The sequence below is a fragment of the Marinithermus hydrothermalis DSM 14884 genome (assembly GCF_000195335.1).
Taxonomy (GTDB): Bacteria; Deinococcota; Deinococci; order Deinococcales; family Marinithermaceae; genus Marinithermus; species Marinithermus hydrothermalis.
Genome location: NC_015387.1, coordinates 234,631 through 289,424 on the forward strand (window position 1 = coordinate 234,631; position 54,794 = coordinate 289,424).

A 54,794-nucleotide genomic window follows, 5' to 3' on the forward strand; every position below is an offset into this window, starting at 1 on the left:
TCGAAGGCGTACGCCAGGCGGATCAGGGTGGCTTCGCTCCAGGCTGGCCCCAGGAAGGTCAGGCCGACCGGTTGCCCCGCGGGGGTGTACCCGGCGGGCACGGTGAGGCTGGGGTACCCGGCCTTGGCGCCGACGCTCGCGCCCCAGTTCATGGGGAAGACCAGGGCGTCCAGGCGGTGCTGCGCGAAGGTCGCGTCCAGCCCGCCCTTGCAGACCTCGAGATCCTTCGCGCGGTGGTACCGGTAGGTGGGGCTCTCCACGCCGGCGGCGCTTTCGGCGGCGAGAAGCAGGACCTGCCCGTAGCGCAACATCTCCTCGGGGTGGGCTTCGTTGTAGCGGATGAGTTCCTGGAGGCTGTGGATGGGGGCGTTCGGGCCGAGGGTGCGGAAGTAGCGGTTGAGCTCCTGCTTGAACTCGTAGAGCAGGACCTCGATTCCGAGCGCGAAGACCTCGTGCGCCGTGGGAAGGTCCGCGGGGTCGATGACGGTCGCGCCCAGGTCGCGCAGGGCCTGGATGGCCTCCTCGAGAACCGCGCGGGCCTCCGCGCTCGGTTTTTCGAAGAACGCCGCGCGCGGCACCCCGATCCGCGCGCCTTTAAGCCCGTCGGGGTCCAGGAAGGCCGTGTAGTCCTGGGGGAGGTCCTTGGGACGCCGTTGGGTCGCGGGATCCTTGGGATCCTCCCCCGCCAGGACCGAGAGCAGGATCGCGGCGTCGGTGACCGTGCGGGCCATGGGGCCGGCGGTGTCCTGCGTGGCGGAGATGGGGATGATCCCGGAGCGCGAGACGAGCCCCACGGTGGGCTTGATCCCCACGATGGCGTTCTGGCTCGCGGGGTTCAGGATCGATCCTTGCGTTTCCGTGCCGACGGCCGCCGCGGCGAGGTTGGCCGAGGGCGCGACCCCGGAGCCGGCGGAGGAGCCGCCCGGGTGGAAGGCCGCGCCGTACGGGTTCACCACCTGACCGCCGCGCGAGCTGTACCCGGGGGGCATGCCGACCGTCATGAAGTTCGCCCACTCGGTCATGTTGGTCTTGCCCAGCAGCACCGCGCCGGCCTTGCGGAGCTTCCGCACCAGGAACGCGTCCTGCGGGGCGATGGCGTCCTTCATGGCGAGGGAGCCGGCGCTGGTGTGCATGCGGTCCGCGGTGTCGATGTTGTCCTTCAGGAGAACCGGGATGCCGTGCAGCGGGCCTCGAGGCCCGCGCGCGGCGCGCTCCGCGTCCAGGGCCTGGGCCTGGGCTAGGGCGTCGGGGTTGACCTCGAGGACGCTGTTGAGCCGGGGGCCGGCGCGGTCGTACCGCTCGATGCGCTCCAGGTAGTACCGCGTGAGCTCGAGGGCCGTGAGCCGCCCGTCCTGCATCGCGGCTTGTAGTTCGGGAATGCTACGCTCAAAAGGGTCCAGCGCGGGGTTGTTCATTTGGTGTGATTCTACCCTAAGGAGGCGCTTGTAGGGGAAACTCCCACACCACATGTCCGACTCGCACGGATGCGGGGGCGTGCGCGGTGCTCTAAGGTTGGGGCAGGAGGAGGGATGAGCGACGCGAAACGGCGTTACGGGGAGGTTCGGGACCGCGCCGATTTGCTGCGCCGGGTGGTGCGCGCCGTCTTCAGTCGTGCCGAAGCGGACCGTAACGCGGACACCGCCTTGGGAGGCACCGCGCGAAAGGAGGCAAGCATGCTGGTGCGCGATTGGATGACGCCAAACCCCATCACGGTAAGCCCCGACACTCCGGTGCCGGAAGCGATCCGGCTCATGCAGGAGAAGGGGTTCCGTCGGCTGCCGGTGGTGAACCGCGACCGCCTGGTCGGCATCGTGACCGACCGGGACCTCAAGGAGGCCATGCCCTCCAAGGCCACCACCCTCTCGATCTGGGAGATCAACTACCTCATCGCGAAGATGCCGATCTCCGAGGTGATGGCGACGCCCGTGATCACTGTGGAGGCAGACAAACCCCTAGAGGACGCGGCGCTCCTCATGGAGGAACGCAAGATCGGGGGGTTGCCGGTCCTCGAGGGCGGAAAGCTCGTGGGCATCATCACCATCACGGACGTCCTCAAGGCCTTCGTCGAGGTGATGGGCCTCAAGGAGGGCGGGCTGCGCCTGACGGTGGACGTGCCGGACCGTCCGGGGGCCCTCGAGACCCTGGCTCGAGCGATCAAGCCGAGCAACGTGGTCTCGGTCGCCACGGTGGGCCGCCAAGGGGAGAGGCGCCGGCTGGTGCTGCGCGTGAACGGCGAGGGGCTCGCGGACCTCGAGGCGCGGCTGCGGGCCGCGGGGGAGGAGGTGATCGAGGTCCGCGCGACGGACGCGGTGTCCGGCGTGTGAGCTTTCGGAAAGGTACCCGCGCGCCGGGCCCGTCCTGGCGCGCGCTGGCGTAGACTAGGGTTACGCAAGCTTAACCGAAGTGGGGTACGGTATAGCCAGAAAGGAGGTCGGCGATGTGGGGATGCCCGTGGTGCGGGTTCGGGTACGGTGGATGGTGGGGGACCTTGTGGAGCCTGTTCTGGCTGGTTTTGATCGTACTCGCGGTTTACTTCCTGGTCCGCGCGTTAACGCGCCCGACGGGTGAAGAACACCGGCGCGACACCGCCCTCGAGATCCTGCGTGCGCGGTACGCGCGCGGCGAGATCGACAAGGAGACCTTCGAACGCATGCGACGGGACCTGGAGGATGGCTAGGGTACTGGTGGTGGATGACGACCCCGCGATCCGGGAGGTGCTTGCGGCCTACCTCGCCCGTGAGCGCTTCGAGGTCCTGGAGGCAGAGGACGGCCTGCAGGCCCTTGAGCAGGCCCCCGGAGCGGACCTGGTGATCCTGGATCTGATGCTGCCCGGGATGGATGGGTGGCGCGTGGCCCAGGAGTTGCGGCGCGACTGGCCGGACCTCCCGATCTTGATGCTGACCGCGCGGGGGGAGGAGGAGGAGCGCGTGCGGGGGTTTGAGCTCGGCGCGGACGATTACGTGACCAAGCCCTTCAGCCCCCGCGAGGTCGTGGCGCGCGTCAGGGCCTTGTTGCGGCGGGTGGGGTTGAAGGACGAGCTCGTCTACGGCCCCCTCGTGATCCGCCCCAGGGCCCGCGAGGTTCTGCTCGAGGGGCAGCCGGTCGCCTTGAGCCGGCTCGAGTTCGACCTGCTCCTCACCCTGGCGCGCCATCCCGGGATGGTCTTCACGCGGGAGCGGCTGTTGGAGCGCGTGTGGGGGCCGGGGTTCGAGGGGGTGGACCGGGTGGTGGATGTGCACGTCGCTTTGTTGCGCAAGAAGCTCGGGGACGATGCGGAGCACCCCCGGTTCATCGAGACTGTGCGCGGGGTGGGGTACCGGTTTCGGGAGTCGTAGGTGCGGCTATTCGTCAAGCTGTTCGTGAGTTACCTGCTCGTGGTGTTGCTGGCGGAGGGGGTGCTCTTCCTCTCCGCGGAGCTCATGGCACCTAGGCTCTACCAGGGGCACGTGGCCCGCATGATGCACGTCATGGGGATGATGGGGATGGGGCCGATGGAGGCGGTGCTCCGCGCGGATTTGGAGGCCGGGCACCAGAACACTCTGACCGCGGCGATGCTGGCCTCGTTGCCGGTCGCGACCACCCTGGCTGCGGGCGCGGCGTGGTTCGTGGCCCGCCGCATCAGCCGCACGGTGCGCGTCCTAGCTCAGGGCAGCGAACGGATGGCCCAGGGAGATTACCGCCTGCGCCTCCCGGTCCTGGAGAAAGACGAGCTGGGGGAGTTGGCGCGGCACTTCAACCGTCTTGCGGAAGCCCTCGATCGAGTGGAGGCGAGCCGCGTCGAGCTGATCGGGACTGTGGCCCACGAGCTGCGCACGCCCCTGGCCGCCCTCCAAGGGTACGCGGAGGCCCTCGCGGACGGGGTGATGCCCCCCGAGCGCGCCGCGCAGGCGATCGCGCGCGAGGTGAGCGCGATGCGCCGACTGGTGAACGACCTTTCACTGGTCTCCCGGGTGGAGGCCGGGGCGATCGAGGTGCACCCCGTGTCCGTCGCGCCCCGGGTCTTGCTGGAGGAGGCGCTGGACCGGTTCGCCCCGGCCTTTGCGCAAAAAGGCGTGCGGCTACTGCTGGAGGCTCCAGAGGAGATGCCGTGGGTGCAGGCGGATCCGGAGCGCGTGCAGCAGGTATTGTCCAACCTATTGGTGAACGCTCTGCGCCACACGCCCTCAGGGGGCACAGTGGTCCTCGGGGCGCGCGTTGAGGGGGACGCGGTGCGCTTTCACGTGCGCGACACCGGGCCGGGCATCCCGCCGGAACACCAGCCGCGTGTTTTCGAGCGGTTTTATCGGGTGGACCCCGCGCGCAGCCGCAGCGCGGGCGGGAGCGGCGTGGGGCTCACGATCGCCAGGGGGCTGGTGGAGGCCATGGGGGGACGGATCGGCCTCGAGTCCGCGCCGGGGCGGGGGGCGGAGTTCTTCTTCACCCTGCCTTTGACGAAGGCTTAACGCTTCACGGGTAAGGTCGGGGCATGAAGCGAACGGTTTGGTGGATCCTGGCTGCGTTAGGTCTTGTGGGAGGGGCCGCTGCGTTCTTTTGGGGGCGGCCGGTGGAGGACCCGTACCTCGCGGCGCTCCGCGGAGCGAGCGCACAGGAGGCCATCGCCCTGGCGAACCGCTGGCGCGAGGAGGGCCGGCCCGTGCAGAGTTACGTGACCGCGCGGGCCGTGGAGTTCGTGCTCCCGGGGGATCGGCCGTACCGCGTGCCCCTCCCGGAGGACCAGATGGTGGTCGCGATCGCCCCCTATATCCGCACCACGCACCCGTGTGAGGTCCACTACATGTCGAGCTGCCAGGGGGAGCTGGCGAACCAGCCGATCCAGGTGCGGGTGACGCGCGCGGACGGCACCGTGCTGGTGGATCAGGAGATGCGCACCCTCTCCAACGGGTTCCTCGAGCTGTGGCTCCCGCGCGGCGCGACCTACAAGGTTGAGATGCGCCTCGAGGGGTACCGCGGCGTGGAGGTCGTCGAGACCTTTGAGGCAAGCCGGACCTGTGTCACGACCCTGAAGCTCGAGCCGGACGCGGCGTGAGGCCGGAGGACGGATGTTAACGCACGCCGTACACGCGGGTTTCTGGGCGGAAGGCGGCCCAGGCGAACCAGAAGGTGCTGTCGTGCACCACGGCCGTGAGTTGCTGGCCCTTGAGTCGCCCTGCCCTTGCGGTTCCGGAAAGGTCCCACTCGCTTTGGGTCTGCTGATCCACGAAGGCCTGGCCGTTCCAGGCGAAGGTCAGGGTGCGGCGACCGAGCTGCCGCTCGAACACCGCGACCGCCCCTACGTCGCGGGCCTGGCTCGCGTTGCGCGTGTCGAGGGCGCTGTGCGTGCCGGGCAGCCAGAAGACCACGATGGGCACGCCGCCCACCACGTCGTTGATCACGCGGGTGGTCTCGAGGACGCTGTAGGGGTAGGCGACCGCTTCGTCCCCGAGCTCGAAGCTCACCACGCGCAGCTTCGGGGGGAGGCGCCCGTCGGTCGGCCCATCAAAGAGGAACGGGGGTTCGTTCACGTCGTCGTACCCTAGGTACGGGTTGTCCCCGTAGTTGCGGGTGAACCCGGTCTTCCGGGAGAGGACGATCCCCTCCGGGTAGGTTTCGCGAAAGCTCTTGAAGCTCATGATTTGCGCGGGGTACCGGAGGAGCCCCACCCCGGTCAGGGTGCCCACGCTGCCCTCCGCGGCGAGCTGGACCCAGAGGGTGCTGGTCTCCGAGTCGAACATCACCAGGTTCGAGTTGTAGAGCATCCCGGTGGTGCCGAAACTGAGCTCGAGGCCGGCCACCGCCTCCTGCGCGGCCGCTTCTCCGAACTCGGCGGCGTACGCCTCGAGGTAGGCCGCGTCCAGCTCCGCGAGGGTCGCGTTCGGGTTTTTCGCGCGTACCGCCTCCAGCTGTGCTGGGGTGAGGGGCACGCGCCGGTCGTAGGTGAGGGCGCTGTTGCAGAGCGGGCAGAAGGTCACGGCTACGGGCACGCCGCCTACGGTGTCGTTCACGATCTCGTGCCAGATGAGGATCTGCACGGGGTAGGCCTTGGCTTCGCCGTTCAGCTCGAGGGCGACGACCGGCTCGACCCCCTGGAGCCAGCGGGCGGCCGCCTCGGCTGGAATGAAGCGCGGCGCGGGGCTGTCGGCGATCTTGCCGTTAAAGCTCCCAGTGAAGCCCAGCGCGGGGATGCCTTGGGGCACGACCCCCCCGTAGATGAAGGCTTCCGTGGGTAGGTTAGCTTTGCTTTTGTCTACGTCGAGTACGTAGAAGGCCTGCCCAAACGCGAGGCCTAAGGCGCACAGTATGGCCGCGGTGAACCCGAGTTCCCTCACCCCTTACCTCCAAAGGTGGGCGTACGGATGAGGCCGGGTGAACCGCCGGCCCGATCTGCCCTTATCCAATCTCGCACGCCTCCCCGTGAGATGCATGGCACGAGGCGTACCGTAGCCCGCCCTTACGCTAGCGTACGGATCGTAACGCTCCCGGGCTTGGGGGGCGAGCTGCCGCGTGCGTGCGGACGGGGCTGGGAGCGGTAACACCGGGAAACGCCCGCGGGTAACGAAAAGCCGTCCCCACACGTGCTTTAATCCGCTTAATTGAAGCAAGCGCAGGGCCAGCCCGATCCGGCGAGAGCAGAGCACGAAACAAGGGATCCAGTGGAGCCTGTGCGCCTGGGCCTTATGGGGTGCGCTCGCCTGGGCGCAAGGGTGCGTGGACCCCAGCGCGCCGGTTGCGGTGCCGGACCCGCACCTCGAGGCGGCCCTACGCCAGGCGTTGGGGCAGCCGGAGGGGACGCTGCGCTGTGGGGCGCTGGCGGATCTAACGGCCCTAAGCGCGCCGTTTGCGGGGATCCGTTCCCTCGAGGGCCGCGAGGTCGCGACCGGCCTCGAGCGCCTCGACCTGGACGGGAACCAGACCCAAGACGCCCCTGGCGGGCCTCGTACGGTTGCGCGAGCTGAGCCTGTTCCACAACCGGATTCGGGACCCCACCCCCCTCGTAGAGAACCCCGGAATCGGCGCGGGGGACGTGGTGGACGTGCGCTGCAACCGGCTAAGCCTCGCGCCGGATTCCGGGGACATGCGCGCGGTCGAGGCGCTGCGCGGTCGGGACGTGCGGTTGCGTTACGCGCCGCAGGGCGCGGGGGGGTGCGGTTAGACGTCGAGCTCCGCGAAACGCGCGTTCTCCTCGATGAACTCTCGGCGCGGCGCGACCTCCGAGCCCATCAGCCGCTCGAAGATCTCGTTCGCCTCGAGGGCGTCCTCGATCGTGACCTGCCGGAGGACGCGCGTCTCAGGGTTCATGGTGGTCTCCCAGAGCTGCTCCGGGTTCATCTCCCCAAGCCCCTTGAAGCGCTGGATCTCGTAGGGCTTGCCCTCGAGCGCAGCGAGTTTTTTCCGGAGGGTCTCGTCGTCGTACACGTATTCGATCTTCCGGCCGACCTTGAGGCGGTACAGAGGCGGCTGCGCGATGTAGAGGTACCCCGCCTCGATCACCGGGCGCATGTACCGGTAGAAGAAGGTGAGGAGCAGGGTGCGGATGTGGCTGCCGTCCACGTCCGCGTCGGTCATGAGGATGATCTTGTGGTACCGGACGGACTCGAGGTCGAAGTGCCCGTCCTGGCCGGTCCCGTCGATGCCCGCCCCGATCGCCGCGACCATCGCGCGGATCTCGTTGTTCTTCAGGGCTTTTTGCAGGTTGGCCTTCTCGACGTTCAGGATCTTGCCCCGAAGGGGCAGGATGGCCTGGAAGCGCCGGTCGCGCCCCTGCTTGGCGGACCCGCCCGCCGAGTCGCCCTCCACGATGAAGAGCTCGGCCTCATCGGGGTTTTCCGTTTGGCAGTCCGCGAGCTTGCCGGGCAGGTCGTCGGACTCGAGGGGGTTCTGCCGGCGCACGAGCTCGCGGGCCTTGCGGGCGGCCTCGCGCGCCTGCGCCGCGCGCAGGGCCTTCTCGTAGATGAGTTTGGCCACGCGCGGGTTGCGCTCGAGGTGCTCCATGAGCTGGTCGTACACGACCTTCGTGACGGCACTTTGCGCCTCGGGGTTCAGGAGCTTGCCTTTGGTTTGCCCCTCGAACTGCGGTTGGGGGATCTTGACGGAGATCACGGCGAAGAGGCCCTCGAGCAAGTCCTCGCCCGACGGGGTGGGCTGGCCGTTCTTGACGAGCCCGGCCCGTTGCGCGTACTTGTTCAGCGCACGGGTGTACGCGGTGCGGAACCCTGAGAGGTGCACGCCGCCGTCCCGGGTGGGGATCATGTTCGCGTAGGTGAGGAGCTCGGTGGTGTACCCCTTGGTGTGGATCAAGCCCACGTCCACCTCGACGTCCTCCACCTGGCCGTGGAGGCGCACCGGCTTGTCGTAGAGGAGCTCCTCGCCCTCCGCGAGGGCCTTGGCGAAGGAGGCCACGCCGCCCTTGTCGTGGAAGACTTCCTCCTTGCCCTTGCGCTCGTCCTTAAGGATGATCTTGAGGCCGCCCGCGAGGAAGCTGACCTCGCGCACGCGGCGGCGTACGCGGCGGAAGTCGAACTCGAGGCCCGGCTCGAAGATGGTGGCGTCCGGTAGGAAGTGCACCCGGGTGCCGGTCTTGTGTTTGGGGGCGGGACCGAGTTCGGTGAGGGGCTCGACGACCCGGCCCCGGCTGAACTGGATGCGGTAGTGCTTGCCGTCCCGGAAGACCTCGACGACGGTCCAGGCGGAAAGGGCGTTCACCACGGAGGCCCCCACCCCGTGCAGGCCGCCCGAGACCTTGTACGCGCCTTCCTCGAACTTACCGCCGGCGTGCAGCTCGGTGTAGATCACCTCGACGGCCGGACGGCCCTCGCCGGGCATGATGCCCACGGGGATACCGCGCCCGTTGTCCTCCACCGAGGCGCTCCCGTCCGCGTGCAGCGTGACCTTGATCTCGTTGGCGTACCCCGCCAACGCTTCGTCCACGGCGTTGTCTAGGATCTCGCTCAGGAGCTGGTGGTACCCGTCGGTGCCGGTCCCGGCGATGTACATGGCCGGGCGCTTACGCACCCCTTCCAGCCCCTTGAGCACCTTGATGCTCGAGGCGTCGTATGTGCTCATATTCCTCCTATGGGCTCCCTGCAGTGCAGGGGCAACCACACCCTAGTCATTATACCAGGAGGAGGGGTTTTCACGTTTTTCATGGGAAATTTCGCCCCCTTACCCCGGAGGGTTTATGGATCTATGCCGGTTTCGCAGAGGGGGCTTCAGGAGCGATTGGGTTCGCGCGCGGCGAAGTCCGGCCCCGTATCATGGGGGCATGAGCGCCCTGCTTCTCGTGCACGCTGCGCTGGGGTACGCCCTCGTTCCCGCCCTTGTCCTCCTCTTCCTGTGGGCGCTCCCCAGCCTCTCGCGCACCCCCAGCCCTCGCTTTTTCCGTGCGTTGCGCGGCGTGGCCTGGGGCGCGATCCTTCAGGTCGCTACCGGCTTCATCCTGTTCCTCCTCGCGGGGCTCCGCCCCCTCCCCCTCCACCTCCTCTACGGCATCCTCAGCGCGACGGTCCTCCACTTTCTGGGCGGCCTCGAGCCCGGCGGGTGGTTTTACGCGGGGCTCAAGCACCCCCCCAGGCAGGTGGGGCCCTGGATCTTCGCCGGGCTGCTCTTCGCCCTCGGCCTCTCGGTGCGCGCGGTCACGACCGCACTCGCTGGCTAAAAGCCACGAGCCGCTCGAGAACCTCCAGCGCGGCACCGGAGCGGAGGATTTCCCGAGCCCGGGCCACGCCCTCGGCCACGCTCTCCGCCCGGCCCGCCGCGTACAGCGCCGCCCCGGCGTTCAGCGCGACCACGTCCGCTCGTGGCCCGGCCTCCTCCCCCCCCAGGATCCGCCGGGTGATCCGGGCGTTCTCCTCCGCGCTGCCCCCGGCGAGCGCCTGGAGCGGGGCCGGCTCGAGGCCCACCGCCTCCGGGGTGAGGGTGTAGCTCCGCACCCGGCCGTCCCGCAGCTCCGCGACGCGGCTAGGCCCCAGGACGAGCTCGTCCGTGCCTGCTCCGTGCACCACCAGCGCGCGCCGGGCCCCGAGGTCCCCCAGCGCGCGCGCCATGGGCTCGAGCCACTCGGGGGCGAACACGCCGAGCAGGAAGTGCGTCGCGCCGGCGGGGTTCGTCAAGGGGCCCAGCAGGTTGAACACGGTCCGCACCCGAAGCTCGGCCCGCACCGGCGCCACGTGCCGCATCGCGGGGTGGTGGCTGCGGGCGAACAGGAACCCCACCCCCACCTCCTCGATCGCCCGGGCGACCTGTTCGGGGGGGAGGTCGATCCGCACGCCGAGGGCCTCGAGGACGTCCGCCGAGCCGGAGCGGGAGGAGGCCGCGCGGTTCCCGTGCTTGGCGACGCGCACCCCCGCCGCGGCCACGACGAACGCGGTGGTGGTGGAGATGTTGAAGGTCCCCCGGCCGTCCCCGCCGGTCCCGACCACGTCCATGAGGGGGCCGGCCACCTGGATCCGCAGGGCGTGCTCGCGCATGGCGCGCGCGAACCCCGCGATCTCATCCACCGTCTCGCCACGGGTGCGCAGCGCGATCAGCACCCCCGCGAGCTGCGCCGGGGTCAGTTCCCCTTGCATGATGCGGTGCATCAACCGGTAGGCCTCCTCCTGGGTCAAGGGCTCTGCGTTCAGGGCCTTCACGAGTTCGTGCATACCTCACCTCCGTTCGCGGGGTTGTGGTTCCGCCCGCCACGCGGCCCACGCCCCCTCCAAATAGGCGCGTTCATACGCGCTACGTGCGCCCAGTAGGGGCGCGAACGGGCCGAAAAGAATGCGCTTGATCCAGAGCAGGGCGGGGTGCACCCCGAGCTCCACCGCGAGCGCCGCGCTCTGGTGGTGGCGCACGGCGCGCACGGCCTGACGCCCCGCCGAACGGGCCTTCTCGAGGTTTAGCAGCGACGGTCGGCCCGCGTGCACCGCCCGGGCCTCGGGCAGGTACGCGAACCTGAGGCCGGTCCGCGCGAGGCGAAACCCGAGCTCGAGGTCCTCCACGCCATACCCGTCAAACCCTTCCCAGAACCCCCCTACGGCGCGGAACGCCGCCAGGGGCAGGCTGGTGTTCGCCCCGTTCAGGCTCGCCCAGTGCACCCGGCCCCACCGCACGGCCGGCCGCCACACCGTGCCGTCCTCCCACGCGAGGCCGCCCACGTACACGCCCGGCCTTCGGGTTTGGGCCTCGAGGTGGTGTTGCAGCGTCTGTGGAGCGGGGAAGGTGTCGTCATCCGAGAGGTACAGTACCCTGCCCGATGCGACCTCCGCCCCGCGGTTGCGGGCGTAGGCTGGGCCTTTTCCGGGGGTTTCCAGTACCGTCAAGGCGAAGGGCGGGCGGTAGGCTTTAAGCCAGTCCAGGGTGCCGTCCGTGCAGCCGTCCGCCACCACGACCACCTCGAACCGTTCGGGCTCGAGGGTCTGCGCCTCGAGGGCCGCGAGCTTGCGCCGGAGCAGCTCGAGGCGGTTGTGGGTGGGCACGATGACGCTTACCTCCGCCGCCACGCTTCCCACGCTCCCCGTGCGTACGCGAGCTCGTACGCGCCCCAGCGGCCCATCAGCCCCTTGAGCCAGGGTAGGGTGGCCAGCTTCAGGCCGAGCAGCGCCGGGTGCACGCCCAGCGCCCAGGCGATCCGGGCGTCTTTGTGCTTTTTCCAGACCCGCACGTGGGCCCCCCCAGCCTTGTAGGCCCGCTCCAGGGCGCTTGACCGGTGGTCCCAGGCCTCGTGGATGGCCTCGGCGCGCGGCACGAACACGAACCGAGCCCCCGCGCGAAGCAGGCGGTACCCGAGGTCCGGGTCCTCGCCCCCATACCCGTCGAACCCCTCGTCGTACCCCCCTACCTCCTGAAACAACGCCCGGGACAGGCTGGTGTTGTTCCCCGTGGCGTTCCACCAGAACACGGGCGGGCCCGCGAGCTCGGCCGCGCCGCTGCCTTTTAAGGCCGGGGGCAGCACGAGCCGCCCCACCGCCACCGTGCGGGGAGCGCGGTGCGCCTGGCGGTGCGCGCGCAGCCAGGCTGGCCGGGGGATTGCGTCGTCGTCCGAGAAGACCAGCACCCTTCCCCGGGCTGCTTCCGCCCCGCGGTTGCGGGCGTAGGCTGGGCCTTTGCCGGGGGTTTCCAGCACCTTGAGGGCGAAGGGGGGGCGTTGCGCGCGGAGCCAGTCCAGGGTGCCGTCCGTGCAGCCGTCCGCCACCACGACCACCTCGAACCGTTCGGGCTCGAGGTCCTGCGCCTCGAGGGCCGCGAGCTTGCGCCGGAGCAGCTCGAGGCGGTTGTGGGTGGGCACGATGACAGAGAGTTCGATCGCGCTCATGCTCCGCATCCTACGTGCGCTGGAGGAAGTTCGCGAGCAGAGCGCGCCCTTCCCGGCTCAGGACGGACTCCGGGTGGAACTGCACGCCGAACGTGGGGTAGGTGGTGTGCTCGAGGGCCATCACCGTGCGCCCCCCGGCTTCCTCCACCCAGGCGTTGACCCGGAGCGTGGGGGGCAGGTCGGTCACGGCGAGCGAGTGGTACCGCGTCGCGACGAGGGGGTTAGCGAGCCCGGCGAACAAGCCGGTGCCGTCGTGGTGGATGGGGCTGGTCTTGCCGTGCATGAGGATTGGGGCCGGCACGACGCGCCCCCCGAAGGCCTGCGCGATCGCTTGGTGTCCCAGGCACACGCCCAGGATGGGGTAGTCCGGGGCGTAGCGCTGGATGAGCGCCACGGAAAGCCCCGCCTCGTTCGGGGTGCACGGCCCGGGGCTGATCACGATCCCGTCCGGCCGGAAGGCCCGCACCTCCTCGAGGGCGAAGCGGTCGTTCCGCCACACCTTAACGTCCGCGCCCAGCTCCCCCAGGTACTGGACGAGGTTGTACGTGAAGGAATCGTAGTTATCGATGAGCAGGATCCGTTTCACTCCAGCCCTCCTTCCGCGAGCTCCGCGGCCCGCAGCAAGGCCCGCGCTTTGTTCAGGCACTCCTGGTACTCCCGCTCCGGCACGGAGTCCGCCACGATCCCCGCGCCGGCCTGCACGTGCACCGCACCTCCCGCGATCACGAAGGTGCGCAGCGTGAGGGCCACGTCCATGTGCCCGTCGTACGCCACGTACCCGAACGCGCCCCCGTACGGACCGCGCCGGGTCGGCTCGAGCTCCTCGATGATCTCCATGGCGCGGATCTTGGGCGCGCCGGAGACGGTGCCCATGGGGAGGACGGCGGCGAGGGCGTCGAGGGGAGTGTTGCCTTCCCGGAGATCCCCCTCGACCGTGCTCACGAGGTGCATCACGTGCGAATAGTGCTCGACGGTCATGAAGGATTTGGTGCGCACGCTGCCGTACCGGCAGACCCGGCCCAGGTCGTTGCGGGAGAGGTCCACGAGCATCACGTGCTCGGCACGCTCCTTCTCGTCCGAAAGGAGCGCCTCGGCGAGGGCCTGGTCCTCCTCCGGGGTCCGGCCGCGCCGGCGGGTGCCCGCGATGGGGCGGGTGGTCACGGTGCGGCCGTCCGAGCGCAGGAGGGACTCCGGGCTCGCCGAGACGAGGGTGACCTCGCCGAGCTCGAGGTACCCCATGTACGGGCTGGGGTTCACGTGCCGCAAGGCGCGGTACAGCGCGAACGGGTGCACCGTGAGGGGAGCGGAGAGCCTGAGGGAGAGGACCACTTGGAACACGTCCCCGGCCCGGATGTACTCGAGGGCCCGCGCGACCGCCGCTTCGTAGGCGGACTGGGTGAGGTTGGCTTGGAAGGTCATGCGTCCGCCCGCGCGCTGGCCAGGCACGCCGGGAAGGGGGCCGTGGAGCTTGCGCTCAGCCCAGTCCACGCGCTCTCGGGCACGCGCCAGGCTCTCCGGGTCCTCGGCCTCGGCGGGAGCAACGAGGTGCAGCTGTTGCTTGAGGTGGTCGAAGATCACCACCACCTCCGGCTCCACGAAGAGGAGGTCGGGGAGGCCGAGGGGGTCGGGGTTCGTGGCGGGGAGGGCCTCGTAGTGACGGATCAGGTCGTACCCCGCGTACCCCACCACGCCGCCCCAAAACGGGGGGAGTTCGGGGTCCTGCACGCGCTCGACGTGCACGGCCTCGTACAGGGTGCGCAAGGGGTCCGCGGTCTGGATGGGGGTGCCGTTCAGCGTGAACACTCCGTCCTTGAGGCGGAAGGTGCGGCGGGCACCCAGGCCGATGAACGAGTACCGGCTCCAGTGCTTCCCGGCCTCGACGGACTCCAGGAGGAAACTCGGCGTGGTTTTTTCCGCGAGCTTCAAGTACGCGGTGACTGGGGTTTCGAGGTCCGCTAAGAGGGTGCGCTTGACGGGTACCTTGGGCATGGGGCCTCCTGTGTAAGAAAACCCCCTGGGGTAGGTGAAACCCCAGGGGGTACACGCCGCCCACCCCGGGGTTATCCGGGCCACCACCAGGGGTAGAACGGCACCTGCAGCATTGGAATTAATATAACCTCACCCCTCAGCGGGGCGCAATCCCCTGAGCGCGAGGTTCGCGGCGAGAAGCACGAAAAAACCCGCGAGGCCCAGCAGGCCGACCGTGAGATCGTTCGTGCGCGCCACCACGACGAGCGAAAGCCCCGCGCTGGCGTTCAGCGTGCCGTGAAAGAGCGCCGCAACGAGGATCGCGCCGCCCCGCTCCCGCAGGTACAGCATCCACGGGGTGAGGAGCGTGGTGAACGCGACCATCCACACCACGCCGAGCCCGGGGTGCTGCGGGTAGTTAAACCCTTGAAGAATCAGCGGCGCGTGCCAAAGGCCCCACGCCACCCCGATCACGAGCGCGGCCCGCCAGAACCCGAGGGGCTTCAAGCGTTCCCACAGGTACCCCCGCCACATCAACTCCTCGCCCAACGCGAAGACCAGGTTCACCGTGGCGCCAGCGAGCAGGCTTTGCACGAGGAGCGCACCCCATAAGAACGCGTCCGGAACCTGCGCGGCCTCCGGGGGGAGGAGGGCCCGGATGACCTCGAGGCCCACGTACGGGGCGAAGGCCAGGCTCGGTAAGATCGCGAGGAGGCTGAGCGCGATCGGAAGCCCCCAGGCCAGTAGCCAGTACCGGTTGGGGCGCGCCCAGACCCCTAGGCGCACCCCCTCCTGCCGCGCGAGGAGGAGGGCCACGAGGCCGGGGATCCACATGTACACCAGGCTGAAGGCGGGGAAGGTCGGGCTGGTGAGCCGGCCCCCCGCCAGGTAGTACAGTCCCGCCCAGGTCCATGAGGCTATGAACGTCCACACGAGCGCTTTACGCACCGCTGTCATGGGTGACCTCCACCTTGAGCTTACCTTGAGGGCGAGGGCAGGGACCGTAAAACCGGCCGGGCTCGAGCCCGGCCGGTCTTTCCTGGTGGAGCCGAGGGGATTCGAACCCCTGACCTCCTCAATGCCATTGAGGCGCGCTCCCAACTGCGCCACGGCCCCAAACCGCAAGGGATAATCTACAGGCTACCCTCGTGATTGTCAAGGGTGTGTAGTTGGCCAGCACAGACTCATGTAAAAAAGTCGGTTGACCCTTTTATCCTCCCCACCAGGGGCCTCCACCAGCACTCTGGGGAAAGAGTTCCCGTAAGCCTTTCCCAGGGGCTCTTTTCCCCAATCCGCCGATGCCGCATCCGGTAAAGCCCCACCATCAACCAGGATTCCCCCACCTCCAGGCTCCGCAACACCCTCCGCCTGCGCCGCCGCCACAATCGCCCATGCCCTACCTCCGCCACGTTGTTTGTCCAAGGAGGCGGTACCTCGGCCCCCCAAGCCTCCTGCAACCCCTCCCAAGCCCGCACCCAGCCCTCCAAGGCCTTACCCCACCGGGGCAGAAGCTCCTTCCAAAAGAACGCCTCCCTCTCCCCAGGCCCAAGCCCCCGCAGCACCCTCAGACCCTCCCGTATCTCCCCCCACGCCTTCCGGTCCACCTTGGCCCGTACCTCCCGCATCAGGTGGAAAGCGCACCGGGCCCAAAGCAGCCTCCGCCCCAACCAGCCCAACGCCTCCCCTACCTCCTGCGCCCCGTCCGAAACCACCCCCAGCCTTGGAGGTAACCTCCAAAGGAGCTCCCGCACCCGCTCGTAACGCCGCCGATGGCCAAGGTCTCCCCACAGCGGGCAACCCGTCCAAGCCTCAAAGTAAAGGTACCCGTACCCCTTGGGGCCCCGGCCAAAGGCCCATTCATCCACACTCCCCCAGTACACCCGCCCTCGGAGAAGACGGTTCTCCCGCTGAAGGAGCCGTTTGGCCCTGGCCCCCGCGGACCTGAGCCAGCGGAGGCGGGTGGGACGGGTGAGGGGGAAGCCCAGGTTCTTGGCGAGATCGTTTTGGACGCTTTCAGGGGCGCGATGGCTTGCGAGGATGAGGAAGTGCTCCTGGATGGAGATCGCGTACCAGCGGCTTCTAGGGCAGTCCTCCGGGTAGAGAGCTCGTTTCTGGCGCTTGCATTGGGCGCAGCGGATCCGTTTGACTCTGACTTCCTGGATGCCCCGAAAGGTGCGCAGCTTGCGTCTGCGGTAGCCCCCGCTCTCCTCACGGGTGGCTCCGCAGTGGGGACAGGGTACGATGGAGCTCGGGGAGTCCTCAGTCGGCTTCATGGCAGAACCAGACTAAGGGCTCCCCTCTTACTCAACCGAGTTTTTTACATGACCCCCAGCACACCTAAGGTTCTTAGGGGACCGATTCCCCTTGCACTTTAGCCAGGTACTCCAGGGGGGTAGGTCGTTTAAGGCCCGGTGAGGTCTTCGCTGGTTGTGGTCGTCCAGCTTTCAGGGGTTCGGGAAGACACGGACCGGGTGTAGAACCCGTCCCTTCTACCGTTACCGTGGTGCACTCCGGTCGTTTCAATCCCCTTGGAAACTTACCCTTCAACATAAAGCACCCTCTCTAAGTGTCGCTGCGCGAAGCCGCCCGGTTCTGGCTGGGGAAGGAGGGCGGGGCGCACCTGAAGCCCACCCTTCTTTTGCTGCTTCTCAAGCCCCGGTCCTCAAGGTGAAGAGAGGGCAGCGCCCGAGCATGCCCTGCTTCGCGCCGTGGTTGCGTAAGCTATGAAACGGACCCATAAAGCAAAAAGGCATAGCCTGGGGTATGCCGCCTGTGGAACGCGCGCTGGTGCGGTCGTTGCCCTGGGTTGTGGTGGGGGCGTGGATCGCCCTCCTGGCGCTGGCGTTGTGCCCTGCGGTGCACGGGCTGGCCCTGGAAGGGCTGGTGGTGGTGCACCTGCTGCTCCTCGCGGTACTTGCGCTGGGGGCGGCGCTGGATCTCGAGGCGTGCGTCTCGCCGGACTGGTTTCGAGAGGCGCGGATTGGGCGGTGGGGGCCGTGGTGGTGGGTGGGGCGCGGAGCCGCGGGCGGCGGGCAGCCGTCGTGAGTGGGGGTGCGCTGGCTGGGGTGTGCGTGTGGGCGATTTGGCGGTACCTCGAGGCGGTGGGGTTTACCGAAGCGGGGGGTGGCGGGTCTTAGCGGCGGATTTGTGGCGGTACGTTTTGCCGTACGACGCGGGCGCGGCACTTTTAGCGATGGGGGCGCTTGTCGCGGGAGCGCGCTCGGCGGGGAGGAGGGGCGGATCACGCAGCCTAAGGTGAGGTGCGGCTATAATGGGTACAAGGCGTGTAAGCAGGGCCCGGAAGGAACCCCTTAGGAGGGGGTGCGGGGGCATGGGTCATGGGTAAGGAAGCGGTTGTATGGTGATTACCATCGCAAACCAAAAAGGAGGCGTGGGCAAGACCACGACGGCGGTGAACCTAGCGGCGGCCCTGGCGGAGCGGGAGCTGGACGTGCTCCTCATCGACACGGACCCGCAGGGTTCCTCGATGACGTGGGCGACCTCGGCCCCGTGGTACACCCGGTTCCCGTTTACGGTCGCGGAGCACGACACGCCGAACCTGCACGAGATGCTGCCCGTGGTCGCGGAGCGGTACGATCACATCCTGATCGACTGCCCGCCTGGCCTGGAGGAGATCACCTACTCGGCGTTGTTGACCTCGGATTTATGGATTCTGCCGGTGGCCCCTTCGGCGGTGGATGCGCGCAGCACGGTGAAGGTCCTGCGTTTCGTGCGGCGGATTGAGGAGTTAAACCGCCGTTTGCGTACCTGCGTCTTGCTGAACCGGGTGCAGCCGAACGAGATGGACATCGCGGCGCGCATCCGCGAGCTGTTTCAGAACCGGGACGTGATGGTCCTCGAGGAGATGATAGGCTACCACCGAGAGGTCCTGGACGCAGCGGGTGAGGGTGTACCGGTGATGGTGTTCGCTCCGGAGAGCGCCGCGGCGGAGCAGTACCGCCAGCTGGCGGGCGAGGTGGTGCGGATTGGCAGGCGATGAGGCCCGGCCGGATGAGGAACGCGCGCGCGTACGCAAGGTAGCCTTGGACGACCTGGTGGCGGAGGCCCTGGGAACCGAGCGGCCCTCCCGCGCTGCTGCCGAGCGTGCGCCTAGGGGCCTGGCGCGTGGGGAAGGCGGGGGTGGCCTGGGGAGTGGGGGGCCGGTGAGCTTAAGGGTCGCGCTTTCCCCTGCGGTGGCCTTCCTCTTGCTCCTGGCGATCCTGGCGGTGTGGAGCCTGGTGGGGTTGGTTGTCTACGCCTTGTTCGTGGACCGGGAGCCTTTGGGGACGCGCGCGGTGGTGGTGGAGCGGCCCGTCGCTCCCCCTCAGGCCACGTACTTCATGGAGGTGGTGGGGGATGGGTCGGTCGTGTTTCTGATCGCGGGGGATAAGGTCTACCGCTCGACCCGCTTTGGTGAAAGCGGCAGTTGGGAGCTGGTGCTTTCCCTGGGCGAGTAGCGCGCCGTATCTGAGGACACATGAAGGGCAGGGGGGATGGATGTAGGGTGTTGGTAGGCATTCCGAGGCGTGGGCAGCAGCTGGAAAGCTTAATGGAGGGGGAGGGGAAGACGTGGCACGCGATCCAGGATCCCTAAAGAACCTAGTTGAGAACGAGGTGGAGCGGCGGTTGCCGTTGGTGATGGAGGGTCAGCGCGCGGGGATCGTCCTCAAGCTGGACCTGTGGACCCGTTTGGCGCTGTGGTTGTTATTGCTGGCCGTGATCGCGAACCTGGCCTTGCCGTTCTTTTCCACGGTACGGCCCTCGGAGAGCTTGGTGCCGCAGCGGTTGGATCTGCGTCGCGGCAGCGCGATCGCGATCAGCACGAGCGGAGACGGGCGCGTAGTGTACCTTTCGGACGGGATTCGCGTGTACCGCTCCACGGAGTACGGCAACAGCGGAACGTGGGAGCTGCTCGTCGAAGCCGAGCAGTAAAGCGCGCAAGCGTAGGGCCGGCGGGCTCGAGCCCGCCGGCGGTTTTGTCCCTTTGGAAGGGGGTTTGGAGAGGGGTGGTGAGCGACTGGGTTGACAAGTAGAGCTTTATGAAGCTACCATGAAAACGGTTAAATCCATGGCAAGCTGACGCGTTTCCCACATCAACAGACTTGTTCATGTGCGCGGGCATCCCTAGAAAAGGGGCTTTGTGCCTTTGCACGGGGAGCCGCGGGCACGGTAGGTGCTGCCGGGGGGAGGACGGTAATTTCGGTAAAAACCCCTGATTCCCCGATATGTTTGCTTTTTTGGAGAATACCTGTATTGGGGACTACATGGCCCTCGAAGCATGGGCGTAGAATGAGGGCGAGGTGGCACAAACCGGGTTTAAGCCCCATACGGCGATGTCGCCTCGATGGGGGACGGCTGGGAGGTGGGAGGGTTGTTGGCTTAAGCAGGGTCTTGTGAAAAGCGTCTTCGTGATTGGATATTTTTTGTTTTAGCGAAGATCGCTGGGTTTCTATAGGAAAGAAGGAGGGAGCGCGGAGTGACGGTGCGGTTGGATTTCGGTACGCGGGCGGTTTTGTGGACCCTCATCGGAGTGGCGATGCTCAGCCTTATCGCCTCGCTGTGGCCGCGTTCCGGTCCGTCCACCACCGTGCGGCCTCAGGACCTCGCGATGCGTCGCGGGGAGGCTGTAGCGGTCAGCACGAGCCAGGACGGCAGGGTGGTCTACCTGTCGGACGGGGTGCGCGTCTACCGCTCCACGGCCTACGGAGACGAGGGTACATGGAAGTTGATCGCAGAAGCAGCATCCCGTTGAGCCGCCTTTTCTAAACGAAACGGGCAGCAACGGAGGGAGGGCACCATAACATGAGGGCAGCAGTACAGTACGGGAAACGAGTAGGTTTAGCGGCGATCGCGGCCGGTCTATTGGGCGCGCTCGCTTTGGCTCAGGGGGCTCCGCCCCCCACGCAGGAAGCGCCCGCGGCGCAGCCGCGGACGCTCCAACCGCAAGGAGACTACCTGTTCCGCGTCTTCCCCGCGATCGACACCCTGGCCGCCGACGGCCAAAGCACCACGACCATAGTGGCGTTCCTCGCGGATATGGAAGGCAACCCCTTTGATGGGGAACAGGTGCGCTTCATTCTCCGCAGCGGCATCGGCGTGCTTGAAACCCCCGGCCTCGGTGCGGACGTCTCCCCCGAGGAGGCGAGCGATTTCGAGTCCACCCAGGACACCGAGTTTGGCACGACGGAGACTGGCGCCGCCGAAGGCGATTTCGAAAGCGCCATCGCGGTGGACGGCATCAACATCGGGAACGGCATCTACGTCGCGCGCTTCCGCGCGGGCACCGTGCCCGGCCGCGTAACGGTCGGCGCGGTCTGGCTCTCCGCACCGGCAGCGCCGTTACCGGAAGCTGCCGCGGACCTCACCCTGGTTACCGCGGACAGCCTGACCGTACGGGTGGACGACGACGTCCTCCTCGCGGACGGCGAGGACCAAGCCACGATCATCGCGTACGTCCTCGACGGGCTGAACCGCCCCGTCAGCAACGCGGACGTCACCTTCCGCGTGGTGCGCGGCCCCGGCAGCCTCGAGTTCGTAGGCGGGGCCGGCGGGCGGTACGTCGCGACCTACACCGCGGGCACCGCGCCGGGCGAAGCCGTGATCGAGGTGGCGCTCCCCACGATCTCCCGGCCGATCCGTCAACGCGTCACGGTCACCGCCGTGGAAGCGGTTGAGCTGACGGGCCGCGCCTTCCCCACGCGGGTGGCGCGCCTGCCGGCGAACGGGGATGTCCGCACGATCAACACCTCCACCATCCTGATCGCGGTACGGGACGGGGACGGGGACCTGGTGCGCGGGCTCGCCGCGGAGGACCTGCAGGCGCAGGTCGTGAGCGGCCCCGGTACGGTCTCTGAAGCGCAGGAGATCCTCCTGGACACCGGCGAGGGTTCGGGCGTGTACTACTTCACCTTCACCGCCTCCGAAACGAACGGCCGTTCCATCGTCCGCGTGACGAACCTGGCCTCGCCGGGCAACCCTGCGGTCGAGGTCGAGGTTGAGACCGTCCCGCAGCTTAGGCCCAACATCGCGGAACGCCTCGAGATCGAGACCTACGCGGACGACCCCTTCTACGCGGACGGGCAGTCGCCGGCCCTGATCGTCTTGATGGCCATGGACTCGGAAGGCGACGCGATCAGCGGACTGGATCCGGAGTTCCTCATCACCGAAGGCCGCGGCGAGATCGACGTGAGCGTGGAGGAGCTCGACAACCTCGCGGGGGCGGAAGGCACGGGGATCTACTTCACCACCTTCACCGCGGGCCAGGCCTCGACGAACACCGCGAGCCGCGTGCGTTCGATCGTCACCAACCTGGACGGCTCCGTCGTGACCGGCGAAGCGGTGGTCACGAGCACGCCGCTCGGTACGCCGCGCCTCGTGGTCTTCCCGGAATCCATCCCGGCGAACCGACCCTCCCGCGCGGTGATCGACATCTTCGACTTCGACGCGGAGGCCCTCGAGACGGACGGGCCGCGCTACCGCGTGGAGATCCTGACCGGTCCGGGCATCATCGTGCAGGAGGCCGACAACAGCGGCAGCGGCGCGGACCTGATCGCGGACGACAACGTACACTCGGCGATGTACGAGTCCGAAACGACCGCGGTGGACCAGGAGGTGCGCTTCCGCGTGACGGACGTGGCGCCCGCCGGGTACCCGACGGCCCAAGCCCGCCTCCGCCTGGGGCTCGCGACGCGGCTGGATGCCGTGGCCTTCCCGGTGCTGGTGCGGCGTGGAGAGATGATCCAGGTGACCGCGTTCGCGCGGGACGAGTTCGGCCTGCCCGCTGTGGGGCACGACCTGGTCCTGACGGTCGTGGACGGCAGCGGCACGGTGCTGATGCAAGGCCGCATGTTCGACGACGGCGGCGAGGTGGAGGGCTTCACGGACGCGTACGCTAACGACGGCGTGTACGTGGGTGCGTTCCGCGCGAGCGCGATCGCGGCGGGAACGGTCGTCCTTCGGGTGACCGACACCACCCCCTCGACTCAGCCGACGGTAGACATCCAGGTAGAAGTCCGGTAAACGCAACCCACCGGCCGGGCGCCTCCCCGCGCCCGGCCGGGATTTGTTATACTCTTCCGGTAGGCCCCGCCCCTTGAAGGGGGCGGCGCGACCCAGTATAGTGGAAATTCGGCTAGGCCGCTGGGCCTCGGGAGGACTCGAGTCATGTTTGCGATCATTAAGACCGGTGGAAAACAGTACCGCGCCGAGCCGAACGCCGTGCTGCGCGTGGAGAAGCTGGACGCCGAGGTGGGCGCGAAGGTGGAGTTCGACGCCCTGATGGTGGGCGGCGACGGCGGGGTCAAGATCGGCACGCCGGTGGTGGAGGGCGCCAAGGTGGTGGCCGAGGTGCTGCGCCACGGCAAGGGCAAGAAGGTGGTCGTCGCCAAGTTCAAGGCCAAGGTGAACTACCGCCGCAAGAAGGGGCACCGCCAGCCCTTCACCGAGATCCGGATCACCGAGATTCGGGGGTAAGCGGAGATGGCACATAAAAAAGGTCTTGGTTCCACGAAGAACGGGCGCGACTCCCACTCCAAACGGCTGGGAGTGAAGCGCTTCGAGGGCCAGTTCGTGCGTGCTGGGAACATCCTGGTGCGCCAGCGAGGCACCAAGTTCAAGCCCGGCAAGAACGTGGGGCTCGGCCGGGACTACACCCTGTTCGCCCTGGTGGACGGGGTGGTGGAGTTCCAGAACAAGGGCCGCTTGGGCCGTTACGTGCACGTGCGTCCCTTGGAGACCCAGGCCTGACGCCTGGTTATGTTCCGCGACACGATCGAGATCACCGTCGCCGCCGGTCGGGGTGGCGACGGTGTCGTGAGTTTCTTCCGCGAGAAGTTCATCCCTAAAGGCGGCCCTGACGGCGGCAACGGCGGGCGCGGCGGCAGCGTGTACCTGCGCGCGGGGCACGACGTGGACTCCCTGTCCAAGCTCTCCCGGCACCACTACCGCGCCGAGGACGGCGAGCACGGCAAAGGCAAGGGCATGGACGGGCGGTCCGGGAAGGACCTCATCATCGAGGTGCCCCTCGGCACCCGGGTCTACGACGCCGAGACCGGCGCCCTCCTCGCCGACCTCGTCGAGGAAGGCCAGACCGTACGGGTCGCGCGGGGTGGGGAGGGCGGCCTCGGCAACGCGGCCTTCGCCACCCCCACCCGCCAAGCGCCGCGCTTCGCTCTCGCCGGCCTCCCTGGAGAAACCCGCCGGCTGCGCCTCGAGCTGCGCCTGATCGCCGACGTGGGCCTCGTGGGCTACCCCAACGCCGGCAAGTCCAGCCTCCTCCGGGCCCTTACCCGCGCGCGCCCCAAGGTGGCCTCCTACCCCTTCACCACCCTGACCCCCCACCTGGGCGTGGTCGAGCGGGGACTGGAGCGGTTCACCATGGCCGACATCCCCGGGATTATCGAGGGGGCCCACGAAGGCAAGGGGCTGGGCCTCGAGTTCCTGCGCCACATCTCCCGCACCCGCGTCCTTCTCTATGTCCTCGCCGCGGACGAGGACCCCGTGCAGGCCCTCCGGACCCTGCGCGAGGAGGTACGGGCCTACGATCCCGACCTCGCGAAACGCCCTTCCCTCGTCGCCCTCAACAAGATCGATCTTTTAGAGGTGGGCGAGGCTGAGCTTTGGGTGGACGAGCTCGCGCGTGAAGGCCTGCCGGTCCTCGCGATCAGCGCCACGCGCGGGGACGGGCTCGAGGCCCTGGTCGAGACGCTCTTCTCCCTGCTCCCCACCCTGCCGCCTGTCGAGCTTCCGGCCCCCAAGCCGCGCCGGGAAGAGCGTCCTCCGATCGTGGTGCGCGAGGTGGAGGAAGGGGTCTTCGAGGTGGAGGCTCCCGAGCTGGAGGCGCTTGTGGCGCGCGTGAAGGGGGAGTTGTGGGAGGCCGCGGAGTACCTGCAAAAAGAGTTCCGGCGCGCGGGGCTCGAGGCAGCGCTCAAGGCCCGCGGCGTGCGCGCGGGGGATACTGTGCGGCTCGGGGGGTTCGAGTTCGAGTACATCCCGGAGGTCTAGGTGCGCATCGGCTTGTTCGGCGGCAGTTTTGATCCCGTGCACTTGGGGCACCTGCTCGCGGCATCCGAGTCCGCGGACCGGCTGGTGCTGGATGAGGTGCACTTCGTGACCGCGGCCCGGCCGCCCCACAAGCGCCCTGTGGCGCCCCCTGAGGCGCGGCACGAGATGGTCGTGCTGGCGACGATCACCGACCCGCGCTTCCGCGCGAGCCGGATCGAGCTGGATTACCCGGGGCCGACCTTCACGGTGGATACCTTGCGGCGCGCCCGGCGCTTGTGGCCGGAGGCGGAGCTCTTCTTCATCACCGGCGCGGACGCGTACCGGGACGTCGCGTCGTGGAAGGAACACGAGGCCCTGTTTGACCTTGCTACTATAGTAGCGGTGAGCCGCCCCGGATACGATCTTGGGCGGCTGGACCCGTTCTTCCGCGAGCGGGTCGTGGTGCTGGAGATCCCCGGGTACGAGGTCTCCAGCACGGAGATACGCCGACGGATTCGCGAGGGGCGTTCAATCCGCTACCTGGTGCCGCACGCGGTGGAGGTCTACATTGAAAAGCACGGGCTTTACGCTGGAGACCTTGAAGGCTAAAGTCCAGGCCTTGACCCGACCGGAGCGCTTTGTGCACATCCTGCGCGTCGCCGAGCTCGCCCAGGCGATCGCCGAGGCGAACGGCCTGGACGCCCAGCGGGCCTACCTGGCCGCCCTGCTGCACGACGCAGCCCGCGACCTTCCGGAGGAGGAGCTCCTCCGGCTCGCGCCGCCGGAGAACGACGTGGAGCGCAGCCACCCCCTCGCCGTGCACGGACGGGCCGCGCGCCGCCTCGCCGAAGCGTGGGGCGTGACGGACGCGGAGGTCCTCGACGCGATCGAGGGGCACGTCTACGGGGTGACGCCGGACAACCGGATCGGCATGGCCGTCTACGTGGCCGACGTGAGCGAGCCCGGCCGAGGCGTCAACGCCGAGATCCGCGAGCTGGCCCTTGCTGGACGGCTCGAGGAGGCCTACCGCCAGGCGATCGTGAGCAAAGTCACCTACCTCAAGGGGAAGGGAGTGCCGGTCCATCCCCGCACCCTCCTAGCGTATGACGCGGTTCTGGCGTAACCCCTGGTTCTGGGCGGGGGTACTCCTCCTCGTGCTGGGGGGGCTGGTCTGGTCGGGCCCCGCGACCCGCACCCAAAACCGCGCCCGACTCGCTCCTAGCCCGGACGGCCTGCCGGAGCTGAGCCTGGTCGTCGCCGCGCGGGACATCGAGTACTGCGGTCCCGCCACCCCCTGCGGGCCGGGGCGGCGCACCGACACCATCCTGTACGTGCGCGTGCAGGGCAACCGCGCCTGGGTGGTCGCTGTGCCGCGCGACACCTACGTCGAGCTCGAGGGCTACCAGGGGCGCATCAACGCCGTGTTTGGCTTCCTCGGACCGGAGGGGCTAGCGCGCGCGGTGGAGCAGGCCCTCGGCATGCGCGTGGACCACTACGCGATCCTCACCCTGGAGGTCGTGGAGAAAGCCGTGGACGCCGTGGATGGCGTGGATGTGATCCTGCCCGCCCCCATGCGGTACGAGGACAAGGCCGCGGGCCTGGTCATCGACCTGCCCCAGGGGCCGTACCACCTGAACGGCGCGGACGCCGTCAAGTACATGCGCTTTCGCGGCTGGGAGGGCAGCGACCTGGGCCGGCTGGACCGCATCAAGGAGGTTCTCCTCAAGGTCGCGCGGAAGGCCGCGAGCCCCGAGTACTGGCCGCGGCTGCCCGGCCTGGTACAGCAGCTTTGGGACGGGGTCCTGACCGACCTCACCCCGAACGAGGTGCTGCCCTTCGTGCGGTACCTGCAAGGCTTTGAACTACGCACCGCGACGCTTCCCGTCCAACCCCGCGAGGATAGCCCCTACCTCTTCATCACGCCCGAAGCGCGCGCACGTTTCCTCCAAACCTTCATGAACTACGGCACCGGCCAGGTCACCGCCGTGCCCGAAGCGCGCGTCTTGATCCTGGACGGTACCGGTGCCGGTCTCGGCGAGCGGTACGCCCAGGGCCTCGCCCGCTTGGGCCTCGGCCCCTTCGAGGTGCGTCCCGTACTGCCCCAGGCCGTGAGCCAAGTCCTCGTGGACCAGGCCCTCGAGGCTGGCGCGTTCTACGCCGAAGCCGTGCACCTACCCCTCGTCACCCGCTACCGGATCCACTACCCCGCGGACGTGCTCATCGTTCTCGGGCAGGATCTGCTACCATAAAGGCAGATGGTGAAACCCGTTGAGGCCGTTCAGATCATCCGTTGGGTCCACCAGGCCCTAAGCGACAAAAAAGCCGAAAACATCGTGGCGCTGGATCTTCGCGAGGTTTCCGACAGCCTCGATTTTTTCGTGATCGCCACCGGGACCTCGACCCCCCACCTCGAGGCCCTCGAGCGCGCGGTACGCGAGCGCCTCGAGGAGGAAGGCGTGCGCCCGGAGGCGGTCGAGGGGCCCTCGAGCCGCTGGGTCCTTCTCAACTACGGAGCGGTCGTGGTGCACCTCATGAGCCCCGAAGCCCGGGACTACTACGACCTCGAGGGCCTCTGGGCGGACGCGAAGAAGCTCGAACTCACCCCATGAAAGGCGCGTGGGCCGAGGACCGGGCCCGCGCCTACCTCGAGGCCAAAGGGTACCGGTGCGTCGCGCGTAACCGGCGCACCCCCTATGGTGAGGTAGACCTTTGGATGGAAGCCGAGGGGGTGATGGTCTTCGTCGAGGTCAAGCAACGCCGAAACGCACGCTTCGGCACGCCCCTCGAGGCCCTCACCCCAAGGAAGCTCGAGCGCCTGCGGCAAAGCGCTTTGTACCTCCTCGGTCGGGACGACGTGCCCGTGCGGTTCGAGGCCGTCCTGGTGTACGGCACGCCCGAGGCGCACCGCATCGAGCACCTGCACCTGAACCTGTAACCCGTAGACTGGCGGTATGGGGCCGTTCGAAGCGCTGGCTGTTCTCCTCACGCTCACGGCGGCCTTCGCTTACCTGAACGAACGCTGGGTGCGCCTCCCCACTCCGGTCGGGGTGATGCTCGGCGCGATGCTGACCTCGCTCGGCCTCGTCCTCCTCGGCGGGCCGACCGTACGGGCGTGGGCCGCTCCCCTCCTTGCGCGTCTTGAGTTCAGCGACCTCCTCCTCCAGGGCCTCCTCAGCTTCCTCCTCTTCGCCGGAGCGCTCCACGTCAACCTCGAGGACCTCCTCCGCCGGAAATGGGCCATCCTCACCCTCGCCACCCTGAGCGTCCTAACCTCCACCTTCCTGGTGGGCACCCTCATCCACGCTGCGCTGGGCTGGGTGGGCCTCGAGCTGCCCTACGGGTACGCCCTGTTGTTCGGCGCGTTGATCTCGCCCACCGACCCGATCGCGGTCCTGGGCATCCTCCGGAAGGCCGGGGTGCCCAAGCCCCTGGAGGCCCTCATCACCGGGGAGTCCTTGTTTAACGACGGGGTGGGGATCGTGGTCTTCCGCGTGCTGTTAGGCCTCGCACTCGCGAACGGCGCCAGCGAAACGAGCCTCGCCGAGGCCGGCCTCCTCTTCCTCGAGGAAGCCGGGGGCGGCGCGCTCTTAGGGCTCGGCATCGGCCTCGCGGCGTACGCGGCCTTGCGGAGCGTGGACCGCTCCACCGTGGAGGTCCTCATCACCCTCGCGCTCGTCACGGGCGGGTACGCCTTGGCGCAGTACCTCCACACCTCCGGCCCCATCGCGATGGTGGTGGCGGGCCTACTGATCGGGAACCACGGACGGCTTTTCGCCATGAGCGCACGCACCCGCGAGCATCTGGACACCTTCTGGGAGGTGACCGACGAGATCCTGAACGCCCTGCTCTTCGTCCTGATCGGCCTCGAGGTCCTCATCCTCCCGTACGACCCCGCCTACCTCGCCGCGACCCTGATCGCGATCCCGCTTGTGCTCCTCGCGCGGCTCCTCAGCGTGGGGATCCCCTTGGGCCTGCTGCGCCTCGTGCGCCCCCTGGCCCCCTACACCGTACGCCTCATGACCTGGGGCGGGTTGCGCGGCGGCATCTCGGTCGCGCTGGCCCTCCTGGTTCCCCCGGGACCCGAGCGCGACCTCATCCTCGGCATGACCTACGGGGTGGTGGTGTTCTCCATCCTCGTCCAGGGGCTCACCATCGGGCGGGTGGCGCGTTACGCCGCCCGCACCCCGTAGAGTAAGAAAGCGATGTTTAGGAACCTGCACGCCTACCTCACCGCCCTCGAACAGCGCGGCGAACTCGTCCGCATCCAAGCGCCTGTATCCCACGAGCTCGAGATCACCGAGATCGCGGACCGCATGGTCAAGTCCGGCGGCCCCGCCCTCCTCTTCGAGAACATTCCCGAAAAGGACTTCCCGCTCGTCATCGGCCTCTTCGGCACCGCCCAGCGCACCGCGTTCGCGCTCGGGGTCGAAGCCCTCGAGGACCTCGCGGACAAGGTGCACCGCCTCCTCGAGCTCGAGCCCCAAACGGGCCTTGCCGGCCTGATGCGCATGTTGCCGAAGCTCGGGGCCTTGAAGGGATTCTTCCCCCGACGGGTGCGCCGCGCCCCGGTGCAGGAGGTGGTGCTCCGGGGGGAGGCGGTGGACCTCACGCGCCTGCCCGTGCAGAAGTGCTGGCCCAAGGACGGCGGGCCGTTCATCACCCTGCCCCTCGTGATCACCAAGGACCCCGAGACCGGCGAGGTCAACGTCGGCATGTACCGCATGCAGGTCCTGGACCGCGCGAGCACCGCGATGCACTGGCAGCTCCACAAGACGGGCCGCCTGCACTTCGAGAAGGCCAAACGCCTTGGGAAGCGGCTCGAGGTCGCCGTGGCCCTCGGCGGGGACCCCATCCTGACCTACGCGGCCACCGCGCCCATCCCCCCCGTGCCGGGCGTGAACGAGTTCAACCTCGCGGGGTTTTTGCGCGGGGCGGGGGTGGAGCTCGTGCGGGGCGTGACCGTGGACCTCCCGGTCCCCGCGGAGGCTGAGTTCGTCCTCGAGGGGTACGTGGACCCCGCGGAGGACCCCGTGGTGGAGGGGCCCTTCGGGGACCACACCGGGTTCTACACCCTGGAGGACCTGTACCCGCGCTTTCACGTGACCGCCCTGACGCATCGCCGGAACGCGATCTACCCCAGCACGATCGTGGGCCGCCCCGTGATGGAGGACGCCTACCTGATCGAGGCCTCCGAGCGGCTCTTTTTACCCCCCGCGCGGATGATTCTTCCGGAACTCGTGGACTACCACATGCCGTCCGCGGGCGTGGCGCACAACTGGGTGAACGTCGCGATTGCGAAGCGTTACCCCGGCCAGGCCTACAAGGTCGCGCACGGCCTATTGGGCCTAGGCCAGATGATGTTCGCTAAGGTCATCGTGGTGGTGGACGCGGAGGTGCCCGTCAAGCCCGGCCTCCCGGCCCTCACGCACGCCCTAACGCACGCCCTGCCCGGCCGGGACACCCTCCTCACCCGCGGCCCGATCGACGTGCTGGACCACGCCGCCCGCGCCATGGGGTTTGGCGGCAAGCTCATCATCGACGGGACGCGCAAACTCCCTGAGGAGGGCGGCGAGGTGCCCTTTGCCCCCCAAACGCACGCGGAACTCCCCCCCCACCCCGGGGTCGTCGCGCAGCACCAGTGGCCGGGGATCTGGGCGGTCACCCTGGAGAAATGCCACCCGCACCAGGCGCGCGATCTCGCCCAAGCCCTCTCCCAGTACCCGCAAAGCGTTGGGATCCGCCTCCTCCTCCTCACCGACGCGGACACGGACGCCGCGAACCTCGAGGAAGTCCTCTGGGCGGTGCTCAACAACATCGACCCCGAGCGGGACGCCTGGGTTCTCGCGGGCGCAGGCGGGCCGATTTTAGCCCTGGACGGCACCCGCAAGCTCCCCGAGGAGGGGTTCGCCCGGCCCTGGCCGGAAAAGATCGTGATGGACCCCGAGGTCAAGCGGCGCGTGGCGGCGCGCTGGGCCGAACTGGGCCTGCCGGAGGGGTGAGGGCCGCGCCCCACGCGCGCGGTTAGGGGTTTGGTATACTCGAACTAATCTCCAGTGCAGGACACGAAGCCCCCGACCGGGGCGTGGGGAGGGTTATGGGGGCGAGCACACCGCACGAACGCCTCAAAAAAACCGCGCAGCACCTGATCGAGCAGGTATTGCCGCGCCCGAGGCCGTTGGGCGTCCGGTTCTGGGACGGCAGCCTCCTGCCGCCCGAGGTGCCTCGTGAGGACACGGTGATCCTGGTCCTGAAGCGGCCCGAGGTGCTGGCGCGCCTCCTCGAGCCGCCCCTGGACCTCGCCCTCGGCGAGGCGTACCTCGAGGGCGACTTCGATGTCGAGGGGAACCTAGAGAAGGCGCTGGAAATCGCCGAGTCGCTGACGCCGCGGCTGAACCCCCTCGAGTGGGCCGGCGTGCTGCGGGACGCGACCTCCCTAAAGAAAGGCCTCAAGGCGTTGGGGGTGGCGGCGCGCCTCAAGGGACGTGCGCACTCCAAGGAGCGGGACCGCCAAGCCATCCAGCACCACTACGACGTCTCCAACCGCTTCTACCGCTTATGGCTGGACCAGCGCATGGTCTACTCCTGCGCGTACTTCCCCCAGGGGGACGAGGACCTGGACCAAGCGCAGGAGAACAAGCTGGAGCTGGTGCTGAAAAAACTCCGCCTCCAGCCTGGGGAACGCCTCCTCGACGTGGGCGCAGGCTGGGGCGGCCTCATCGTCTACGCCGCCGAACGCTACGGCGCCCAGGCGCTCGGGGTGACGCTCTCCAAGCGCCAGGTGGAGCACGCCCGGGCCGTGATCGCGGAGAACGGCCTCGAGGACCGGGTCCAGATCGAGCTCCGCGACTACCGGGACGTGCGGGGCCCCTTCGACAAGGCCGCGAGCATCGGCATGGCGGAGCACGTGGGGCGCGAGAAGCTCCCCGAGTACTTCCGCACCCTCTACCAGGCCCTGCGCCCCGGCGGCCTCCTCCTGCACCACGTGATCACGCGTGGGCCGGTACCCCCCCGCTTCTCCAAGACCGTCGCCTCGGGAGAGTTCATGCGGCGCTACGTCTTCCCCGACGGGGAGATCCTCCCGCTTTGGACGCACCTCAAGGCCGCCGAGGAAGCCGGGTTCGAGGTCTGCGACGTGGAGGACCTGCGCCCCCACTACGCCAAAACGCTGCGGCACTGGGTGGCGCGGCTCGAGGCGCGCTTCGCGGAGGCCGTGCGGGAAGTGGGGGCGGCCCGGGCGCGGCTCTGGCGCTTGTACATGAGCGCTTCGGCGTACCAGTTCGCCGCCGGGCACCTCGCGATTCATCAGGTCCTCCTAGCGAAGCCCAACGCCAAGGGCCAGGCGGCGGTTCCGCCCTCGCGGGCGGACCTCTACATAGGAGGAGGGTATGGGGGGCGATAGGGCCCCGCATTGCAATGCAGGGGTACATGGAGCCTCTGGAGAGGAAGGCCGCCGCGCGGATCTCAGGGAGCAATCCCCATGTTCGCGTAAGCCCCCTCTTTAGGGGGGAGGAGCCACGCCGCCCAGGCTCAAGGCGGCGTGCGGTAAACGCGTGTAAAAATCACACGGAAACCAGGAACGTACCTGTATATGTGATGCTAGATGCTAAGCTATGTACGCACATACGAAAGGGTCACGTGGCGCCCCGCACCCCTTGAATGACCACCTCGAGGCCGTAGCCACCCGCGCTGCTGCGTTTGCTCAGCCGTTCGGTGGCGAAGAGATTGCCTACTGCTTAGGGTTGTTTCACGACCTTGGCAAGGCCACACAAGCCTTCCAGAATTACCTAAGCGACTGCGAGGCCGGTCGCAAGCCTGCGGGCAAGGTCGTGCACGCTGTTTGGGGGGCATGGTTGCTGGGGGCCTGGTTCAACGAACTCGAGCTTCCAGCGCTTTCCCTGCCGGTTCTGGGGCACCACGCCGGCCTGAAAAGCCCCGGGGAAGCGAGCAGCGTGTACGCGGCTAAAGCGGCTGCCCAGGAGTTGCGGGAGGTCGCGAAGTTCTTGCAGGCCTGGAGTCCCGAGCTGCCCTCCCCGCGCTCCCCCCGCCTCTCCGGAACGCGCGGCGAGTTGTTCATCCGCATGCTCTTTTCTGCGCTCGTGGACGCCGACCGCCTCGACACCGAGGCCCACTTTGACCCCGAAGCAGCCCAGCTGCGCAAGGCGCGCCCGAACCTCGAGACGCTCTGGCGGCGTTTTGAAGCCAACCAACAAGCCCTTCTCCAAAAGACGAGCGGCACCCTGGTGAACCGTATCCGCCGTACCATCTACGAGGCCGCCCTCCAGGCGGCCAGCCTCCCCCCGGGATTCTTCCGCCTCACCGCCCCCACCGGTGGGGGCAAGACCCGCACCGGCCTGGCCTTCGCCCTAAAGCACGCCCTCGAACACGGGCTTCGCCGCGTGATCATTGCGATCCCCTACACCTCGATCATCGACCAGACCGCGAGCGAGTACCGCGAGATCCTGGGGGAGGACGCGGTCCTCGAGCACCACTCGGCCCTCGAGGTGCCCGACGAGGAGGAACAGGACCCGCGTCGCGTCATGTTGCGCCTCGCTAGCGAGAACTGGGATCACCCCCTCATCGTTACCACCACGGTCCAGCTTTTCGAGAGCCTGTTCAGCCACACCCCTTCCCGCGTTCGCAAACTTCATAACCTGTCCCGCGCCGTGATCCTCATTGATGAGGTGCAGACCCTTCCTCTAGAGCTCCTGCGCCCCACGCTTGACGTGCTGCGTGAACTCGTAGATCGCTACGGCGCGAGTGTGGTCTTCTCCACGGCCACGCAACCTGCCTTTGAGCTAGCCGAGCGGGTTCCTGAGTTCACTGGCGTTCAGGTGAGGGAGATTGTGCCTGACTATCCCCGCCACTTCGCTGCCCTTCGGCGCGTTCACTACGTGTACTGCGAAACCCCCATGGCTTGGGAAGGGGTAGCGGCCGAGATCCGCGCCCGGCCCCAGGTTATGGTGGTCCTCAACACGCGAAAGGATGCGCTCCGGCTTCTCGACGCTCTTGAGGACGATCCGGACGTTTTCCACCTCTCCACGTTGCTCTGCCCAGCCCACCGGCGCGCGGTACTTGCTGAGATAAAGAAACGACTCGGTTCGGGAATGCCCGTGCGCCTGATCAGCACGCAGGTCGTGGAGGCTGGGGTGGACCTTGACTTCCCCGAGGTATGGCGGGCGGTGGGGCCCCTGGACCGGATCGTGCAGGCGGCTGGGCGGTGCAACCGGGAAGGAAGCCCGAGCCCGGGGCGCACCGTGATCTTCACGCCCAAGGACGGCCGTGTTCCTCAGGGCACCTACCGCAGCGGCCTCGGAGAGGCCCAGGTGCTCCTCGAGCGCTACGGCCCGGAGGCCCTGCACGAACCGGAGATCTTTCGCGAGTACTTCACCCGCTTGTTCAGTACCGTGGATCTGGATAAAAAACAAATCCAGAAGCTGCGTGAAGAGCTGAATTACCCGGAGGTCGCGGCCAGGTACCGCCTCATCGAGCAGGAAACGGTTCCCGTAGCGGTCCCTTATGAGGAGGGCCCGAAACGACTGGCCGAGTTTCTGAAGCGTCCCGGTCGCCGTACCTGGCAACGGTTGCAACCCTACCTGGTCAACCTCTACCGATACGAGGTAATAAAACAACGCGACTGCGTACGGAAAGTAAACGAGAATCTGAATCTATACGAATGGACCTGCGTGTACGACGCGGTACGAGGCATCCATGAGTTCTTCGCCGACCCAGCAGATCTGGTGGTATAGGAGGTAAGCACGTGGAAAGGGTAGGTAGGGTCAGCATCCGGGTCTGGGGCGAGTATGCCCTTTTTTCCCGCCCGGAGTTCAAGGTGGAACGGGTGAGTTACCCCGTGATCACCCCAAGCGCAGCCCGAGGTGTGCTCGAGGCCATCTTCTGGAAACCCGAGATCCGCTACCAGATCCGGCGCATCGGGGTCTTAAAGCCCGGTCGGCAGGTGGCCATCCTGAGGAATGAGATCGCTTCGCGCCAGGGGCGCACCCCCATCATCGTTGAGCACGACCGCCAGCAACGCACGAGCCTGGTGCTTAAGGACGTCGCCTACCTGATCGAGGCCGAGATTCACCTTCGCTCCCACGCTACCGAACCCGTCTTCAAGTACACGGATCAATTCCGCCGCCGCGTGGAGCGCGGCCAGTACCACCACACGCCCTACCTGGGCACCAGAGAGTTCACGGCTTTTTTCGCGCCGATGAACGGGGAGGCACCACCCGCGCTTGATCTTGAGATCGGGACCATGCTCTTCGACATCGCCTTCGTCGAGGATAATAAACGCAAAGAGTTGAGCTTCAAACGCCCCGGAAAAACGAAGCCAGTCAAAGGCTACGCCCAACCCCTCTTTTTCGAAGCTCGCGTGGAAAACGGCTGGCTCGAGGTGCCGCAAGCCCTGTACCGAGAACTGCGCCGGTTGGAGGGAGAGGATGTTTAAGGCGCTCGTGGAGTTGGGGAAGGCCCTGGAGCAACAGGGAAAGCTTCCACCGCCTGGATACTACTACTACAAAGAACCAATCCGTTGGCGGGTGCGCGTTTTCCCGGATCGTTTCCTGCTAACGCCTATTGATCGAAATGCAGCCCGGCCCTTTTCCGGTCGCACCTCGGGGGTGCAAGCGCATTTTCTGGTGGACGAGGCGGGGTACGCCCTAGGGGTGGACCGAACCCCTAAAGGCTCCCCCGAAAAAAGAGCGAAGGAGAAGTTCGCAGCCTTCTGCGCGCTTCTGGAGAAGTTCCTGTCCTGGCCTGACTTGAGGGATAAGGACCTAGCGCGAGAGGTTGAACGCTTATTGGAGGGACTGCGAGCGGGTTGGGGGCGCGATCAACTCGAGTCAACCGAGATTTTCTCGAAGGAGTGGGTGGAGTTTGTTCCAGAAGTCGGACCGTTACAAGGAACCCCTCTTTTTGAACACCCGGAGGCGGTACGTTTCTGGGTTACGGAACTTGCGGAGCGCGCAGCTCCCAGGGGAGGGGAGGTGATTGGGCAGTGCGCGGTTTGCGGGCAGCACGCGGTCCGTTTAGTAGGGCGCATTCCGCTGGGCGTTAAGCTCGTGGGCAACGCGCCGCTGCACTCGTTCAACCAATCGGCTTTCCCCTCGTATTACGGGGGCAGTTCCCCAGAAAACAACGCACATATCGGGCTTTGCCTCCCGTGCGCCGATACGGCCTCGAGGGCCTTCAACTACCTGAGCCAATCGGAAAATCACCGCAAGTCCCTTATCTCCGATTCGAACAAGCGGGACGCACTCACCAACCAGATTGCCCTCTTCTGGACCAAATCGCCATCCGCGATAGAGATCGGTACACAAAACCTGAATGGGGGAGAACTCAACGCGCTGATCTCCGAGGTTCTTTCCGAAAGCTTCGCGTCAAAACCCATAACGCCCAAGCCCACCCTGCCTCAGTTACAACAACTCTTGTCCTTACCGTGGCGTCCTGTCGATTCCCACCTAAACCTTGACGACTACGGGTTTTACCTGGCCGTACTCTCACCCAACGTGGGACGAATCGCGCTTAGGGATTGGATGGCCGTCTCCCTCACCACCCTCAAGGAAACCCTGCGGACCTTCCTCTCCGCCACCTGCATCGTTCCACCTGGGGGAGGCCCCGCCGAGCCGCGCGCTATCGGGGAGCTCGTGCGCGCCTTGGAGAGTGCAAACCCTAACCATTTACGGGGGTTGCTGCGCACCGCCTACCTGGGCGACCCACCCCCAGCAGGGTTGTTGCAGGCCGCGGTGGTGCGTTTCCGGAACGCGCGTGTGCTCGAGAATCCCAGAGAATCCTGGCGATTAAGGGCCTTGGCTTCGCTGCTCAAACTCACCTTGTTCTACGGGAAGAAGGAGGTAGAGCGCATGGAGAAACTTAACCCAAGCCACAAAACCCCAGCGTACCTTTCGGGAAGACTGCTCGCAGTCCTCGAGGAAGCCCAGAAACGCGCCCAGGGCTTTAACCTCAAGCGCACCCTGGTCGAGCGTTTTTATGGGGCGGCTTCAACCGCGCCCGCGGCCACCTTCGGGATGCTCCTCCGCACTGCAGCGGTCGCACACCTGCCGAAGGCAGGCAGGCTGAACCTTCTGGTGGAGGAGATCCTCGGCGCTTTGGATGACGCGGGCGGGTTCCCTAAAACCCTCACCTTGAAGGAACAAGCGGAGTTCGCGTTAGGTTTTTACCACCAACGGGCGAGCTTCCGGGAAAAAACCAAGGAGGAAAACTTGAGTGAAGCGGAGGTGCAGCATGAGTGAACTTCACCTGGACCCTACCAAACGGCACGAGTTCGTCTTGCTCTTCGATGTCAAGGACGGCAACCCCAACGGAGACCCCGATGCAGGGAACATGCCCCGCGTGGATCCTGAAACCATGCAGGGCATCGTGACCGACGTGGCGCTCAAGCGCAAGGTGCGGGATTACGTGACGCTGGTCAAGCAGAACGCGGATGGTTATAGAATCTTCATTCAAAGTGAATCCGCCCTAAACGCACTTATCGAGGAAGCTGCTCAGGCCATCGGGACCGAGAAAAACAGCAAACGCCCGAACAAGGATCTCCAGGCCGAGATGCTCCGCCGCTATTACGACATCCGCATGTTCGGCGCAGTACTCACAACTGGAGATTACAACGCAGGGCAGGTGCGCGGCCCTCTTCAGTTCACCTTTGCCCGCTCCCTAGACCCCGTCCTCCCCCTAGAACTCACCATCACCCGCAAAGCACGCACCACGGAGGAACGCATGGAGAGCGGCGAAACCGAGATGGGGAAGAAACCCCTGGTACCCTACGGGCTGTACCGCGCCCACGGTTTCTACAATCCTTTCCTGGCAGGCGGTTGGGTAAGTCGGGACGACCTGGCCCTCTTTTGGGAGGCATTACAGCACCTTTTTGACTTTGATCGCTCAGCCTCCCGCGGTGAGATGCACGTGCGCGGGCTTTGCATCTTCAGCCATGAGAATCCCAAGGGCAACGCTCCCGCCCACAAGCTCTTCGAACTCATCCGGATCAACAGGAAAACCGGCGTTGAAGCCCCGCGCTGCTTCAACGACTACACGGTAGAGATCGGTCTGCCCCCCAGCGGTGTGACACTCACCTGCCTGGTGGATCCTCGGAAAGGCTAGCCATGGAGGAGCCCGTACCCATCTCCGCCATCCAGCACTACGCTTACTGCCCCCGCCAGTACGCCTTGATCCACATCGAGCAGATTTGGGAGGACAACCTCTACACGCTACGCGGGCACCGCGCACACGCGCAGGTACATACGCCCGAAGGCATGGCGCGGGAAGGAATGCGGGTGGAGTACGGGCTCCCCCTCTGGTCCGATCAGCTGGGGTTGGTAGGCCAAGCAGACGTGGTGGAGTTCCTTGAGGACACACCCTACCCTGTAGAGCACAAGGTAGGGGAGCGTCGCGCCCGGCACGCTGACACGCTCCAGCTCACGGCGCAGGGCCTTTGCCTCGAGGAGATGTTCAGCGTACCGGTGCGCAAAGGAGCACTTTACTACCGCCAGAGCCGCCGGCGTCGCGAGGTTACCTTTACCCCTGCGTTACGCGCCGAGGTTATGGAGGTGCTGCAGGCAATCCGCACGCTTCAAGCACACCCCGCCTTACCCCCACCCGTGAACGACGCGCGTTGCAAGGACTGCTCGTTGGTAGCAGCCTGCCTGCCCCAGGCCCGAGACCGCCTTGAAGGACTCACATGAACCGCGTACTGCTCAACACTCTCTTTGTTCAGACCCAGGGAGCCTACCTTCACCTCGACCACGAGGTCTTGGAGGTTAAGGTCGAGAATGAGGTCCGTTTGCGGGTGCCGCTGCATCACCTGGGGAACGTGGCGGTGTTTGGGCAGGTGCTGGTGAGCCCGTTCCTGATTCACAAGCTCGTGGAGGACGGAAAGGAGCTCGTGTACTACACCCGCAGCGGGCGGTTCCGCGGTCGTCTGCAAGGCCCGGTCCAGGGCAACGTGTTGCTGCGGCGCGCCCAGCACAAAGCACTCGACACCCCCCAGATGACCCTGGAGTTGGCTCGAGGGTTCGTTCTCGGGAAGATCCGGAACGCTCGAGGTGTACTGTTACGAGCGCGTCGGGACGATCCGGACCTGGCACCGAGGGTGGAAGCTCCCCTACAAGAGCTCCTTCACCTCCAGGAAGCTGTGCAGCGCGCCGTGACTCTGGATGAACTAAGGGGAGTGGAGGGCATGGCAGCAGTGCATTACTTTACTGCGCTTGCTCATCTCGTGCGAGTGCCCGGAATCAATTTCTCCGGGCGAAACCGCCGCCCACCACGCGACCCGGTGAACGCCTTGCTTTCGTTCCTTTACACCCTCCTAATGAACGACGTGGCTTCTGCCCTTGAAGGCGTTGGGCTGGACCCGCAGGTCGGGTACCTCCACGCCCTCCGCCCTGGCCGCCTGGCGCTCGCTTTGGATTTGATGGAGGAGTTCCGCCCCTGGTTTACGGATAGGTTAGCCCTAAGCCTGATAAACCGTAAGCAGGTCAGCACACGGGACTTCGACTACCGCCCAGGTGGGGCGGTGATGCTCAACGAGGAGGGAAGAAAAAAGGTAATCGTGGCTTACCAGAAGCGGAAGCAAGAAGAAGTTTCTCACCCCTTGTTTAAGGAGAAAATCCCTGTGGGGCTAGTCTGGCATGTTCAGGCGCGGCTTTTAGCACGGCGTATTCGAGAGGATCTCGAGACGTACGTGGCATTCACGCCGAGGTGAGTCTTGAAACGACTGGATGTACTGGTAACCTACGATGTGGAAACCACGACCCTCGAGGGGAGGTCGCGACTGCGGCGGGTAGCTCAGGTTTGTAAGAACTTCGGTCAACGGGTGCAGTTTTCCGTGTTTGAGCTTAGGGTAACGGAGGCCCAGCTTGAGGAGTTTGAGGCGAAACTGCTTGACATCATAGATCCCGAGAACGACAGCCTCAGGATCTATGTGTTACACGGGGGGCGTGAGCGGAGTTTACGTCAGTATGGCGTAGACCGCTACATCGACTTCGATGACCCTTTGGTTGTGTAGCGCGAACCCTTAGTGGGAGTGAAAATCCTGGGAGGTTCGCGATTCGGGGTTTGAGCCCGTGGGGACATTGAAAACTGGGTCCCGGGAATTATTGCTCGGGGTTATAGTGAAGGTGCACGAAGTAGGTTCGCGATTTTGCGATCAACGACCCTGATGTTTACGCTGTATATAGCGTATGCCGTTGCACCGGCCCTTCGGGGCCGGTGAGGATTGAAACCAGGCGCCTACCACGGGCCGGTCCTCGTGGTCTGGGGCAGTTGCACCGGCCCTTCGGGGCCGGTGAGGATTGAAACACGAGGCCGCGAGCCGCCTCCGCATGCAGCTCGAGGTTGCACCGGCCCTTCGGGGCCGGTGAGGATTGAAACGGCAAAACCGGGATGGTAGCTACACCCTACCCACCGTTGCACCGGCCCTTCGGGGCCGGTGAGGATTGAAACTCATGAGGGAGGGGGAGAGTAGATGCGGTACGCGCTGTTGCACCGGCCCTTCGGGGCCGGTGAGGATTGAAACGCGGGGGTCGCGCACCGGGCGGACGCGGGGGACCTGTTGCACCGGCCCTTCGGGGCCGGTGAGGATTGAAACATCGAGGGCACCGCGTACACGACCCGACCCATCCGGGTTGCACCGGCCCTTCGGGGCCGGTGAGGATTGAAACTCGACCCGCAACGGCAACGCCCCGTCGTACGTGATGGTTGCACCGGCCCTTCGGGGCCGGTGAGGATTGAAACACCAGGACCTGCACCTCCCCCCGTGCGTACGCTTGTTGCACCGGCCCTTCGGGGCCGGTGAGGATTGAAACGGTAACGCTGTAATGAACTTGGATCTTTACGCGAGTTGCACCGGCCCTTCGGGGCCGGTGAGGATTGAAACGCGTTAGGTTTGGTTTTGGCGGGGGTCCTCACGGGTTGCACCGGCCCTTCGGGGCCGGTGAGGATTGAAACCGCTCTAGAATCGATACTGTAAACCTCGTCAATTGGTTGCACCGGCCCTTCGGGGCCGGTGAGGATTGAAACCTGGATGACCGCGCGGCGCTCACCGCGTTGTGCGGGTTGCACCGGCCCTTCGGGGCCGGTGAGGATTGAAACAGGCGTGGGGGGGTGGGGCTTGCGCTGGTGTATCGCGTTGCACCGGCCCTTCGGGGCCGGTGAGGATTGAAACTTGAGGGCTTCCCACACGCTCATGCCTGGCCTCCCGTTGCACCGGCCCTTCGGGGCCGGTGAGGATTGAAACATCATGCAGCACCCCGACTGGCGTAAGTACCTGGCGTGTTGCACCGGCCCTTCGGGGCCGGTGAGGATTGAAACGTGCGGGATCGCCTCATGGCCCTCTCCGGGGAGCGTTGCACCGGCCCTTCGGGGCCGGTGAGGATTGAAACATACCCAGTCTAAACTCACGTGACTTGACATACAGGTTGCACCGGCCCTTCGGGGCCGGTGAGGATTGAAACGTGTGTTTGTGGGGGAATTCAATCTCCAAGGAGACGGGTTGCACCGGCCCTTCGGGGCCGGTGAGGATTGAAACCCCGCCGCGTTTGCCACGCGGCCAAACGTCCTGGCGAGTTGCACCGGCCCTTCGGGGCCGGTGAGGATTGAAACGCGCTTGGACGGGCGGGGGCCTTGACGGGCAGGGGCGTTGCACCGGCCCTTCGGGGCCGGTGAGGATTGAAACACGGGGTGCCCGCGCACGTGCCCAGCCTGAGCGAGTTGCACCGGCCCTTCGGGGCCGGTGAGGATTGAAACCTTGTACCGAGTCCAAGCGTTGATGCTCATGGCATGTTGCACCGGCCCTTCGGGGCCGGTGAGGATTGAAACCTGCCGGCTCAGCTGGGGGGCGGCGAAAAGAATTACGTTGCACCGGCCCTTCGGGGCCGGTGAGGATTGAAACAAAGCGCACGCCCGCACGCGCGGGTTTCGGAACCGGTTGCACCGGCCCTTCGGGGCCGGTGAGGATTGAAACTTGTACCGAGTCCAAGCGTTGATGCTCATGGCATACGTTGCACCGGCCCTTCGGGGCCGGTGAGGATTGAAACGGGAGCCTTGGCACCCGACCTCCTCCCCCACGAAGAGTTGCACCGGCCCTTCGGGGCCGGTGAGGATTGAAACAGGGCCTGCGCGTCGTACGCCTCCAGCTTGGGTTTGTTGCACCGGCCCTTCGGGGCCGGTGAGGATTGAAACGCGCTCAGTCCTTTGCATGCTATACCTCACCTCCACCCTGTTGCACCGGCCCTTCGGGGCCGGTGAGGATTGAAACCCGGGGCCTTGACGGGCACGGGCGAGCCCCGAGCCCGTTGCACCGGCCCTTCGGGGCCGGTGAGGATTGAAACACGGAGATCGCCCAACAGTACGGTTTGGAGTACGAGTGTTGCACCGGCCCTTCGGGGCCGGTGAGGATTGAAACGTCCGCCAGGTGCGGCGCGACGCGGTCCAGGACCCACGTTGCACCGGCCCTTCGGGGCCGGTGAGGATTGAAACTCGTGTTTGCACCGAGTATAACGTTTTGGGTCCTTGTTGCACCGGCCCTTCGGGGCCGGTGAGGATTGAAACCTCAGGCGCGAGCACGGCAGGCCTCCAGCAGCTCGAGTTGCACCGGCCCTTCGGGGCCGGTGAGGATTGAAACGGTGAGTCCGCTACCGAGCGGGATGTGCTTGCCTACGTTGCACCGGCCCTTCGGGGCCGGTGAGGATTGAAACACGGCGCTGCTCGAGGTGCAGGACCGGTTGAACCAGTGTTGCACCGGCCCTTCGGGGCCGGTGAGGATTGAAACATCGAGCGGGGGTACCTGTCCCCCATCACGTACTACGTTGCACCGGCCCTTCGGGGCCGGTGAGGATTGAAACTGCCCCTCGAGCACCATGCGCTGGTAGGCGCGCCACGTTGCACCGGCCCTTCGGGGCCGGTGAGGATTGAAACTCCTTGCGGGGGCGCCGGTACCTCGAGGCGCTCTGTTGCACCGGCCCTTCGGGGCCGGTGAGGATTGAAACTGCCATTGCCCGCTGGGGTGGCGTAGGTGCCGGTGTTGCACCGGCCCTTCGGGGCCGGTGAGGATTGAAACCGGGGTGTCAACGAGCAGGCGAAGCGGCTTTTTAAGGTTGCACCGGCCCTTCGGGGCCGGTGAGGATTGAAACCCTTCCCGTACCTCGTCGGGTACGCCCGCTTGCCCCACGTTGCACCGGCCCTTCGGGGCCGGTGAGGATTGAAACTTCACGCCGTGCGCGTCCTGCACGAGAAGCACGCGGGTTGCACCGGCCCTTCGGGGCCGGTGAGGATTGAAACGCCCAGCGGCGCAGCGTGGGCTCGCTCACCCCGAGGGGTTGCACCGGCCCTTCGGGGCCGGTGAGGATTGAAACTTCACGCCGTGCGCGTCCTGCACGAGAAGCACGCGGGTTGCACCGGCCCTTCGGGGCCGGTGAGGATTGAAACCCCTAGGTTGCGGTCGGTAAAAAAGACGCTCAAGCGTTGCACCGGCCCTTCGGGGCCGGTGAGGATTGAAACAGGGTTGGTGATCGTTTTGAGGTACGCACGTAAGCGGTTGCACCGGCCCTTCGGGGCCGGTGAGGATTGAAACTCGAGCCGCGCGAGCTCCCCCTCCACCACGTTCACGTTGCACCGGCCCTTCGGGGCCGGTGAGGATTGAAACACATAGCGCCTGAGTTTCTTGCGTGCGAGTACGCCTTCCAGCTCAGCAAAGAGGGGCGGCGAGATCAGCAAGTTGTAAAACCCAGCCCGCCATGCCGTGAGCAGCCGCCCCGGGTTGCTTTCTCTTTTGATCAGCGCGCTGACGTAGACGTTGGTGTCAAGAACCAGCCTCAACGCTTGCGCCCTTTAGAGCGTGAAGCACGCCGCACCTCTTGGACAGCTTCGAGGGCGATCCGCATAGCCTCTTCTTCGGACAAGTCGGCGTTTCGCTCTGATTGCTCTTGCCACAGCCGATCGAGTTCGCGGAAGGCCAACTCCCGACGAATAAGCCAGCGGAGCGCTTCAATGCGCGAGGTGCGCATGCTCCGCCTCAGCTTCTCCAAGCCCTCGAAGACGTCGTCCGGCACGGTTAGTTGCTTCACCGCCCCCATTATACGGGCTCCCCCCCTTCCGCTACGTTCCCAGCCTTACGCACCAAGCCGCCTCACCCCCTCGTGTTGCACCCGCCCTTCGGGGCCGGTGAGGATTGAAATGCGGAAGCCGCGGACGTGCACGCCCAGCGCAAGAACAAGGATGAGCATGAGGAGGAAGGCGAGCCGTGCCCCGAGCGGGGGCGGTGGGTGCGGCTTAATTAAGGAACCCTTATTTCTTGAATTTTTCCAGGCGGCTCACCATCGTGTCCGAGACGAACACCACCCCGGAATGCTTGTTCAAAAAGGGTGCGAGCCCCTCGAGGATCGACAGCGCTTTTTCTTCAGGCATTACCGACACCACCATCGCCAGGGTGTCCTCCTCGTTAAAGAGGAGGTGCCCCTCGTGAAACCCGTGGCTTCCTTTACCCGAAAGGTTAAAGATGGACGATGGTGTACCCGCTCACGTCCGCCTTTTCGAGCAGGTCCAGCACGAAGTTCAGGTCCTCCCCTCGCACGATGATCTCCACCTTCTTCATGGGGTAGAGTTTAAGGCCCTTCATAGAAAACGGGCGCGGTAGACCGTCGGCTTTAGCCGACGGAGGAATGCGCCCTCACCTCCTTTCGCATTTCGTGCAGACCCTTACGGTGCGTTGCACCTTGAAGCCCACCCTCGAACAGGCCGAGGCCCTGGAGGCCACGGCCAAGCGTTTCGCCGAAGGGTGCAACCACGTCTTGCGGGTCGCTAAGCGCACGGGCACCTTTCGCCGCTTTGCGCTGCACCGCCTGGTTTACCGGGACCTCCGGGCGATGGGGCTTTCCGCTAACCTCGCCGTGCAGGCCATCGCTCGGGTGGTGAGGCGTAAGGGGCAACGGGCCAAGCACTACCAGGCTACGTCCTGTGACTACGACCGGCCTAGGCACACCAGCCGGACCTGTTCCCGGTGCGGCCACACCTCCAAGGCCAGCCGCCGGAGCCAGGCCCGTTTCCGTTGCGAGGCTTGCGGGTTCCAGCACAACGCGGACTGGGTGGCGAGCGTGAATATCGCCCGGAGGGCGTTGGCCCAAGGAGCGGGCTCCGCGGGCCCGGGCCACGGTCAGCTGGCCCTGATGCTGGGGCATCGTCTTGAGCGCCTTCACCTCCCGGCAAGCTGACGGCTTTAGCCGTCAGTAGCTGACCAATGAGGACAAGCTGGGGCTCGACGTGATCTACATTCAAGCAAAGCAGTGGAGCAATCCCGTGGGATGCCCGGAAGTACGGAAATTTGTCGGCGCGTTGCATGGAAAGAAGGCTAGGAAGGGCGTGTTCATCACTACGTCTAGCTTCACAAAAGAAGCGCATGATTTCGTCAAACACCTGGATCCAAAGGTGGTGCTGATCGATGGGGAAACTCTAGCGCGCTTAATGATAGAGCACAACGTGGGTGTAACCGTTAAATCGGTCTACGAACTGAAAGCGGTGGATCGTGATTTCTTCGAGGAGCCCTCTTAAAAACGGGCCGCTGAAGAGGGGTAAGGGCAACCCCTGATTCTTTTCAGTCCCAGTCGAGTCAAATCTTGGGGTGGGTTGGACGAGCGGTGCTTGCGCGCATGCTTGCCGTTGATGGAGGTAGGGGCTCGAGCCGCTCGGTGGCATGCCCACGCGGCTCAGCACGGCCTGCAGCTCTGCTTCGATGATATGGAATCGAGGCGGAGGGGACCCGCTCGCTGCCGAGCGTTTTGGGTGGAGGAGCGTTCTGGGATGTGCTACTGCGTTGGGGCGGGTTTGCAAGGCGGGTAAAGGTGGGTGCGGGTGAGGATCCGATAATATAGGTGAGTATGCGTGTGATCGTCGTAGGCACGCGAGGTAGCGCCCTAGCCCTGACGCAGACCCGCTGGGTCGTGGAGCGCTTGAAGGAGCAGTGGCCGGAAGCGGAGTTTAAGATCAAGACCATCCAGACCCGCGGGGACCGGGGGGCGCCCCCCACGGACCGGGACATCTTCGTCAAGGAACTCGAGGAAGCCCTGCTGCGCGGCGAGATCGATATCGCGGTGCACTCCTTGAAGGACTTGCCTACCGAGCAGCCTGAGGGGCTTGTGATCGCATCGATCCCGAAGCGGGTGGATCCGCGGGATGTCTTCATTGGGCGGAACGGAATCCGGCGGCTCGAGGACCTGCCCGAGGGCGCAGTGGTGGGTACGAGCTCGGTGCGTCGGAAGGCGCAGTTGCTCGCGTACCGTCCGGACCTGGTGGTGCGGGAGCTGCGGGGGAACGTGGACACGCGCCTTTCCGCGCTGGGTTCCGGGGAGTTCGACGGGATTATTTTGGCTGCGGCGGGGTTGTTGCGTTTGGACCTCCGGAACCGGATTGATGCCTTCATCGATCCGAAGATCATGCTGCCCGCGCCGGGGCAGGGCGCGTTGGCCCTCGAGGTGCGCGAGGGGGACGATATCGCGGATGAGTTGGCGTACAGCATTCACCATCACCCGACGGACGACCGCACGACCGCGGAGCGTTCTTTCCTGCATCATTTGGGGGCGGGGTGCCTCGCGCCGGTGGGGGCGCTCGCGCACGTGGAGGAGGACGGGACGCTGCGCTTGGAGGGCGTGGTGGTGGCGCCGGACGGCTCCTCGATGATTCACGGGGAGATCGAGGGGGATGCGGAGGAGGCGTGGGAGCTTGGTGCGGAGCTCGCGCGGGACATCCTCGAGCAGGGGGGGAAGCGGATCCTGGAGGGGTTGCGGTTAGAGCAGTAGCGCTCAGGGCACGCGGCGAATCTAATCTAATCGGCTCGGGATTTGGCAATTCTTCCTGCGGCTGGGTATACTGGGCCCAAGATGGCGATGAAGCGCTTGACCCGCCAACGCAAGGCCGTGCTCGAGGTGGTCCAGCGCGCGCGGAACCACCCGGACGCCGCCTGGATCTACCAGGAGGTGCGTAAGCTCGTGCCCACGATCAGTTTGGGCACCGTGTACCGCACCTTGGACGCGTTGGTGGAGGAAGGGTATTTGGTGCCGATCAGCCGGGGCGGGGAGGCCACCCGGTACGACGCGAACCGGAAGCCGCACTACCACCTGATCTGCACGAGCTGCGGGGAGATCGTGGACCTCGAGGTGGAACTTCCGGAGCTTGTGGGGGCTGCGCGGGCAGCGTACCCGGAGCATGAGATTCGCGCGGCGCACGTGGAGTTCGAGGGCGTGTGCGCCGCATGCCGTGACCGGCTCGCGTCTTAGATGCTCGAGTGGTTGAACGCGCTCCAGCTGCAAGGGGTTCGCCCTGGCCTGGGGCGCATTCGTGCGTTGCTGGCGCGCCTGGGGCATCCGGAGCGCGCCTTTCCTGCCGTGGTTGTGGGGGGCACGAACGGGAAGGGCTCGGTCACGCGGGCGTTGGGGGGCATTCTAGAGGCGGCGGGGTACCGCGTGGGCGTGTACACCAGCCCGCACCTGGTGCGGTTTAACGAGCGTATTCGCGTGGGCGGTGAGGAGATCCAGGACGCGGAGCTCGCGGCGCTGCTCGAGGAGGTCCGGCCGCATGCGGAGGCGGTGGGGGCCTCGTACTTTGAGGTGGCGACCGTGCTGGCCCTCGTGCACTTCGCGCGGCGGGGGGTGGACTGGGCGGTCCTCGAGGTGGGGATGGGGGGGCGGTTCGACGCGACGAACGCCGTGGACCCGGTGCTTTCGGTGATCACGAACGTGGGGTTGGACCACCAGCGCTGGCTGGGGGCGACGCTCGCCCAGATCGCGCGGGAGAAGGCCGGCATCCTGCGCCCTGGGCGTTCGGCCTTGACCGCGGCGCGGGGGGAAGGGCTTCGAGTGTTGCGGGAGGAGGCCGGGCGCGTGGGGGCTAGGTTGCTCGTGCTGGGGGAGGCGTTTGCGCTGGAGGGGGTGGCCCTGGGGCCTGAAGGGGTCGCGTTCACGCTGGCGTACGAGGGGCGGCACCGGCTGCGGGCCCCGGTTTTGGGGGCGCACCAGGCGGAGAACCTGGCCCTCGCGGCGGTGGCCGCGCGGCGGCTGGGGGTGGGGTGGGCGGCGGTGCGGTCCGGCCTGGAGCGGTTTATGCACCCGGGGCGGATGGAGTACCTGCCGGAGCGGCGGTTGCTGCTGGACGGGGCGCACAACCCGGACGGGGCGCGGGCGCTGGGGCGGGCGCTGGAGGCGCACTTTTCAGGCTGGCCCCGAACCCTGGTCCTCGCGCTTTCTGAGGACAAGGACCCCCGGGCGTTCGCGGCGGCCTTTAGGGAGTGTTTCGAGCGGGTGGTGGTGACCCGGTACGCCGCGCCGCGTGCCATGGACCCGGCGGCCTTACACGCGCACTTTCCGGGCGCGGAGGTCGTGGAGGAATCGGCGAAGGCCCTCGAGCGGGCGTTGGCCGTGACGCCCCCGGAGGGACTGGTGGTGGTGGCGGGGAGCCTGTACCTGGTGGGGGAGGTCAAACGGTACCTGGCGGGGCTCGAGCCGGAGGTGCGGTGGCAGTAAGGGGCTCCCGGTGGGGAACCCTTTGCGGTTACGGTTTTTTACACGTAGGCCGCGTACACAAGGGCTACGACCAGGCCGTAGACGGCGTGCCCGAGGAGTTGGCCTGCGGCTGTGGCGGGGCCGGCGCGCATCTGGGGGGGCGGGGGTGCATGCGCATCATCATTGGGGTGGCGAGGATCGCGATGACCCCGTGCACGAGGCCGTACAGGATCCCCCATCCGGCGGTGGGGTTCCCGAGCTCAGCGCTCCAGAGCCCAGCGTACACCAGGGTGAAGACCGCTCCCATGAGGAAGTGCATCACGGCCCCGATCCCGCGCGCGGAGCTCGGGGTTTCCGTGAACATGGTGCCCAGCATGCCCATCACGTCCATCTTGGGTAGGCCCATCGCGGGGGCCATGTACATGAGGATCGTCATCACCGCGGTGCCGATGAGTCCGGCAATAATCGCGCCTACCAGGTCCATAACTGCACCTTCTTATAGTATAGGATTGCTTCTATAATAGAATAAATGAAGGCAAGATGTGTAGTTTAGCGTACCGCTCCGCTTCTTTCGGGGCATCTGGTAAGCTGCGGTCGTGACGCGAACCGCGTACGTCGCCCTCGGCTCCAACCTCGGGGACCGCGCCGGGTACCTGCTCGCCGCGCTTAGCGCGCTCGGCCGGACCGAAAACATCCGGCTTGCCCGGCTCTCCCGCGTCTACGAGACCGCCCCCGTAGGCCCAAGCGGTCAGGGGCCCTACCTGAACCTGGTGGCCGAGATCGAGACCCGCCTCGAGCCCCAACCCCTCCTCCAGACCCTGCTCGGGATCGAGCGCCGCCTGGGCCGGGTACGCCGCGAGCGGTGGGGGCCTCGCACGATCGACCTGGACCTGCTGCTGTACGCGGACGTGGTGCTGGACGCGGAGGCGCTCACCCTGCCGCACCCGCGCCTGCACGAGCGGGCCTTCGTCCTCGCGCCCCTGTGTGACCTGATCCCGGACGCGGTGCACCCCCGGCTGGGGCGCACCTACCGGGCGTTGCTCGAGGCGGTAGGGCGGGTGGGCGTGCGGGTGTGGCGGCCCTAACGCGCGCGGTGGGTCTCGGCGTACACGTCGCGGAACACCCCGGGGATGGGAGCGTGCGGCTTGTGCACCCGCACCGTGACCGCCTCGGCGCGCGCGAAGCGCGCCAGGATCTCTCCCGCGAGCCGGTCCGCGAGCGCCTCGATGAGGTAGAAGCGCTCGCCCGTCACGACCTCCGCGACGGTTGCGTACACCGCCGCGTAGTCTACGGTCTCCTCGATCCGGTCCCCCCGCCCTTCGAAGGGCACCTCGAGCTCCACGTCCACCACGAACCGCGCGCCGAGCGTGCCCTCCTCCGGCTTGACCCCGTGCCGCCCGTAGAACTCGAGGCCCTGCATCACGATCCGGCCCATCACCGCCCCCCCTCGAGCGCTTCCCAGACCGCGAGGGCCTCGCGGTGCGCCCGCACGTCGTGCACCCGGAGGATATGCGCCCCGCGCGCCGCGCCGTAAAGGTGCGCCGCGACCGTGCCCAGGACGCGCTCGGCTGGGGCTTCGACGCCCGTGAGCTCCCCGATCATGCGTTTCCGGCTCGCGCCGAGCAGGACCGGGTGCCCCAGGGCCGCGAGCTCGTCCAAGCGGCGGATCAGCTCGAGGTTGTGCTCGAGGCGCTTGCCGAACCCGATCCCCGGGTCGAGCACCACCTGAGGGACGCCCGCCTCGATGGCCCGCGCGGCTTGGCGAGCGAGGAAGGCCTTGACCTCGGCGACCACGTCGTCGTAGTGGGCGTGCTGCATCATCGTTTGGGGGTCCGGTACGGGCATGTGCATGATCACCACGGGCACCCGGTACCGCGCGGCGAGCTCGAGCATGCGCGCGTCGCGCAGGCCGGTCACGTCGTTGAGGAGGTGCGCGCCCAGCTCGAGCGCTGCCTGAGCCACCTCGGGCTTGCGGGTGTCGACGCTGATGGGGACCCCGAGCTCGAGGAGGGCTTCTAGGAGCGGGAGCACCCGGCGCTTCTCCTCCTCGACCGGCACCGGTTGGGCGCCGGGGCGGGTGGACTCGCCGCCCAGGTCGATCAGGTCCGCGCCTTCCGCGATCATCCGGCGGGCCTGGAGGAGGGCGGCCTCCACCGTGAGGTACCGCCCGCCGTCGGAGAAGGAGTCCGGGGTGACGTTCAGCACTCCCATGAGGCGAACGCGCGTGAGGTCGAGGGCGTGCTCGCGAAGCTCGAGAACCACGAGGGCATTATACGCCCCGGGCTTCTATACCTATACTGGGGCCAATGCGAGCGTTTACGACCGCGTGGTACCTTTCGCTTTCCGCCTACTGGTTCGCGACGAGCTTCAAGTGGTTCCTGGTGCTGCTCGCCCTGCTCCCGGCGCGCGTGGCCGCCGTGGTGCCGGAGGGGGAGAAGAACGCGAAGCTCGGGCTGCTCCTCGCGGTGGGCGCGGTGATGGCCCTGGTGGGGCCGCCGGTCATGGGGTACCTTTCGGATCGGTTCCCCACCCGTTGGGGCCGGCGCCTGCCGTATTTGGTGGTGGGCAGCCTGGTCACGGCGCTGGCGCTGGTCCTCATGGCGCACGCGCCGAGTTACGCGGCGTTGTTCCTGGCGTTCCTGCTTTTGCAGGTGGGGGATGACCTCGCGACGGGGCCGTACTCCGCCTTGATCCCGGACCTGGTGCCTAGGGACCGGCGCGGTGCGGCCTCCGGGTGGATGGGGGCGCTGCAGCTGGTGGCGCAGGTCGCGGCGGGCGGGGTGGGGGTGCTGGCCCCCAACCCGGTGGGGTTGTTCTACCTGATCGCGCTGGTGAACCTCCTGGCGGCCGCGTGGACCGCGGCGGTGATCCGCGAGCCGGTGGGGGTCCCACCGCGCCGCGAGGCGTTCGTGGCGAGCCTGCTGGCCCCCTGGCGGAGCCCGAACTTCCGTTGGGTGTGGGCCACTCGGTTTCTGGTGATGTTCGGTCAGTACGCGGTGCAGACCTACCTGCAGTTCTACCTGGCGGACGTGGTGCGCACCTTTGCGGCCTTTGGGCGCACGTTGGCCCGCGAGGCCTTCCAGGCAGTGGCCCTGCTGGGCCTGTTGATCAGCCTGGGGGGCGCGTTGAGCGCGGTGCCCGCCGGGCGGGTGAGCGACCGGCTGGGGCGCAAGGCGGTGATCTACGCGAGCGGCGGGGTGCTCGCGCTGACCTTCGCGCCGCTACTGCTCTACCCGCGGTTCGACGTGCTGATCGGCTTGAGCGTGGTGTTCGGCCTGGCGTTCGGTGCGTACCTCGCGGTGGATTGGGCGCTCGCGGCGGATGTGCTGCCCAACCCGAAGGCGCACGCGACCGACATGGGCATCTGGCAGACCTCGATCGTGCTGCCGCAGGTCCTCGCCGGTAGCCTCGGAGGGGTGGTGGACCGGATGAACCAGGCGGAGGCGGGGAGCGGGTACGCGGCGGTGTTTGTGCTCGCGGCCCTGGCCTTCTTTGCCGGGACCGTGCTCGTGCGTCAGGTGCGGGGGGTGCGCTAGGGCGGGGTGTGGGCGGCCTTGAATAAGGATGCAGCCTCCGTTAGGATTACCGTAGTGCCGCATTGCATGGAGGCTAGCGATGCAGACCTTGTTGCGAGTATCCAGGGCGATCGACGCTCTGAACGAACGGATCGGCCGGCTGATGTACTGGCTGGTCCTCTTCATGGTTGTGATCGGCGTGTACAACGCGGTCACGCGGAAGCTCGGCCAGTACACCGGCGTCTCCCTGAGCTCGAACGCGTACCTCGAGCTGCAGTGGTACCTGTTTAGCCTGCTGTTCTTGTGGGGCGCGGCGTACACCTTGAAGCACAACGCGCACGTGCGGGTCGACGTGATTTACGCGCAGCTCTCCTCCAGGAAGCGCGCCTGGATCGACCTGCTGGGCGCGGTGTTCTTCCTGATCCCGTTCTCGTTGCTGGTGATCTGGGTGTCCTGGCCGATGGTGAGTAACTCCTGGGCGGTCCTCGAGGTCTCGCCCGACCCGGGGGGGTTGCCGCGGTACCCGATCAAGACGGCGATCCCGGTGGCGTTCGTGCTGCTGTTGCTTCAGGGCGTGTCCGAGGCGATCAAGCGAGTGGCGGTCTTGCGGGGCGTGCTGAGCCTTGAGGAAGAAGGCGGGGAGGGGTGGGCCTGATGTACATCGAGGATCTGATCCCTCCCTTGATGTTCCTTGGGGCGTTGGTCTTGATCTTCACCGGGTACCCGGTGGCCTTCGCCCTGGGGGGCACGGCCCTCATCTTCGCGTTTATTGGGATTCAGCTCGACCTCTTTAGCTTCGCGCTCCTACAGGCCCTACCCGAGCGGATCTTCTTCACGATGCAGAACTTCACGCTCCTCGCGGTGCCGTTTTTTATTTTCATGGGCACCGTGCTGGAGAAGTCGGGTCTGGCGGAGGACCTGTTGAAAACCATGGGGATGCTGTTCGGGCCGCTTCGGGGCGGCCTGGCGATCTCCGTGGTGGTGGTGGGGACGCTGCTCGCGGCGGCCACGGGCGTGGTGGGCGCGACCGTGGTGGCGATGGGCTTGATCTCCCTGCCAGTAATGCTGCGCTACGGGTATTCCAAGGAACTCGCGAGCGGGATCATCACCGCGTCGGGCACCCTGGGGCAGGTGATCCCGCCGAGCATCGTGCTGATCGTGCTCGCGGACCAGCTCGGGGTCTCGGTGGGGGATTTGTTCTTCGGGTCGTTCATCCCCGGCCTGCTCCTTTCGGGGATGTACATCCTGTACACCGTGTACGTGGCGATCGTACGCCCCAAGGCCGCGCCGGCCCTGCCCCTCGAGGTGCGCAGCGTTTCGGGGTGGCGGCTGGCGGCGCAGGTGATGCGGGTCATGGTCCCGCCGTTGTTCTTGATCCTGGTGGTGCTGGGCACGATCTTCTGGGGTTGGGCCACGCCCACCGAGGCCGGGGCGTTCGGGGCGCTGGGTGCGATCTTCCTCGCGGCCGTGAACCGGCGGCTCACCCTCGCGGCGCTTAAGGAGGCGATGGACGCGACCGCGCGGCTTTCGAGCATGGTCATGATGATCCTGGTGGGCTCGACCGCGTTCAGCCTGGTCTTCCGCGGGGTGTACGGCGACGTGTGGGTGGAGGACCTCCTCACGAACCTGCCCGGGGGTGAGATCGGCTTCTTGATCGTCGCGAACCTGGTGATCTTCATCCTGGGCTTCTTCATCGACTTCTTCGAGATCGCCTTCATCGTGTTGCCGCTCTTGGCCCCGGCTGCGAGCACCTTGCTCGCCCCGATGTTTGGGGGGGATGCGGACCTAGCGCTGGTGTGGTTTGGCGTGATGGTAGGGATGAACCTCCAAACCTCCTTCCTCACCCCGCCCTTCGGGTTCTCCCTCTTTTACCTGCGCGGCGTGGCTCCGCCGGAGGTGAAGACCGGCCACATCTACCGCGGTGCGATTCCCTTCATTGTGATCCAGCTGGTGGGGCTGCTCCTCATCATCCTCTTCCCGAAGCTGGTGATCTGGCTGCCCCAGCTGCGCTACGGCGTGGTGGGGTAGGCGCAGCTCGAGAAAGGAAAGGACCGCCCCCCTCCACCGGGAGGGGGGCGGCGCGATCGCTAGGCGTTAGACCTTCGGGAAGGCGAACTGCGCGTAGCTCAGCTCGGCGGTGGCGTGCCAGCGGTAGTTCTCCTCGCGGAACTTCTTCCACGACTCGAAGATCTCGCGGAAGGTCTTGTCCTGGCTGGCCATCTCCTCGTACAACTCGAAGGCCTGCTTCTCCGCCTCGCGCAGCACGTCGTTCGGGTACTTGCGCAGCTTGGTGCCCTGGGCCAGGAGGCGCTTGAGGGCCGCGGGGTTCTGCGCGTCGTACTTGGCCATCATGCGCACGTTCGCCGCGGCGGCCGCGCTCTTGATGGTTTCCTGCACGTCCTTGGGCAGGGACTCCCAGGTCTTCAGGTTGACGTACAGGTTCAGCTGCGGGGCGGGCTCCCACCAGCCGGGGTAGTAGTAGAACTGGGCGACCTTGTGGAACCCGAGCTTTTCGTCGTCGTAAGGGCCGACCCACTCGGTCGCGTCGATCACGCCACGCTCGAGAGCCGGGAAGATCTCCGGCGCGCCGAGTACCTGCACGTCCACGCCGAGACGGCTCATCACCTTGCCGCCCAGGCCGGGAATGCGCATCTTCAGGCCCTTGAGGTCCTCGAGGTCGTTGATCTCGCGGCGGAACCAGCCGCCCATCTGCACCCCGGTGTTCCCGGCGGGGAAGCCGATCACCCCGAAGTCGGCGTAGAACTTATTCATCAGCTCGCCGCCCCCGCCGAAGTACCACCAGGCGTTCTGCTGGCGGACGGTCAGGCCGAAGGGCAGCGTGGTGTCGAAGGCGAAGGTCGGGCTTTTACCGATGTAGTAGTAGCTCGCGGTGTGGCCGAGGTCCACCGTGCCCTGCTGCACCGCGTCGAGAACCTGGAGGGCGCCAACGATCTCGTTCGCGGCGAAGGGACGGATCTCAACCATCCCGTCGGTGGCGGCCTTGACGAAGTCCGCCACGTCCTGCGCGCCACCGTAGATCGTGTCCAGGCTCTTGGGCCAGCTGGTGGCCATGCGCAACCGGAAGCGCCGCCGGGTTTGGGCGTAGACGGGGCCGAACACGGTGCTCGCGGCAACACCCGCCGCTGCCTTTTTGATAAATTCACGCCGCTTCATCACTATCCTCCCTCAAGCTTAGGGTATTGGGTTGTGGTACGGGGTGATTATATGCGAGCCCGTGAAAAAAACGCAAGCGCGTGCCCCTTTCCCGCACGAGAAGATACGCTTCGGGGGCGGCGGGGGCTAGGGCACGATGTGGAAGAAGGTCTCGCGCACGTCGCGCAGCCGCGCGGCGCTTTTCTCGATGAAGAGCGCGGTGTGCCGGTTCAGCCCGTCGCTTTGGAACACCCCCCGGAACCGCACCGAGGCGGGGGCTGGGGTGCTCGTGTAGATCGCCCGGACCCGCTGCACCCCGGTCGGGAAGCTCACCTCGTACCGGTAGCGCGCTCCCGGCGGGGGCAGGGTGTGCGTGCCCGCGGGCAGGAAGAGGTTCCGCTCGAACTCCTCCGC

The 54,794-nt window shown here is 66.7% G+C and carries 56 protein-coding genes, 1 tRNA gene, 1 pseudogene and 1 CRISPR repeat array (2 of these 59 only partly in view); of the genes and pseudogenes, 39 read left to right on the forward strand and 19 right to left on the reverse strand.

Annotation, left to right across the window (positions count from 1 at the left end):
- On the reverse strand, positions 1-1,415 hold the 5' portion of the coding sequence (locus MARKY_RS01235) for an amidase (RefSeq protein WP_013703056.1). 37 nt of this gene lie to the left of the window's left edge; 1,415 of the gene's 1,452 nt are visible here — the first part of the coding sequence; the start codon lies at positions 1,413-1,415; the stop codon falls past the left edge of the window.
- A 258-nt stretch (positions 1,416-1,673) separates the two neighbouring features.
- On the opposite strand from MARKY_RS01235, the gene MARKY_RS01240 reads away from it, so the two are divergent.
- From MARKY_RS01240 to MARKY_RS01260, 5 genes are all read left to right on the forward strand, one after another.
- A complete protein-coding gene (locus MARKY_RS01240) occupies positions 1,674-2,324 on the forward strand; it encodes a CBS domain-containing protein (protein WP_041658175.1) in 651 nt (216 codons plus the stop codon).
- Between the two features lie 113 nt (positions 2,325-2,437).
- Positions 2,438-2,677 (forward strand): SHOCT domain-containing protein, encoded by a 240-nt coding sequence (locus MARKY_RS01245; RefSeq protein ID WP_013703058.1) that lies wholly within the window; start codon positions 2,438-2,440, stop codon positions 2,675-2,677.
- On the forward strand, positions 2,670-3,335 hold the full coding sequence (locus tag MARKY_RS01250; protein WP_013703059.1) for a response regulator transcription factor: 666 nt from the start codon (positions 2,670-2,672) through the stop codon (positions 3,333-3,335). Before MARKY_RS01245 ends, MARKY_RS01250 begins: the two co-directional genes overlap by 8 nt.
- Positions 3,336-4,442 carry a sensor histidine kinase gene (locus MARKY_RS01255; protein ID WP_013703060.1) on the forward strand — a complete coding sequence of 369 codons (1,107 nt, stop codon included), beginning with the start codon at positions 3,336-3,338 and terminating at the stop codon, positions 4,440-4,442.
- A gap of 23 nt (positions 4,443-4,465) precedes the next feature.
- Positions 4,466-5,026, forward strand: a complete 561-nt coding sequence (locus MARKY_RS01260) for a CueP family metal-binding protein (RefSeq protein ID WP_013703061.1) — start codon at positions 4,466-4,468, stop codon at positions 5,024-5,026.
- A 16-nt stretch (positions 5,027-5,042) separates the two neighbouring features.
- Here the strand turns inward: MARKY_RS01260 and MARKY_RS01265 are convergent, their stop codons facing one another.
- Complete coding sequence (locus MARKY_RS01265) at positions 5,043-6,305, reverse strand: DUF3179 domain-containing protein (protein ID WP_013703062.1); 1,263 nt, start codon at positions 6,303-6,305, stop codon at positions 5,043-5,045.
- Between the two features lie 509 nt (positions 6,306-6,814).
- On the opposite strand from MARKY_RS01265, the gene MARKY_RS01270 reads away from it, so the two are divergent.
- Positions 6,815-7,129 carry a hypothetical protein gene (locus MARKY_RS01270; protein WP_148230387.1) on the forward strand — a complete coding sequence of 105 codons (315 nt, stop codon included), beginning with the start codon at positions 6,815-6,817 and terminating at the stop codon, positions 7,127-7,129.
- On the opposite strand, the gene gyrB is transcribed toward MARKY_RS01270, so the two are convergent.
- Positions 7,126-9,039: a DNA topoisomerase (ATP-hydrolyzing) subunit B gene (gene gyrB, locus MARKY_RS01275; RefSeq protein ID WP_013703064.1), complete on the reverse strand. Its 1,914-nt coding sequence runs from the start codon at positions 9,037-9,039 to the stop codon at positions 7,126-7,128. The two genes, MARKY_RS01270 and gyrB, sit on opposite strands and share 4 nt — an antisense overlap.
- A gap of 199 nt (positions 9,040-9,238) precedes the next feature.
- On the opposite strand from gyrB, the gene MARKY_RS01280 reads away from it, so the two are divergent.
- Entirely contained in the window at positions 9,239-9,631 is a 393-nt protein-coding gene (locus MARKY_RS01280; RefSeq protein WP_041657753.1) for a hypothetical protein, read from the forward strand.
- Here MARKY_RS01280 and trpD read toward each other — a convergent pair.
- From trpD to MARKY_RS01315, 7 genes are all read right to left on the reverse strand, one after another.
- Positions 9,609-10,616, reverse strand: a complete 1,008-nt coding sequence (gene trpD, locus MARKY_RS01285) for an anthranilate phosphoribosyltransferase (protein WP_013703066.1) — start codon at positions 10,614-10,616, stop codon at positions 9,609-9,611. The two genes, MARKY_RS01280 and trpD, sit on opposite strands and share 23 nt — an antisense overlap.
- A 3-nt stretch (positions 10,617-10,619) precedes the next feature.
- Entirely contained in the window at positions 10,620-11,456 is an 837-nt protein-coding gene (locus MARKY_RS01290; protein ID WP_013703067.1) for a glycosyltransferase family 2 protein, read from the reverse strand.
- The gene (locus tag MARKY_RS01295) at positions 11,441-12,268 is read right to left on the reverse strand and encodes a glycosyltransferase family 2 protein (protein WP_013703068.1); all 828 of its coding nucleotides are present in this window, start codon (positions 12,266-12,268) and stop codon (positions 11,441-11,443) included. Before MARKY_RS01295 ends, MARKY_RS01290 begins: the two co-directional genes overlap by 16 nt.
- A gap of 10 nt (positions 12,269-12,278) precedes the next feature.
- Positions 12,279-12,854 (reverse strand): anthranilate synthase component II, encoded by a 576-nt coding sequence (locus tag MARKY_RS01300; RefSeq protein WP_013703069.1) that lies wholly within the window; start codon positions 12,852-12,854, stop codon positions 12,279-12,281.
- Entirely contained in the window at positions 12,851-14,257 is a 1,407-nt protein-coding gene (gene trpE / locus MARKY_RS01305) for an anthranilate synthase component I (RefSeq protein ID WP_013703070.1), read from the reverse strand. Before trpE ends, MARKY_RS01300 begins: the two co-directional genes overlap by 4 nt.
- A gap of 129 nt (positions 14,258-14,386) precedes the next feature.
- A complete protein-coding gene (locus MARKY_RS01310; protein ID WP_013703071.1) occupies positions 14,387-15,193 on the reverse strand; it encodes a CPBP family intramembrane glutamic endopeptidase in 807 nt (268 codons plus the stop codon).
- A gap of 83 nt (positions 15,194-15,276) precedes the next feature.
- Positions 15,277-15,352: transfer RNA gene (locus MARKY_RS01315), tRNA-Ala, on the reverse strand.
- Between the two features lie 1,647 nt (positions 15,353-16,999).
- Here MARKY_RS01315 and MARKY_RS01325 point away from each other — a divergent pair.
- The 23 genes from MARKY_RS01325 to cas2 all read left to right on the forward strand — a co-directional run bounded on the left by MARKY_RS01325 (position 17,000) and on the right by cas2 (position 39,233).
- A complete protein-coding gene (locus MARKY_RS01325; protein WP_013703073.1) occupies positions 17,000-17,281 on the forward strand; it encodes a hypothetical protein in 282 nt (93 codons plus the stop codon).
- A gap of 313 nt (positions 17,282-17,594) precedes the next feature.
- Positions 17,595-18,236 (forward strand): ParA family protein, encoded by a 642-nt coding sequence (locus MARKY_RS01330; RefSeq protein WP_013703074.1) that lies wholly within the window; start codon positions 17,595-17,597, stop codon positions 18,234-18,236.
- The gene (locus tag MARKY_RS01335) at positions 18,223-18,693 is read left to right on the forward strand and encodes a hypothetical protein (RefSeq protein ID WP_013703075.1); all 471 of its coding nucleotides are present in this window, start codon (positions 18,223-18,225) and stop codon (positions 18,691-18,693) included. Before MARKY_RS01330 ends, MARKY_RS01335 begins: the two co-directional genes overlap by 14 nt.
- A 112-nt stretch (positions 18,694-18,805) precedes the next feature.
- Entirely contained in the window at positions 18,806-19,168 is a 363-nt protein-coding gene (locus tag MARKY_RS01340) for a hypothetical protein (RefSeq protein WP_013703076.1), read from the forward strand.
- Positions 19,169-20,038: 870 nt separating this feature from the next.
- A complete protein-coding gene (locus MARKY_RS01350; RefSeq protein WP_013703078.1) occupies positions 20,039-22,255 on the forward strand; it encodes an Ig-like domain-containing protein in 2,217 nt (738 codons plus the stop codon).
- A 144-nt stretch (positions 22,256-22,399) separates the two neighbouring features.
- On the forward strand, positions 22,400-22,708 hold the full coding sequence (rplU, locus tag MARKY_RS01355) for a 50S ribosomal protein L21 (protein ID WP_013703079.1): 309 nt from the start codon (positions 22,400-22,402) through the stop codon (positions 22,706-22,708).
- A gap of 6 nt (positions 22,709-22,714) precedes the next feature.
- Positions 22,715-22,981: a 50S ribosomal protein L27 gene (gene rpmA / locus MARKY_RS01360; RefSeq protein ID WP_013703080.1), complete on the forward strand. Its 267-nt coding sequence runs from the start codon at positions 22,715-22,717 to the stop codon at positions 22,979-22,981.
- A 9-nt stretch (positions 22,982-22,990) separates the two neighbouring features.
- Positions 22,991-24,238, forward strand: coding sequence for a GTPase ObgE (gene obgE, locus MARKY_RS01365; RefSeq protein ID WP_013703081.1), 1,248 nt, complete (start codon positions 22,991-22,993; stop codon positions 24,236-24,238).
- Entirely contained in the window at positions 24,239-24,826 is a 588-nt protein-coding gene (gene nadD, locus MARKY_RS01370) for a nicotinate-nucleotide adenylyltransferase (protein ID WP_013703082.1), read from the forward strand. It abuts the gene before it with no gap.
- Entirely contained in the window at positions 24,786-25,340 is a 555-nt protein-coding gene (gene yqeK / locus MARKY_RS01375) for a bis(5'-nucleosyl)-tetraphosphatase (symmetrical) YqeK (RefSeq protein WP_013703083.1), read from the forward strand. The genes nadD and yqeK overlap by 41 nt, the downstream gene beginning before the upstream one ends.
- Complete coding sequence (locus tag MARKY_RS01380) at positions 25,321-26,466, forward strand: LCP family protein (protein ID WP_013703084.1); 1,146 nt, start codon at positions 25,321-25,323, stop codon at positions 26,464-26,466. Before yqeK ends, MARKY_RS01380 begins: the two co-directional genes overlap by 20 nt.
- A 6-nt stretch (positions 26,467-26,472) precedes the next feature.
- Positions 26,473-26,826 (forward strand): ribosome silencing factor, encoded by a 354-nt coding sequence (gene rsfS / locus MARKY_RS01385; protein ID WP_013703085.1) that lies wholly within the window; start codon positions 26,473-26,475, stop codon positions 26,824-26,826.
- Positions 26,823-27,152, forward strand: a complete 330-nt coding sequence (locus MARKY_RS01390) for a YraN family protein (protein ID WP_013703086.1) — start codon at positions 26,823-26,825, stop codon at positions 27,150-27,152. Before rsfS ends, MARKY_RS01390 begins: the two co-directional genes overlap by 4 nt.
- A gap of 16 nt (positions 27,153-27,168) precedes the next feature.
- On the forward strand, positions 27,169-28,407 hold the full coding sequence (locus MARKY_RS01395; protein WP_013703087.1) for a cation:proton antiporter: 1,239 nt from the start codon (positions 27,169-27,171) through the stop codon (positions 28,405-28,407).
- A gap of 12 nt (positions 28,408-28,419) precedes the next feature.
- The gene (locus tag MARKY_RS01400; protein WP_013703088.1) at positions 28,420-30,216 is read left to right on the forward strand and encodes a menaquinone biosynthesis decarboxylase; all 1,797 of its coding nucleotides are present in this window, start codon (positions 28,420-28,422) and stop codon (positions 30,214-30,216) included.
- Positions 30,217-30,311: 95 nt separating this feature from the next.
- Positions 30,312-31,616 (forward strand): SAM-dependent methyltransferase, encoded by a 1,305-nt coding sequence (locus tag MARKY_RS01405; RefSeq protein WP_013703089.1) that lies wholly within the window; start codon positions 30,312-30,314, stop codon positions 31,614-31,616.
- 211 nt (positions 31,617-31,827) lie between these two features.
- Positions 31,828-33,963 (forward strand): CRISPR-associated helicase/endonuclease Cas3, encoded by a 2,136-nt coding sequence (locus MARKY_RS01410; protein ID WP_013703090.1) that lies wholly within the window; start codon positions 31,828-31,830, stop codon positions 33,961-33,963.
- Between the two features lie 11 nt (positions 33,964-33,974).
- Positions 33,975-34,664, forward strand: a complete 690-nt coding sequence (gene cas5c / locus MARKY_RS01415) for a type I-C CRISPR-associated protein Cas5c (protein ID WP_013703091.1) — start codon at positions 33,975-33,977, stop codon at positions 34,662-34,664.
- The gene (gene cas8c / locus MARKY_RS11540) at positions 34,657-36,468 is read left to right on the forward strand and encodes a type I-C CRISPR-associated protein Cas8c/Csd1 (RefSeq protein WP_013703092.1); all 1,812 of its coding nucleotides are present in this window, start codon (positions 34,657-34,659) and stop codon (positions 36,466-36,468) included. Before cas5c ends, cas8c begins: the two co-directional genes overlap by 8 nt.
- Entirely contained in the window at positions 36,461-37,330 is an 870-nt protein-coding gene (cas7c, locus tag MARKY_RS01425) for a type I-C CRISPR-associated protein Cas7/Csd2 (protein ID WP_013703093.1), read from the forward strand. The genes cas8c and cas7c overlap by 8 nt, the downstream gene beginning before the upstream one ends.
- 2 nt (positions 37,331-37,332) lie before the next feature.
- The gene (cas4, locus tag MARKY_RS01430; RefSeq protein WP_013703094.1) at positions 37,333-37,911 is read left to right on the forward strand and encodes a CRISPR-associated protein Cas4; all 579 of its coding nucleotides are present in this window, start codon (positions 37,333-37,335) and stop codon (positions 37,909-37,911) included.
- Positions 37,908-38,930, forward strand: a complete 1,023-nt coding sequence (cas1c, locus tag MARKY_RS01435) for a type I-C CRISPR-associated endonuclease Cas1c (protein ID WP_013703095.1) — start codon at positions 37,908-37,910, stop codon at positions 38,928-38,930. Before cas4 ends, cas1c begins: the two co-directional genes overlap by 4 nt.
- Positions 38,931-38,933: 3 nt before the next feature.
- Positions 38,934-39,233 (forward strand): CRISPR-associated endonuclease Cas2, encoded by a 300-nt coding sequence (gene cas2 / locus MARKY_RS01440; protein WP_013703096.1) that lies wholly within the window; start codon positions 38,934-38,936, stop codon positions 39,231-39,233.
- A gap of 180 nt (positions 39,234-39,413) precedes the next feature.
- A CRISPR array of direct repeats spans positions 39,414-42,869; the repeat unit is 37 nt; unit sequence GTTGCACCGGCCCTTCGGGGCCGGTGAGGATTGAAAC.
- A 17-nt stretch (positions 42,870-42,886) separates the two neighbouring features.
- Here the strand turns inward: cas2 and MARKY_RS12270 are convergent.
- The 4 genes and pseudogenes from MARKY_RS12270 to MARKY_RS12245 all read right to left on the reverse strand — a co-directional run.
- Positions 42,887-43,042 (reverse strand): annotated as a pseudogene (locus tag MARKY_RS12270) (PIN domain-containing protein); the annotation flags it as partial.
- Complete coding sequence (locus MARKY_RS01445; RefSeq protein WP_013703097.1) at positions 43,039-43,299, reverse strand: ribbon-helix-helix protein, CopG family; 261 nt, start codon at positions 43,297-43,299, stop codon at positions 43,039-43,041. The pseudogene MARKY_RS12270 and the gene MARKY_RS01445, both read right to left, overlap by 4 nt.
- 211 nt (positions 43,300-43,510) lie before the next feature.
- Positions 43,511-43,723, reverse strand: a complete 213-nt coding sequence (locus MARKY_RS12275) for a P-II family nitrogen regulator (protein ID WP_425357337.1) — start codon at positions 43,721-43,723, stop codon at positions 43,511-43,513.
- Positions 43,716-43,817, reverse strand: a complete 102-nt coding sequence (locus MARKY_RS12245; RefSeq protein ID WP_342626874.1) for a P-II family nitrogen regulator — start codon at positions 43,815-43,817, stop codon at positions 43,716-43,718. The genes MARKY_RS12275 and MARKY_RS12245 overlap by 8 nt, the downstream gene beginning before the upstream one ends.
- Before the next feature lie 67 nt (positions 43,818-43,884).
- On the opposite strand from MARKY_RS12245, the gene MARKY_RS01455 reads away from it, so the two are divergent.
- From MARKY_RS01455 to MARKY_RS01475, 5 genes are all read left to right on the forward strand, one after another.
- On the forward strand, positions 43,885-44,433 hold the full coding sequence (locus MARKY_RS01455) for a zinc ribbon domain-containing protein (protein ID WP_041657758.1): 549 nt from the start codon (positions 43,885-43,887) through the stop codon (positions 44,431-44,433).
- Between the two features lie 37 nt (positions 44,434-44,470).
- Entirely contained in the window at positions 44,471-44,770 is a 300-nt protein-coding gene (locus tag MARKY_RS11550) for a restriction endonuclease (protein WP_281004379.1), read from the forward strand.
- Positions 44,771-45,096: 326 nt separating this feature from the next.
- Entirely contained in the window at positions 45,097-46,014 is a 918-nt protein-coding gene (gene hemC, locus MARKY_RS01465) for a hydroxymethylbilane synthase (RefSeq protein ID WP_013703098.1), read from the forward strand.
- An 81-nt stretch (positions 46,015-46,095) separates the two neighbouring features.
- On the forward strand, positions 46,096-46,491 hold the full coding sequence (gene perR / locus MARKY_RS01470; RefSeq protein WP_013703099.1) for a manganese-dependent transcriptional regulator PerR: 396 nt from the start codon (positions 46,096-46,098) through the stop codon (positions 46,489-46,491).
- On the forward strand, positions 46,492-47,733 hold the full coding sequence (locus MARKY_RS01475) for a bifunctional folylpolyglutamate synthase/dihydrofolate synthase (RefSeq protein WP_013703100.1): 1,242 nt from the start codon (positions 46,492-46,494) through the stop codon (positions 47,731-47,733).
- A gap of 64 nt (positions 47,734-47,797) precedes the next feature.
- Here MARKY_RS01475 and MARKY_RS01480 read toward each other — a convergent pair whose 3' ends face one another.
- Positions 47,798-48,196, reverse strand: coding sequence for a hypothetical protein (locus tag MARKY_RS01480; RefSeq protein ID WP_013703101.1), 399 nt, complete (start codon positions 48,194-48,196; stop codon positions 47,798-47,800).
- 112 nt (positions 48,197-48,308) lie between these two features.
- Between MARKY_RS01480 and folK the strand changes: the two genes are divergently transcribed.
- Positions 48,309-48,797, forward strand: a complete 489-nt coding sequence (folK, locus tag MARKY_RS01485) for a 2-amino-4-hydroxy-6-hydroxymethyldihydropteridine diphosphokinase (RefSeq protein ID WP_013703102.1) — start codon at positions 48,309-48,311, stop codon at positions 48,795-48,797.
- Here the strand turns inward: folK and folB are convergent.
- Positions 48,794-49,147: a dihydroneopterin aldolase gene (gene folB / locus MARKY_RS01490; protein ID WP_013703103.1), complete on the reverse strand. Its 354-nt coding sequence runs from the start codon at positions 49,145-49,147 to the stop codon at positions 48,794-48,796. The two genes, folK and folB, sit on opposite strands and share 4 nt — an antisense overlap.
- Positions 49,147-49,923, reverse strand: coding sequence for a dihydropteroate synthase (gene folP / locus MARKY_RS01495; RefSeq protein ID WP_052297189.1), 777 nt, complete (start codon positions 49,921-49,923; stop codon positions 49,147-49,149). The genes folB and folP overlap by 1 nt, the downstream gene beginning before the upstream one ends.
- Before the next feature lie 95 nt (positions 49,924-50,018).
- Between folP and MARKY_RS01500 the strand changes: the two genes are divergently transcribed.
- From MARKY_RS01500 to MARKY_RS01510, 3 genes are all read left to right on the forward strand, one after another.
- Complete coding sequence (locus MARKY_RS01500) at positions 50,019-51,248, forward strand: MFS transporter (protein WP_013703105.1); 1,230 nt, start codon at positions 50,019-50,021, stop codon at positions 51,246-51,248.
- A 79-nt stretch (positions 51,249-51,327) separates the two neighbouring features.
- A complete protein-coding gene (locus tag MARKY_RS01505; protein WP_013703106.1) occupies positions 51,328-51,882 on the forward strand; it encodes a TRAP transporter small permease subunit in 555 nt (184 codons plus the stop codon).
- Positions 51,882-53,255 (forward strand): TRAP transporter large permease, encoded by a 1,374-nt coding sequence (locus MARKY_RS01510; RefSeq protein WP_013703107.1) that lies wholly within the window; start codon positions 51,882-51,884, stop codon positions 53,253-53,255. Before MARKY_RS01505 ends, MARKY_RS01510 begins: the two co-directional genes overlap by 1 nt.
- Positions 53,256-53,321: 66 nt before the next feature.
- Here the strand turns inward: MARKY_RS01510 and MARKY_RS01515 are convergent, their stop codons facing one another.
- Both MARKY_RS01515 and MARKY_RS01520 read right to left on the reverse strand, forming a co-directional pair.
- On the reverse strand, positions 53,322-54,401 hold the full coding sequence (locus MARKY_RS01515) for a TRAP transporter substrate-binding protein (protein WP_013703108.1): 1,080 nt from the start codon (positions 54,399-54,401) through the stop codon (positions 53,322-53,324).
- Between the two features lie 126 nt (positions 54,402-54,527).
- Positions 54,528-54,794: the 3' portion of a DUF4384 domain-containing protein gene (locus MARKY_RS01520; RefSeq protein WP_013703109.1), read on the reverse strand. It continues 243 nt past the right edge of the window; only the last 267 of its 510 coding nucleotides appear in the window; its start codon lies beyond the right edge, outside the window; it ends in the stop codon at positions 54,528-54,530.

What these genes read in the sequence shown, in the direction of transcription:
- MARKY_RS01240 (WP_041658175.1), top strand. Translation starts at nt 1,674, where the DNA reads ATGCTGGTGCGCGATTGGATGACGCCAAACCCCATCACGGTAAGCCCC.
- MARKY_RS01245 (WP_013703058.1), top strand. Translation starts at nt 2,438, where the DNA reads ATGTGGGGATGCCCGTGGTGCGGGTTCGGGTACGGTGGATGGTGGGGG.
- MARKY_RS01250 (WP_013703059.1), top strand. Translation starts at nt 2,670, where the DNA reads ATGGCTAGGGTACTGGTGGTGGATGACGACCCCGCGATCCGGGAGGTG.
- MARKY_RS01260 (WP_013703061.1), top strand. Translation starts at nt 4,466, where the DNA reads ATGAAGCGAACGGTTTGGTGGATCCTGGCTGCGTTAGGTCTTGTGGGA.
- gyrB (WP_013703064.1), bottom strand. Translation starts at nt 9,039, where the DNA reads ATGAGCACATACGACGCCTCGAGCATCAAGGTGCTCAAGGGGCTGGAA.
- MARKY_RS01280 (WP_041657753.1), top strand. Translation starts at nt 9,239, where the DNA reads ATGAGCGCCCTGCTTCTCGTGCACGCTGCGCTGGGGTACGCCCTCGTT.
- trpD (WP_013703066.1), bottom strand. Translation starts at nt 10,616, where the DNA reads ATGCACGAACTCGTGAAGGCCCTGAACGCAGAGCCCTTGACCCAGGAG.
- MARKY_RS01295 (WP_013703068.1), bottom strand. Translation starts at nt 12,268, where the DNA reads ATGAGCGCGATCGAACTCTCTGTCATCGTGCCCACCCACAACCGCCTC.
- trpE (WP_013703070.1), bottom strand. Translation starts at nt 14,257, where the DNA reads ATGCCCAAGGTACCCGTCAAGCGCACCCTCTTAGCGGACCTCGAAACC.
- MARKY_RS01310 (WP_013703071.1), bottom strand. Translation starts at nt 15,193, where the DNA reads ATGACAGCGGTGCGTAAAGCGCTCGTGTGGACGTTCATAGCCTCATGG.
- MARKY_RS01325 (WP_013703073.1), top strand. Translation starts at nt 17,000, where the DNA reads ATGCCGCCTGTGGAACGCGCGCTGGTGCGGTCGTTGCCCTGGGTTGTG.
- MARKY_RS01330 (WP_013703074.1), top strand. Translation starts at nt 17,595, where the DNA reads ATGGTGATTACCATCGCAAACCAAAAAGGAGGCGTGGGCAAGACCACG.
- MARKY_RS01350 (WP_013703078.1), top strand. Translation starts at nt 20,039, where the DNA reads ATGAGGGCAGCAGTACAGTACGGGAAACGAGTAGGTTTAGCGGCGATC.
- rplU (WP_013703079.1), top strand. Translation starts at nt 22,400, where the DNA reads ATGTTTGCGATCATTAAGACCGGTGGAAAACAGTACCGCGCCGAGCCG.
- rpmA (WP_013703080.1), top strand. Translation starts at nt 22,715, where the DNA reads ATGGCACATAAAAAAGGTCTTGGTTCCACGAAGAACGGGCGCGACTCC.
- obgE (WP_013703081.1), top strand. Translation starts at nt 22,991, where the DNA reads ATGTTCCGCGACACGATCGAGATCACCGTCGCCGCCGGTCGGGGTGGC.
- MARKY_RS01380 (WP_013703084.1), top strand. Translation starts at nt 25,321, where the DNA reads ATGACGCGGTTCTGGCGTAACCCCTGGTTCTGGGCGGGGGTACTCCTC.
- rsfS (WP_013703085.1), top strand. Translation starts at nt 26,473, where the DNA reads ATGGTGAAACCCGTTGAGGCCGTTCAGATCATCCGTTGGGTCCACCAG.
- MARKY_RS01390 (WP_013703086.1), top strand. Translation starts at nt 26,823, where the DNA reads ATGAAAGGCGCGTGGGCCGAGGACCGGGCCCGCGCCTACCTCGAGGCC.
- MARKY_RS01395 (WP_013703087.1), top strand. Translation starts at nt 27,169, where the DNA reads ATGGGGCCGTTCGAAGCGCTGGCTGTTCTCCTCACGCTCACGGCGGCC.
- MARKY_RS01400 (WP_013703088.1), top strand. Translation starts at nt 28,420, where the DNA reads ATGTTTAGGAACCTGCACGCCTACCTCACCGCCCTCGAACAGCGCGGC.
- MARKY_RS01405 (WP_013703089.1), top strand. Translation starts at nt 30,312, where the DNA reads ATGGGGGCGAGCACACCGCACGAACGCCTCAAAAAAACCGCGCAGCAC.
- MARKY_RS01410 (WP_013703090.1), top strand. Translation starts at nt 31,828, where the DNA reads ATGTACGCACATACGAAAGGGTCACGTGGCGCCCCGCACCCCTTGAAT.
- cas8c (WP_013703092.1), top strand. Translation starts at nt 34,657, where the DNA reads ATGTTTAAGGCGCTCGTGGAGTTGGGGAAGGCCCTGGAGCAACAGGGA.
- cas7c (WP_013703093.1), top strand. Translation starts at nt 36,461, where the DNA reads ATGAGTGAACTTCACCTGGACCCTACCAAACGGCACGAGTTCGTCTTG.
- cas4 (WP_013703094.1), top strand. Translation starts at nt 37,333, where the DNA reads ATGGAGGAGCCCGTACCCATCTCCGCCATCCAGCACTACGCTTACTGC.
- cas1c (WP_013703095.1), top strand. Translation starts at nt 37,908, where the DNA reads ATGAACCGCGTACTGCTCAACACTCTCTTTGTTCAGACCCAGGGAGCC.
- MARKY_RS01445 (WP_013703097.1), bottom strand. Translation starts at nt 43,299, where the DNA reads ATGGGGGCGGTGAAGCAACTAACCGTGCCGGACGACGTCTTCGAGGGC.
- MARKY_RS12245 (WP_342626874.1), bottom strand. Translation starts at nt 43,817, where the DNA reads ATGAAGAAGGTGGAGATCATCGTGCGAGGGGAGGACCTGAACTTCGTG.
- MARKY_RS01455 (WP_041657758.1), top strand. Translation starts at nt 43,885, where the DNA reads ATGCGCCCTCACCTCCTTTCGCATTTCGTGCAGACCCTTACGGTGCGT.
- hemC (WP_013703098.1), top strand. Translation starts at nt 45,097, where the DNA reads ATGCGTGTGATCGTCGTAGGCACGCGAGGTAGCGCCCTAGCCCTGACG.
- perR (WP_013703099.1), top strand. Translation starts at nt 46,096, where the DNA reads ATGGCGATGAAGCGCTTGACCCGCCAACGCAAGGCCGTGCTCGAGGTG.
- MARKY_RS01475 (WP_013703100.1), top strand. Translation starts at nt 46,492, where the DNA reads ATGCTCGAGTGGTTGAACGCGCTCCAGCTGCAAGGGGTTCGCCCTGGC.
- MARKY_RS01480 (WP_013703101.1), bottom strand. Translation starts at nt 48,196, where the DNA reads ATGGACCTGGTAGGCGCGATTATTGCCGGACTCATCGGCACCGCGGTG.
- folB (WP_013703103.1), bottom strand. Translation starts at nt 49,147, where the DNA reads ATGGGCCGGATCGTGATGCAGGGCCTCGAGTTCTACGGGCGGCACGGG.
- folP (WP_052297189.1), bottom strand. Translation starts at nt 49,923, where the DNA reads ATGGGAGTGCTGAACGTCACCCCGGACTCCTTCTCCGACGGCGGGCGG.
- MARKY_RS01500 (WP_013703105.1), top strand. Translation starts at nt 50,019, where the DNA reads ATGCGAGCGTTTACGACCGCGTGGTACCTTTCGCTTTCCGCCTACTGG.
- MARKY_RS01505 (WP_013703106.1), top strand. Translation starts at nt 51,328, where the DNA reads ATGCAGACCTTGTTGCGAGTATCCAGGGCGATCGACGCTCTGAACGAA.
- MARKY_RS01510 (WP_013703107.1), top strand. Translation starts at nt 51,882, where the DNA reads ATGTACATCGAGGATCTGATCCCTCCCTTGATGTTCCTTGGGGCGTTG.
- MARKY_RS01515 (WP_013703108.1), bottom strand. Translation starts at nt 54,401, where the DNA reads ATGAAGCGGCGTGAATTTATCAAAAAGGCAGCGGCGGGTGTTGCCGCG.